General features: G+C 73.6%; 33 protein-coding genes, 1 tRNA gene and 1 pseudogene. 20 read left to right on the plus strand and 15 right to left on the minus strand.

The window, feature by feature from the left end:
* A partial coding sequence (locus ACWDYJ_RS27340) for an alpha/beta hydrolase (RefSeq protein ID WP_451568247.1) occupies positions 1-776 on the minus strand: 776 nt, incomplete at its 3' end.
* A 153-nt stretch (positions 777-929) separates the two neighbouring features.
* Here ACWDYJ_RS27340 and ACWDYJ_RS27345 point away from each other — a divergent pair.
* Genes ACWDYJ_RS27345 through ACWDYJ_RS27355 form a run of 3 tightly spaced genes read left to right on the plus strand, consistent with a single transcriptional unit; the run spans position 930 to position 3,337 of the window.
* Positions 930-2,468: an ATP-dependent DNA ligase gene (locus ACWDYJ_RS27345; RefSeq protein ID WP_451568248.1), complete on the plus strand. Its 1,539-nt coding sequence runs from the start codon at positions 930-932 to the stop codon at positions 2,466-2,468.
* A gap of 58 nt (positions 2,469-2,526) precedes the next feature.
* A complete protein-coding gene (locus ACWDYJ_RS27350) occupies positions 2,527-3,147 on the plus strand; it encodes a helix-turn-helix domain-containing protein (RefSeq protein WP_451568249.1) in 621 nt (206 codons plus the stop codon).
* A gap of 10 nt (positions 3,148-3,157) precedes the next feature.
* Positions 3,158-3,337, plus strand: coding sequence for a DUF6126 family protein (locus ACWDYJ_RS27355; protein ID WP_451568250.1), 180 nt, complete (start codon positions 3,158-3,160; stop codon positions 3,335-3,337).
* On the opposite strand, the gene ACWDYJ_RS27360 is transcribed toward ACWDYJ_RS27355, so the two are convergent.
* The 3 genes from ACWDYJ_RS27360 to ACWDYJ_RS27370 all read right to left on the minus strand — a co-directional run bounded on the left by ACWDYJ_RS27360 (position 3,301) and on the right by ACWDYJ_RS27370 (position 6,649).
* A complete protein-coding gene (locus tag ACWDYJ_RS27360) occupies positions 3,301-3,951 on the minus strand; it encodes a DUF6629 family protein (RefSeq protein ID WP_451568251.1) in 651 nt (216 codons plus the stop codon). The two genes, ACWDYJ_RS27355 and ACWDYJ_RS27360, sit on opposite strands and share 37 nt — an antisense overlap.
* A 5-nt stretch (positions 3,952-3,956) precedes the next feature.
* Positions 3,957-5,102, minus strand: a complete 1,146-nt coding sequence (locus ACWDYJ_RS27365) for an agmatine deiminase family protein (RefSeq protein ID WP_451568252.1) — start codon at positions 5,100-5,102, stop codon at positions 3,957-3,959.
* 68 nt (positions 5,103-5,170) lie between these two features.
* Positions 5,171-6,649: an MFS transporter gene (locus ACWDYJ_RS27370; protein WP_451568253.1), complete on the minus strand. Its 1,479-nt coding sequence runs from the start codon at positions 6,647-6,649 to the stop codon at positions 5,171-5,173.
* 163 nt (positions 6,650-6,812) lie between these two features.
* Here ACWDYJ_RS27370 and ACWDYJ_RS27375 point away from each other — a divergent pair, with 163 nt between their 5' ends.
* The 4 genes from ACWDYJ_RS27375 to ACWDYJ_RS27390 all read left to right on the plus strand — a co-directional run bounded on the left by ACWDYJ_RS27375 (position 6,813) and on the right by ACWDYJ_RS27390 (position 9,553).
* Positions 6,813-7,634 (plus strand): hypothetical protein, encoded by an 822-nt coding sequence (locus tag ACWDYJ_RS27375; RefSeq protein ID WP_451568254.1) that lies wholly within the window; start codon positions 6,813-6,815, stop codon positions 7,632-7,634.
* Positions 7,635-7,699: 65 nt separating this feature from the next.
* The gene (locus tag ACWDYJ_RS27380) at positions 7,700-8,215 is read left to right on the plus strand and encodes a protein-tyrosine phosphatase family protein (RefSeq protein ID WP_451568255.1); all 516 of its coding nucleotides are present in this window, start codon (positions 7,700-7,702) and stop codon (positions 8,213-8,215) included.
* Between the two features lie 352 nt (positions 8,216-8,567).
* The gene (locus tag ACWDYJ_RS27385) at positions 8,568-9,287 is read left to right on the plus strand and encodes a hypothetical protein (protein ID WP_451568256.1); all 720 of its coding nucleotides are present in this window, start codon (positions 8,568-8,570) and stop codon (positions 9,285-9,287) included.
* Positions 9,284-9,553 carry a hypothetical protein gene (locus tag ACWDYJ_RS27390; RefSeq protein ID WP_451568257.1) on the plus strand — a complete coding sequence of 90 codons (270 nt, stop codon included), beginning with the start codon at positions 9,284-9,286 and terminating at the stop codon, positions 9,551-9,553. The genes ACWDYJ_RS27385 and ACWDYJ_RS27390 overlap by 4 nt, the downstream gene beginning before the upstream one ends.
* Positions 9,554-9,556: 3 nt before the next feature.
* On the opposite strand, the gene ACWDYJ_RS27395 is transcribed toward ACWDYJ_RS27390, so the two are convergent.
* A complete protein-coding gene (locus ACWDYJ_RS27395; RefSeq protein WP_451568258.1) occupies positions 9,557-10,021 on the minus strand; it encodes a cupin domain-containing protein in 465 nt (154 codons plus the stop codon).
* A gap of 119 nt (positions 10,022-10,140) precedes the next feature.
* Here ACWDYJ_RS27395 and ACWDYJ_RS27400 point away from each other — a divergent pair.
* Both ACWDYJ_RS27400 and ACWDYJ_RS27405 read left to right on the plus strand, forming a co-directional pair.
* A pseudogene (locus tag ACWDYJ_RS27400) lies at positions 10,141-10,266 on the plus strand (LysR family transcriptional regulator); the annotation flags it as partial.
* Positions 10,267-10,462: 196 nt separating this feature from the next.
* Entirely contained in the window at positions 10,463-11,035 is a 573-nt protein-coding gene (locus ACWDYJ_RS27405; RefSeq protein WP_451568259.1) for a LysR substrate-binding domain-containing protein, read from the plus strand.
* Here ACWDYJ_RS27405 and ACWDYJ_RS27410 read toward each other — a convergent pair.
* Both ACWDYJ_RS27410 and ACWDYJ_RS27415 read right to left on the minus strand, forming a co-directional pair.
* The gene (locus tag ACWDYJ_RS27410; protein WP_451568260.1) at positions 11,021-12,418 is read right to left on the minus strand and encodes a GntT/GntP/DsdX family permease; all 1,398 of its coding nucleotides are present in this window, start codon (positions 12,416-12,418) and stop codon (positions 11,021-11,023) included. The two genes, ACWDYJ_RS27405 and ACWDYJ_RS27410, sit on opposite strands and share 15 nt — an antisense overlap.
* Before the next feature lie 21 nt (positions 12,419-12,439).
* The gene (locus tag ACWDYJ_RS27415; protein ID WP_451568261.1) at positions 12,440-12,961 is read right to left on the minus strand and encodes a gluconokinase; all 522 of its coding nucleotides are present in this window, start codon (positions 12,959-12,961) and stop codon (positions 12,440-12,442) included.
* A gap of 133 nt (positions 12,962-13,094) precedes the next feature.
* On the opposite strand from ACWDYJ_RS27415, the gene ACWDYJ_RS27420 reads away from it, so the two are divergent.
* Positions 13,095-13,805 (plus strand): FadR/GntR family transcriptional regulator, encoded by a 711-nt coding sequence (locus ACWDYJ_RS27420; RefSeq protein WP_451568262.1) that lies wholly within the window; start codon positions 13,095-13,097, stop codon positions 13,803-13,805.
* A gap of 160 nt (positions 13,806-13,965) precedes the next feature.
* On the opposite strand, the gene ACWDYJ_RS27425 is transcribed toward ACWDYJ_RS27420, so the two are convergent.
* Positions 13,966-14,268 (minus strand): hypothetical protein, encoded by a 303-nt coding sequence (locus ACWDYJ_RS27425; RefSeq protein WP_451568263.1) that lies wholly within the window; start codon positions 14,266-14,268, stop codon positions 13,966-13,968.
* 380 nt (positions 14,269-14,648) lie between these two features.
* On the opposite strand from ACWDYJ_RS27425, the gene ACWDYJ_RS27430 reads away from it, so the two are divergent.
* The 5 genes from ACWDYJ_RS27430 to ACWDYJ_RS27450 all read left to right on the plus strand — a co-directional run bounded on the left by ACWDYJ_RS27430 (position 14,649) and on the right by ACWDYJ_RS27450 (position 19,066).
* Positions 14,649-15,044 (plus strand): hypothetical protein, encoded by a 396-nt coding sequence (locus ACWDYJ_RS27430; protein ID WP_451568264.1) that lies wholly within the window; start codon positions 14,649-14,651, stop codon positions 15,042-15,044.
* 161 nt (positions 15,045-15,205) lie between these two features.
* Entirely contained in the window at positions 15,206-16,120 is a 915-nt protein-coding gene (locus ACWDYJ_RS27435; protein WP_451568265.1) for a hypothetical protein, read from the plus strand.
* A 127-nt stretch (positions 16,121-16,247) separates the two neighbouring features.
* Positions 16,248-16,321: transfer RNA gene (locus ACWDYJ_RS27440), tRNA-Met, on the plus strand.
* Positions 16,322-16,482: 161 nt separating this feature from the next.
* Positions 16,483-17,658, plus strand: coding sequence for a PP2C family protein-serine/threonine phosphatase (locus ACWDYJ_RS27445; protein WP_451568266.1), 1,176 nt, complete (start codon positions 16,483-16,485; stop codon positions 17,656-17,658).
* A gap of 340 nt (positions 17,659-17,998) precedes the next feature.
* Complete coding sequence (locus tag ACWDYJ_RS27450; RefSeq protein WP_451568267.1) at positions 17,999-19,066, plus strand: M23 family metallopeptidase; 1,068 nt, start codon at positions 17,999-18,001, stop codon at positions 19,064-19,066.
* Here the strand turns inward: ACWDYJ_RS27450 and ACWDYJ_RS27455 are convergent.
* The 4 genes from ACWDYJ_RS27455 to ACWDYJ_RS27470 all read right to left on the minus strand — a co-directional run bounded on the left by ACWDYJ_RS27455 (position 19,063) and on the right by ACWDYJ_RS27470 (position 24,292).
* A complete protein-coding gene (locus tag ACWDYJ_RS27455; RefSeq protein ID WP_451568276.1) occupies positions 19,063-20,364 on the minus strand; it encodes a PrsW family intramembrane metalloprotease in 1,302 nt (433 codons plus the stop codon). The genes ACWDYJ_RS27450 and ACWDYJ_RS27455 overlap by 4 nt on opposite strands.
* A gap of 94 nt (positions 20,365-20,458) precedes the next feature.
* Positions 20,459-21,277 carry a tRNA (guanosine(46)-N7)-methyltransferase TrmB gene (gene trmB / locus ACWDYJ_RS27460; protein WP_451568268.1) on the minus strand — a complete coding sequence of 273 codons (819 nt, stop codon included), beginning with the start codon at positions 21,275-21,277 and terminating at the stop codon, positions 20,459-20,461.
* A gap of 110 nt (positions 21,278-21,387) precedes the next feature.
* The gene (lhgO, locus tag ACWDYJ_RS27465) at positions 21,388-22,608 is read right to left on the minus strand and encodes an L-2-hydroxyglutarate oxidase (RefSeq protein WP_451568269.1); all 1,221 of its coding nucleotides are present in this window, start codon (positions 22,606-22,608) and stop codon (positions 21,388-21,390) included.
* Positions 22,609-22,627: 19 nt separating this feature from the next.
* On the minus strand, positions 22,628-24,292 hold the full coding sequence (locus ACWDYJ_RS27470; RefSeq protein WP_451568270.1) for a sporulation protein: 1,665 nt from the start codon (positions 24,290-24,292) through the stop codon (positions 22,628-22,630).
* Between the two features lie 631 nt (positions 24,293-24,923).
* Here ACWDYJ_RS27470 and ACWDYJ_RS27475 point away from each other — a divergent pair.
* A complete protein-coding gene (locus ACWDYJ_RS27475; protein WP_451568271.1) occupies positions 24,924-27,263 on the plus strand; it encodes an asparagine synthase-related protein in 2,340 nt (779 codons plus the stop codon).
* A gap of 592 nt (positions 27,264-27,855) precedes the next feature.
* The gene (locus ACWDYJ_RS27480) at positions 27,856-31,140 is read left to right on the plus strand and encodes a BTAD domain-containing putative transcriptional regulator (protein ID WP_451568272.1); all 3,285 of its coding nucleotides are present in this window, start codon (positions 27,856-27,858) and stop codon (positions 31,138-31,140) included.
* Here ACWDYJ_RS27480 and ACWDYJ_RS27485 read toward each other — a convergent pair.
* Entirely contained in the window at positions 31,127-33,109 is a 1,983-nt protein-coding gene (locus ACWDYJ_RS27485; RefSeq protein WP_451568273.1) for a sigma-70 family RNA polymerase sigma factor, read from the minus strand. The genes ACWDYJ_RS27480 and ACWDYJ_RS27485 overlap by 14 nt on opposite strands.
* 193 nt (positions 33,110-33,302) lie before the next feature.
* Positions 33,303-34,091 (minus strand): TetR/AcrR family transcriptional regulator, encoded by a 789-nt coding sequence (locus ACWDYJ_RS27490; RefSeq protein ID WP_451568274.1) that lies wholly within the window; start codon positions 34,089-34,091, stop codon positions 33,303-33,305.
* 429 nt (positions 34,092-34,520) lie between these two features.
* Here ACWDYJ_RS27490 and ACWDYJ_RS27495 point away from each other — a divergent pair, with 429 nt between their 5' ends.
* A complete protein-coding gene (locus ACWDYJ_RS27495) occupies positions 34,521-35,903 on the plus strand; it encodes an NAD(P)/FAD-dependent oxidoreductase (RefSeq protein ID WP_451568277.1) in 1,383 nt (460 codons plus the stop codon).
* Between the two features lie 190 nt (positions 35,904-36,093).
* Entirely contained in the window at positions 36,094-37,824 is a 1,731-nt protein-coding gene (locus ACWDYJ_RS27500; RefSeq protein WP_451568278.1) for an ATP-binding SpoIIE family protein phosphatase, read from the plus strand.
* 61 nt (positions 37,825-37,885) lie between these two features.
* On the opposite strand, the gene ACWDYJ_RS27505 is transcribed toward ACWDYJ_RS27500, so the two are convergent.
* Positions 37,886-39,178 (minus strand): MFS transporter, encoded by a 1,293-nt coding sequence (locus ACWDYJ_RS27505; RefSeq protein ID WP_451568279.1) that lies wholly within the window; start codon positions 39,176-39,178, stop codon positions 37,886-37,888.
* Between the two features lie 125 nt (positions 39,179-39,303).
* Between ACWDYJ_RS27505 and ACWDYJ_RS27510 the strand changes: the two genes are divergently transcribed.
* Positions 39,304-39,840 carry a MarR family winged helix-turn-helix transcriptional regulator gene (locus ACWDYJ_RS27510; RefSeq protein ID WP_451568275.1) on the plus strand — a complete coding sequence of 179 codons (537 nt, stop codon included), beginning with the start codon at positions 39,304-39,306 and terminating at the stop codon, positions 39,838-39,840.
* Positions 39,841-40,479 lie beyond the last annotated feature (639 nt).

The following is a 40,479-nucleotide window of genomic DNA, read 5'->3' on the forward strand; positions in this document are numbered from 1 at the left end:
CCTTCCACGCCCCGCTGGTCGTCGCGGCCGACGGCAACTCCTCCCGGCTGTCCCTGGCGATGGGCCTGCACCGGCGGGACTCCCGCGCCGGCGGGCGGCTGCGCCGGCTGGAGGCCGCCCGCCGCGCCGGTGGTGAAGAAGATGCCGGCCCAGAGCTTCTTGAAGACGCCCTGGGGGAAGAGGGAGTCCGCCAGATTCCAGTACGTGATCTGCGGGGCGATCGCGTCCACCCGCCGGTCGTACCCGGCCGCCAGCAGCGAGACCGCCCCGCCGTACGAGGCCCCGGCCACGCCGACCCGCGGATCCCCGTCGGCGTCGAGCCGTACCTCGGGGCGCCGGGCGAGCCAGTCGACGAGCGCGGAGACGTCCTTGACCTCGTGCTCGGGATCGTTGAGCCCGATCCGGCCGCCGGAGCGGCCGAAGCCGCGCGCCGACCAGGTCAGGACGGCGTACCCGTCGCGGGCGAGGCGCTCCGCCTGGGCGCGGACGTCGTCCTTGCTGCCGCCGAAGCCGTGCCCGAGGAGCACGGCGGGGCGTTTCCTCGCCGCGTCTCCGGCGGTGAAGTAGGAGGTGTCGATGTCGATCGCGGCGGCCGGGGTGTCCACGCCGGGCGTCGGCACGCCCGGCATCTTCACCACCTGGTCCACGCGGTGCGGGGCCGGGGCGTCGCCGGACGCGGCGGTGGCCGTCCAGGTGCCGGCCCCCGCCAGGACGGCGAGTGCGGCGGCGCCGGTGAGCAGGCGGTCTCGGCGGCGCCGGGGCGGTCGGAGCTTCATACCGGAACCCTAAAGCCCGGGATCCGCTTCCCCGAGCTCCCTCAGGGGGACCCCGGCACCTTCTCGAGGAGTACACGCCGCCGCCCGCATACCGCGCCTGCCGTACGACCCCGCGACCTGCGGGGGACGCGGGGTAGCGGGAAGATGGGCCCCATGCTGCTCGCCGAGGTCGCGCGCGTGTCCCGGGAGGTGGCCGAGACCTCCGCCCGGTCCCGCAAGACCGCCCTGCTCGCCGAGCTGTTCGCGGCCGCGCCCCCCGAGGAGGCCGGCCTGGTGATCTCCTACCTCTCCGGGCGTCTCCCACAGGGCCGTCCGGGCATCGGCTGGCGCACACTCGGCCGCGAGATCGCCCCCGCCGCCCTGCCCACGCTGAGCGTCAGCGCCGTCGACGAGGCCGTGACCGAACTCGCCGCCGTCGCCGGCCCGGGGTCCCAGGCCGAGCGCCGCCGGATCATGGACGGCCTGCTGGGCGCCGCCACCGCGGCCGAACAGCGGTTCCTGCGCAGCCTGCTGTCCGGGGAAGTACGCCAGGGCGCGTTGGACGCGGTCGCCCTGGAAGGGGTGGCGGCGGCTGCCGGGGTGCCGGCCGCCGCCCTGCGCCGGGCCGTGATGCTGGACGGCTCGCTGGCCCGGGTGGCGTCGGCGGTGCTGGCCGGGGGAGAGACGGCGCTGGGCTCGGTGACCCTGCGCGTCGGGCAGCCCGTACAGCCCATGCTGGCCGGGAGCGCCAAGTCCGTGGCCGAGGCCCTGTCCGCGCTCGGGCCCTGCGCCGTGGAGGAGAAACTCGACGGGATCCGCGTCCAGGTGCACCGGGAGGGGGACGAGGTACGGATCTACACGCGCTCCCTGGACGAGATCACCGACCGGCTCCCTGAGGTGGCCGAGCTGGCCCGGAGCCTGCCGGGGGAGCGGTTCGTCCTCGACGGCGAGGTCATCGGGCAGGCGCCCGACGGCCGACCGGTGCCGTTCCAGGAGATCGCGAGCCGGGTCGGCTCCCGGATGGACGTGGCGGCGGCGCGGCGGACCCTCCCCGTGAGCGCCTACTTCTTCGACCTGCTGGTCTCCGGTGAGGACGTGCTGCTCGACCTGCCGGTCCGCGAGCGGTACGCGGCGCTCGCCGCCCTCGTCCCCGAGACCGCCCGGATCCGCCGCCTGGCGGTCGAGGACCCGGCCGCGCAGGGGGAGCAGGCCGAGGAGTTCGCGGCGGAGAGCCTGCGACGCGGGCACGAGGGGGTGATGGTCAAGGCGCTGGACTCCGTCTACGCGGCGGGCCGGCGCGGCAGGCACTGGCTCAAGGTGAAACCGGTCCACACCCTCGACCTGGTCGTCCTCGCCGCCGAATGGGGCCACGGCCGGCGCACCGGCCTGCTGTCGAACCTGCACCTGGGCGCGCGGGCCGCCGACGGCACGTACGCCATGCTCGGCAAGACCTTCAAGGGGCTCACCGACGAGATGCTGCGCTGGCAGACCGGGCGGCTGCGCGAGCTGTCGGTGGGCGACGACGGCTTCACGGTGCGGGTCAGGCCGGAGCTGGTCGTCGAGATCGCCTACGACGGCCTGCAACGCTCCTCCCGCTATCCGGCGGGGGTCGCCCTGCGCTTCGCCCGGGTGCTGCGGCACCGCCCGGACAAGAGCGCGGAGGAGGCCGACACGGTGGAAACCGTGCTGGAGCAGGGCGGCCGGTCCGGGTGAGTTTGCCTCAGAGGCACGGAAGATTGCCAGCAAGGTAACACTCTGGCTCAATCGGGGTATGACCCCTGACGGACCCGACGGCGTCCGCGACGACCTCCCCACCGTGGCCCCGCAACTGCGTGACCTGCGCCGACGCGCCGGACTCACCCTGGAGGCGGCCGCCGCACGGGCCCGGCTCTCGCCCGCACACCTCTCCCGGCTGGAGACCGGCCGGCGCCAGCCCTCGCTGCCGCTGCTGCTCGGGCTCGCCCGCACCTACGGTACGACGGTCTCCGAACTGCTCGGCGAGACCCCGGCCGCGGCCGATCCCATCGTACGGGCGGGCGGTCCCGGGGCCCGCGAGGCCGACGGGTGGACGTACTGGCGGGCCGGCGGCTCCGGACGCGGGATGCAGGCGCTGCGCGTGCACGTCCCCTACGGCCGCGGCCAGGGCGAGCTGGTCCGCGTCCATCCCGGGGAGGAATGGCTGTACGTGCTCACCGGACGGCTGCGGCTGCACCTGGGGGAGAGCGAACACCTGCTGGAGCCGGGGGACAGCGCGCACTTCGACTCCCTCACCGCGCACCGCATCGGCGCGGCCGAGTCCGGCGGGGCCGAGCTGCTGTTCGTCCACACCCTGCTGCAGAGCAGCCTCGCCGGCCTGTGCCTCGGCGGCGCCACCACCACGCACCACCGATGAGGGAGAGAACGTGTCACACGCACCGCAGCCCACGGAGCCGCAGCCGGCGTCCGCGCCGAGCGTGCTCCGCCGGATCGAGTCGAAATTCCCGCGCGGCCTGATCATCCGGCTGATCGCCTACCTGTTCGTCGGCCACCTCTTCGCCTTCTTCGTCTACCTGCTCTTCGTGCTGGGCGCCGAGAACCAGTAAGGGGACGCCGCCGGGCGCCGGACCCAGCCGAACACCAGCAGCGACGCCACCGCCGCGAAGGCGCACCAGGTGGAGGCGAACTCCAGCCGCCACAGCGCCGCGCAGAGCACCGCCCCGGCGGCCAGCACGGCACCCAGCAGCCGCAGCCACCGATCACCGGCCAGCAGCAGCGCGCCGAGCGTGGCGAACAGGTAGCCCGCCAGCACCAGCGGCACGTACGGCACATCCACGCCGTAGCCGATCGTGTGCCCCCGGATCTCGGCGGACACCGGCCGCGTCGCCAGGCAGTACGCGAGCACCGCCGCCGTGGCCGGACCGACGGCCGCCGGCCCCCACAGGCGGCGCCGGGCCCCCGGTCCGGCGGCCAGCAGCACCCCGAGGGGCAGCCAGACCGGCAGCAGCGGCAGGGCGATCACCGCCCAGGCCGTCGCGGCCGGCCCGCAGCCGCCGTCCGACCGCCAGACGGCGGCCTCCACCAGCTGGTGCGCGCCCAGCAGCAGCGGCAGCGCGGCGACGGGCAGGTCCCGGGCCCGCCGCACGCGCGCCACGCACACCAGGCCCACGGCGGTGATGAGGGTGCCCGCCGTCAGATCCGCCGCCGCGCTCCAGCACATGAGGATCAGGCGTCGACGGGGGCGGGCTGCTGCATCGTCGAGCAGTGGATGCCCCCGCCTCCGCCCATCAGCCGGTCCACGTCGAGCTGGACCACTTCCCGGCCGGGGAAGGCGGCGGCCAGCGCCTGCCGCGCTCCGGCGTCCCGGGCGCCGTCCCCGAACCGGGCGGTGATCACCGCACCGTTGACGAGGTGGAAGTTGAGGTAGGAGTCGACGAAGTCGGGGTGGTCGGAGCGCGGTGTCACCGGGCCGTCGACGCGCAGGACCTGGAGACGGCGGCCCTTGGCGTCGGTGGCCGCGGAGAGGATCGCCAGCTGTTCGCGGGCGTCCTTCGCCCAGATGTCGGTGCGGTCCGCAGGAGGCACCTGGACCATCACGACGCCGGGGCGGACGAACCGGGACGTGACATCGATGTGGTCGTCGGTGATGTCCTGGCCCTTGATCCCGGGGACCCAGATCATCCGGTCCGCGCCGTACGCGGCGAGGACCTCGGCCTCGACCTGGGCCCTGCTCAGGCCGGGGTTGCGGTTCTCGTTGACCAGGCTGCTCTCGGTGGCCATGAGGGTGCCGTCGCCGTCGGTCTCGACGGCGCCGCCCTCGCCGGTGAAGGCGGTCCGGGTGAACGGCAGCGACTCGCGGGCGGCGATCAGCCGGGCGACGCCGGCGTCCTCGCGGTGGGGCTGTTTGCCGCCCCAGCCGTTGAAGTTCAGCCCGACGGCGTCCACGCAACCCGCGCCGTCGCGGCGGAAGACCGGGCCGGTGTCGCGCATCCACAGGTCGTCGACGGGGAGGGAGGAGGTGACGGTGACGGCGGATCCGCAGCGTGCCCGCGCGGTGGCGGCCGCGCTCGCGTCGGCCGCGCACATCAGCACCGGCTCGTAGCGGGCGACGGTACGGGCGATCAGGGCGATGTCCCGCTGCACCCCGGCGAGGTCGGGGCCCCAGAGGGAACGGCTGGAGGGCCACGCCATCCAGGTGCGCAGGTGCGGGACGTGGTCGCCGGGCACGGTCATCCGGCGCCCGGTCCGCGCCGCACCGCCCGCCGTCGCGGGCTGAGCGGCGGAGGAGGAAAGGACGATCCCCGCCGCTCCGGCTGCCGCCGAGCGCAGCAGGGTTCTGCGGCGTGGATTCAGCGGATTCGTTGGACTCATGCGGGCCTCCGAAAGGGCCGGACGGGGAAGCGCGGGTTCAGGAACCCTCGCACTGACTGAAATTTCAGTCAAGACGCCCGCCCTCCCGCCTCCGGCGGCTCGAGCGGCGGGGAATTGACCCCGCACTGCGTACGGCACTGCGTTCGGGGGGCCCCGGACGCGGGCACGCGTACGGTCGCCCAGGCCAGCGCCGCGCCGACCACCAGGAGCCCGGCGCACCAGGGCATCGCCCGCCCGTAGGCGGCGTCGAAGGCGTCCGGCGACAGGTACGCGTCCGGATCCATCCCGGACAGCAGCGGCAGAGCCGCCACGGCGAGGAGTCCGGCGACCCGCGCGGCGGCGTTGTTGATGCCGCTGGCCAGACCCGCCCGGCCCGGATCCACGGAGGCCAGCACGGTCGCGGTCAGCGGAGCCACCAAGGTCACCAGGCCGGCGCCCATCACCACCAGAGCCGGCAGCACGTCGGCGGCGTAGGAGGCTCCCGGCCCCACCCGCAGCGTCAGCAGCACCCCGGCCGCGCACAGCAGCGGCCCCACCGTGAGGGGGATCCGCGGCCCGATCCGCTCCCCGACCGCCGCCGCCTGCGCCGACAGCAGCAGCATCAGCGCGGTCGTGGGCAGCAGCGCGGCCCCGGCGGCCAGGGCCGAGTACCCGGCGACCACCTGGAGCTGGAGCACGACGAGGAAGAAGAAGCCGCCGAAGGCCGCGTACACGCACAGGGTGACCAGATTGACGGCGGTGAACTGCCGGGAGGCGAAGATCTCGGGCGGCAGCATCGGATCGGCCCGCCGCCGCTCGACGTACACGAACGCGGCGCCCAGCAGGACCCCGCCCACCGCCGCCGCGACGACGGTCGCGGAGCCGGACCGGGCCTCGATCAGGGCGTAGGTGACCAGGGTGAGCGCCGCCGCGCCCAGCGCCGCCCCGACCACGTCGAACCCCTCGTGCGCCTCCGGATCCCGTGATTCCGGTACGCGCCGCAGCGCCACCGGCACACACAGCGCGGCCACCGGCACGTTCAGCAGGAACACCCAGCGCCAGCCCGGCCCGTCCACCAGCCAGCCGCCGACGAACGGCCCCACGGCCGCGCCGACACCCCCCAGCCCCGACCACAGGCCCACCGCCCGGGCCCGGTCTTCCGCGCGGAGCGAGCCCTGGATCAGCGCCAGCGAACCGGGGGTCAGCAGCGCGCCGCCGATGCCCTGGAGCGCGCGGGCCGCCACCAGCACCCCGGCGTTCGGCGCGAGCCCGCACAGCAGCGAGCCCACCGCGAACCAGACCACGCCGAGTACGAAGATCCGGCGCCGCCCGAACCGGTCGCCGAGCGCCCCGCCGACCAGGATCAGCCCGGCGAGGGTCAGCAGGTAGGCGTTCACGGTCCACTGGAGCACCGCCAGATCGGCGTCGAGGTCCCGCCCGATGCTGGGGAGGGCGACGTTGACCACGGTCGCGTCCAGCATGGCCATGCCCGAGCCGAGCACCGTGGCGAGCACGATCCACCGGCCCCGGGCGGAGCCGAGCGGAACACCGGGCGCGGGCGCGGTCATGTCCCCAGGCTGGCCTGCCCGGCCGGGGAAGGCCACCGGGCGGACCGATCGCGGGGCTTCCGGGCGCCCCTCCCGCGGGCCTCTCACCGGCCGTCCATCATTCGGGTGGGCCGGGTGGCGACGTGCTGCGGGGTGCCCCGGCAGGCGGTTAGCGTGGGGCACCATGACGTCCCAGACCCATCAGTCAGAACGGATCCGGGCCCTCCTGGACGCCGCCGCTCCCGGGGCCGTCTGGGCTGTCGGCGGACCCGACGGGGTCCACGCCGGATCGGACGGCGGCAGCGCAGGGAGCACCGAGACCGACGTGGACGGGCTCGTCGCCGTCCTCGCGGTCTGGCCCGCCATCGGAAGCCTCGTCGACGAGGGCGCGCTCCTCCTGCACACACCGCTCGCCGCCTACGGGGACGCCTCCGCCGCCGACACCCCCGACGGGACGACCGCCCACCACCTGCTCACGCACCACGGCGGTACGGCCGCCCTCACCCGCCTCGCCGAACACCTCTCCGGCAGTCCCCTCGCCGATCTCGCCGCCACCCGGATCTGGCGCCCCCTCGGCATGACGCGCACCCGGTTCGCCGACGGCACCCTGCGCGCGCCGCTCGCCGACCTCGTCCGCTTCCTGCGCCACGTCCTCGCTGCGGCGGACCCGCGGAATCCGGCGGACCCGGCGGAGCCCGGCGGGCGGGCGGGCATCAGCCACGACTGGACGTCCGAGTCCCTGCGCATCCGCACCGGCGAACTCACCCCCGCCCGCGGCCTCCTCTGGCACCCCGCCCCCCACGGCGTCTGGGCCCACCACGCCCCGGCCGACGACGGTCCCGCCCTGTGGGTCTCCGCCCGCCACCGACGCTGGGCGGTCCTCCTCCCGAGCGCACCGGACGCCCCGAGTGCACCGGACGCCCAGAGCGCCCCGAGCGCCCCCAGCGCCCCGACGCCCCCCGGCGTCCCGCTCCGTACCGCCTTCCGGGAGGCCGTGTTCGGCTGAACGGGCCCTTCCTGACGTGGTGTTGGATACGATTTCGGGTACCCGCCGGAGGAGGCGCGACCCGCATGGACCAGACCCGCCAGAAGCGCCGCGACATACCCGGCCCGCAGGCCCCGTGGGACGAGGTCGCGCCCGGCCTCTGGATGGGCGGCCACTACTGGACCGACCCGGCGGGGGAACTGCTGCCCGCCGTCGCGGTCGACGAGTTCGACCTCGTCATCAGCCTGTACACCCGGCCGGGCCACGGGCCCGCCCCGCGCGCCGAGCACCTCGTCGCGGAGATGCCCGACGCGACCCTCTCCGCCGGCCAGCTCCGCACCGTCCAGCGCCTGGCCCGCGCCGCCGCACTCGCCCTGGACGAGGGCCTCATCACCCTCGTGCGCTGTTACGCGGGCTACAACCGGTCCGGCCTCGTCGTCGCCCAGTGCCTGGTCGAGCGCGGCCTGACGCCCGACGAGGCCATCGCGCTCGTCCGCCGCCGACGCTCTCCCTGGGCGCTGCACAACGAAGTCTTCACGTCCTACCTCGCCACCGGCCTGGACGCCGCGGCGCTGCTCGCGGAGCCCGACCCCCTCGGGTAGCGCTCGGAGCGCGGAGCTTTCACGGGCGACGTACGGTGATCCCGATGTCACCGACCGTTGATTTCCGGCCGTGGGGAGGTACCGGATGCGTACGGACGCCGAGGGCGGGCGCCCGCTTCCGGCCCCGCCGTCCACGACGCCGGACCCCCGGGGCACACGGGAGTGTCGCGGCGGACCGTGGCCCCCACGGCACCTGCCGGCCCGGACTGTCCGACCCTGACCCGCCGGACGCCCCCGAGGCCTCCCCGCCGCTGACGCGCGCGGCTTCCGCTCCGCCGGCCCTCGTTCCCGTCCGCTCCGTCCCCCATCCCGATCCCCATCCCCTTCCCCCGCCGAACCACGCGAGGACCCCATGTCCGACACCGCGACCCCCGCGTCCACCTCCCCGGACGCAGACCTGCTGGAAGGCCTGTGCCGCGAACTCGCCGACGCCGCCGACGCGGTCGGCGAGGCCGCCCGCTACGCCTCCGGCCTCGCCCTCGGCGCCCGCCTGCCCACCGTCGCCCTGGCCCGGGGAGGCCGCCCCCGTCTCGCCTGGCGCACCCTGCTGCGCACCCTCACCGACCCGGCGGGGCTCGGCTGGGCCCCGCGCGGCCGGCGCGTGGCCGGAGCCGGGCGGCTCGCCGGGATCCTGGCCCGGCGGGAAAGCCTGGCGGTCACCCTCGCCGTCTGCGGGCTCAAGGCGCGGATCCGGGCCGCGAGCGCGGCCCGCCCCGAACTCCGTGAAGACCCCGGATCGGCGGCCGTTCTCAAGGCCGTGGAGGAGGACCGCCAGGCCGAGGCCGTCCGCCTGTTCCGGGAGATCATGCGTGACCGGGGCGCCGGGCGGGCCTTCGCCCTGCTGACGCCCTCCTTCGCTGACATCCTCGCCTGGAACGCCCTCACCGACGAGAACCCCTTCAACGACCACGCGGGCTGGCAGGTCGCCACCGGCCGGGCGGTGACCGCCGAGCCGCTCCTCGGGCTCGGCGCCGCGTTCTGGGCCTTCTTCCACCGCGGCCCCGGCCCCGCCACCCGCCTGCGCCGCCCGCTCCGCTCCCGCCTCTTCGACCGTCGAGGACACCGCCGATGACCGACTCCACCCGCCCCCGGACCTGCGAACTCCCGCAGCTGCGCCCCCACCCGCCGGGTCCGGTCGACGGCCTGCGCACCCACGCCGCCGCCCTGCGCTCGCACGCCCGGACACTGCGCGCGAGCGCCGCCGCGCTGGAGTGGCCGGGCCCCCGCGGCGCCGCCTTCCGCGCCGAGGTCTCCACGCTCGCCGACCGCTGCGCCACCGCCGCGAACGGCTTCGCCCTGGCCGCCGCGCAGCTCGACGAGGAACGACGTACCGGCTGACCGTCAGCCCGCCGCCGCGCCGACGAAGTGAACGTCGTACCTCTCCTGGTCGCCCAGCAGTCCCTCGAAGGGCTCCAGACCGTGCTGGATCCGCCCGAGCGCCCGGAAGTACCCGAACCGCTCCACTCCCGGCGTCAGCACCACCAGCAGGTCGGCGCCCCCGCCGGGCGCAGCCCCGAACGCGTGCGGCAGGCCCGGCGGTACGAGGACCAGCCCGCCCGCGTCCACCCGCGCGGGTTCGCCGTCCAACAGGAAGTCCGCGGCCCCGCCGAGCACGTAGAACAGCTCGGCCGACCGCCTGTGGAGATGGTTCGGCGCCCACGGCGCACCCTCGCCGAGGGTGAGCCGGTTCACGCCCGCCGCGCCCCCGTCCGCCAGCAGCCGGAAGGCTCCGCCGCTGGGCAGCGGCACCTGCTCCGCCTCCCCGGCGCCCACGACCAGCGCGCCCGTCCGGGTGTTTTCTGTCATCGTCGCCGCCCTTTCGCCGTACGTCCGCCAACGCCTCCATTCGACCCGGGGAACAGCCGCCGAACCAGCGCCGTTCGCCTGGTGGAACGATCACTGATCGCGAGGGACGGGGGACGCGGATGGAGCTGCGGCAGCTGCGGTATTTCGTGGCGGTGGCCGAGGAGCAGGGCTTCGGCCGGGCAGCCGAGCGGCTGCACATCGTCCAGTCGGCGGTCAGCCAGCAGATCGGCCGGCTCGAACGTGAGCCGGCCCTGACCCTCGTCGACCGCACCGCGCGACGGGTGCGCCTGACCGCCGCCGGGGAGCGCCTGCTGACGGAGGCGCGGGCCGTCCTCGCCGCTGCCGCCGACCGCATGCGGGAGGTGGCGGCCGGCATCGGCTCGGGGGAGGAAGGGACGCTGCGGCTGGGCATGATCCACGGGCCGGGGGACCATCTACCGGTTGCTGGACGAGCTGGCCGCTCGCGTACCCCGGCTCCGGCTCCGGGTCCGGCTGAGCCGGCTGCCGGTGACCGGGCGCCTGGAGGCCGTCCGCTGCGGCGAGCTGGACGCGGCGCTCGTGCGGGCCGTATCCACGGCCGCCGGCCTGGAGGTGCTGCCGCTCTGGGAGGATCCGCTGTACGTCGCCCTGCCGGCCGGTCACCCTCTTGCCGAGGCCCCGGCCCTGAGCCCGGACCGGCTCGCGCACCTTCCGGTGCGCCTGGCACCCCGGGAGCAGAATCCGCCGTTCCACGACCTGATCACCCGGGCTCTGGGCGCCGCCGTGCCGCAAGGCCCGCCCTTCACCGATCCGCAGGCCACCCTCACGGCGATCGGCGCGGCCCCCGAGACCCCGTCGTGGACGGTGTTCTACGAGGTGGGGCCGCTGCCGAAGCCGCCGCGTACCACGATCCGCCCGTTGACCGCCCCCGCGCTGACGACTTACCTGGCGGTCCCGCCGGGCCCGCCCGCCGCGGCGGTGCGGCATCTCCTCGTGGCCGCGGCCGCCGGGCCCCGGTGGTCACAGGACGAGTGAGAGCAGCAGGACGAAGCCCAGGCCGACCACCGAGATGACGGTCTCCATCACCGACCAGGTCTTGAGGGTCTGGCCGACGCTCAGCCCGAAGTACTCCTTGACCAGCCAGAATCCGGCGTCGTTGACGTGGCTGAAGAACAGTGAGCCCGCTCCGATGGCGAGGACCAGCAGCGAGGTCTCGGCGGTCGGCATGCCCGCGGCGAGCGGGGCCACCAGGCCTGCGGCCGAGATGGTGGCCACCGTCGCCGAACCGGTGGCCAGGCGGATGGCCACGGCGATCAGCCAGGCGAGCAGCAGGGTCGGTATCGCCCAGTCCTTCGACAGGTCGAGGATCATCTGGCCGACGCCCGCGTCGATCAGGGTCTGCTTGAAGCCGCCGCCCGCGCCCACGATCAGCAGGATGCCCGCGATCGGGGCCAGCGACTTCTCGACCGTGACGGACAGCCGGGCCCGGGTGAAACCGGCCGCCCGGCCGAGCGTGACCATGCCCACGAGGACCGCGGCGAGCAGCGCGATCAGCGGGGATCCGGCGACGTCCGTGACCCGTTGCACCCCGTTGGCCGGGTCGTTGACGAGGATGTCGACCAGGGCCTTCACCAGCATCAGGACCACCGGCAGCAGCACCGTGAAGACCGTGGCCCCGAAGCGCGGGCGGTGCCCCGGCTCCGCCGTCGGGCGCTGCGGGATCATGTGCTCCGGCGCCGGTACGTCCACCCAGCGGGCCGCGTACCGGGCGAACAGCGGCCCGGAGATGATCACGGTCGGGACGGCGACGACTACGCCGAGGGCGAGGGTGACGCCCAGGTTCGCGTGGAGCGCGTCGATGGCGACCAGTGGCCCGGGGTGCGGCGGGATCAGCCCGTGCATCACCGACAGGCCGGCCAACGCCGGAATGCCGATCCGCATGAGGGAGTAGTTGCCCCGCTTCGCGACCAGCAGGACCACCGGGATCAGCAGCACGATGCCGACCTCGAAGAAGAGCGGCAGCCCGATCACCGAGGCGATCAGCACCATCGCCCAGGGCATGGCCCGGCCCTTGGCGCGGGCGAGGATCGTGTCCACGATCTCGTCAGCGCCGCCGGAGTCGGCCAGCAGTTTCCCGAGGATCGCGCCGAGCGCGATGAGAACCCCCACGCCCGCGACCGTGGAGCCGAGGCCGGCGGTGAAGCTGGTGAGGGTCTTGGCCAACGGCGCGCCCGCGAAGACCCCGAGGGCGAGGGAGCCGAGCGTCAGCGCCAGGAAGGCGTGCAGCTTGAGGCGGGTGATGAGCAGGACGATGACGGCGATGCCGGCGAGGACGGCGATACCCAGCTGGGTGTTCCCGGCCGAGGTGATCGGTCCGGTGCCGGCCGCCGCCAGTGTCTCGACGCTGAGACGGGTCACGGAGACGTTTCCTTCGGTTCTCTAGCTCTCGGGCGTACGGAGCTGACGGAGGGCGGCCAGCGCCCGTTCGGTGATCTCTTCCGGGGATCCGGACACGTCGACGGCGACGCCGAGTTCGTCCTCCTGGAGCGGCTCCAGGGTGGCGAACTGCGAATCCAGCAGGGCGGTGGGCATGAAGTGGCCCGTGCGGGCCGCCATCCGCCGCTCGATCAGCGGGCGTTCACCGGTGAGGTGGACGAACACCGTCCGGGGCGCGGCGGCGCGCAGCCGGTCCCGATAGGACCGCTTGAGCGCGGAAGCCGCGACCACCGCGCCACCGCTCCCGGCCCGTTGGCGGATCCAGTCGCCGATGGCGTCCAGCCACGGCCACCGGTCCGCGTCGTCCAGGGGGGTGCCGGCCGACATCTTGGCGACATTGGCCGCCGGGTGGAAGGCGTCGCCCTCCGCGTACGGAATGCCGAGCGCGTCCGCGAGCAGCCGGCCCACGGTCGTCTTGCCCGTGCCGGCCACGCCCATCACCACAATGACGCGCTGCGTGCTCACGCCGTACCTCGCTGTCCTCGTCGACATCGGTTCGTGCGGGCACCACTGAAGCGCATTAAGTAGTACTTATTCAAGAGTGTGGCGTGAAACATCATATCTGTGGTGGGTGAAGGCGTCACCGTACGCTTGCGCCATGACCACCGAAGGCAGTCCTGGCCAGGGCCTCCACTCCCGCGTGCTGGACACCCTCGGCCTCGCGATCACGGCGCGGGAGCACCCGCCGGGCAGCGTCCTGCGCACCGACGAGATCGCCGAGCGCTTCGACGCCTCGCGCACGGTGGTCCGGGAGGTCGTCCGGGTCCTGGAATCCATGCACCTGGTGGAGTCCCGCCGGCGCGTCGGCGTCACCGTCCGCCCCGCCGAGGAGTGGAACGTCTACGACCCGCGCGTCATCCGCTGGCGGCTCGCCGGCGCCGACCGCCCCCGCCAGCTGCGCTCCCTGACCGTGCTGCGCTCCGCGATCGAACCCGTCGCGGCAGGGCTCGCCGCCGCCCGGGCCACCCCCGACCAGTGCGCCGAACTCACCGAGGCGGCCCTCGGCATGGTCCGCACCTCCCGCGGCCACCAGCTCGAGGGGTACCTGCACCACGACATCGCCTTTCACCGGATCGTGCTGAACGCCTCCGGCAACGAGATGTTCGCCCGGCTGGGCGATGTCGTCGCGGAGGTGCTCACCGGCCGCACGGAGCACGCCGTGATGTTCCACGACCCCGATCCGGCCGCCGTCACCCTCCACGTGCGGGTCGCCGAAGCGGTGCGCGAAGGCGACTCCTCCCGCGCCGAGGCCCTGACGCGGGAGATCGCGCTCGGCGCTCTGGACGAGCTGGACGTACTCGCCCCCTAAGGGCTGTCCCGTAATCCCCGGCGGGCGCACGACGACAGCTACGGCGCCTCGCCGCGTTGTCGGAGCGCCCGAATACGCCCAGTATGAGGACGCCCCTCCGCCTTGCGAGGCACCGCATCTGACGCCGTGCGCTGATCCACCGGGGATTACGGGACAGCCCCTAGCCGGCGGTCTTCGACCTGCCCTCATTGCCGCACGTCGTCAGGGCCGAGACGCCCTCCGGTGAGTCCTTCAGGCCGAGTTCTGCCATGTCGTGCTGCGCGGTCCGCGGATCGGGGTCGGGGAAACCGGGAACGCCGTTCGCCCGCATGCAGGCGGTGAACTCCTTTGCCGCGGTGTGCTGTTCGGTGCTCACCGGGGGAAGCGGGCGGTGGCTTTCGCAGGCGCCTTCGGCTTCCTTGACCTTGGCCGGATCGGCACTGGCCGAATCCACGACCGGGATCCCGGAATCGGTTTCCCGCATCGGCAGTCCCTTTTCCTTGAGGCACTGGAAAAAGGCGGCCTGCTTCGGATCGACGACTCCCTTGGCCTGGCCGGACCGCGGGGCAGACGTCTCGGGGGAGGGTGAAGCGGAACCTCCCCCGGCACAGCCGGACAGCAGGAAGAGGGCGGAGAGCAGAGCTGGGACGGCCGCGGATCGGGCCGGTCGAAATGGCACAGCAGGCCTCCTAAGGCGCTTTGTATCAACACACCATAGGTCAGCGATAAGTCCAAAGCCTCTGGACTCAGGGGCAGTTGTGAGGTGCCATCAAGGCGTGATCCACTTCCTGACGGTCAGACAGCCCGTAATGACCGAGATCCTGACCACCGAAAACACGACAGCTTGGCTGAAAGGCATGACTGATGAAGTTTCGTAGTTCACTGGGCGCCGTCGCGGCCGCCGGCCTGACGCTCGCCACCATCGGCATAAGCGCCGGTTCGGCCTCGGCCACCGAGAAGGACGGCTGGCTCACGGAGCGGGAGTTCGGCCTGTTCTGCTACCAGAATCAGCAGAGCTCGGTCTTCGACCTCTACACCTCGGACAGCAACTTCGCCGACGACCTCTTCAAGGGCACGCAGAGCTGCGCCGGGCAGGTCACGAACGACTATACGGAGTCCTACTCCAACCGGGACGTCTACTCGTGGAACGTGCACACCGACTGGAAGGGCGCGGGATACGGCGCCACCATTCCGGCCGGTGTCAAGGGCAATACCAGCGCGACCTTCACCAACTCGATTTCCTCGGCCTACTTCAACTAGGCGCATCCGCAGACAGCCCCACATGTGAAATGGCAGCCTCGCCCGAAACTGCCGGGCGGGGCTGCCGCCCGCCCGCGTCGTAGTCGTCCCGCATCGGAGCCGTAGCCACCATGTTCTCGCCGCGTCGTCCCGTACCTCCTGCCCTGACGGTTTCCGCACTCGTGCTGACGCTCCTTCTGACCGGGTGCGCACAGTCGGGCGGTACGGGCGCCGGCGACTCCGGCGTGGAACCCCCGATCGGCGCCGTGCCGACGCTGCTCGAAAGCCGGACCCTCGCCTTCCCGCTGGCTTCCTACGTGCCGGACGCCCGGCAGCGCGGGCTGCTCGACGAGGCGCAGGACGTACTCGTCGACCAGTGCATGCGGCGCTACGGCTTCCGCTACCAGCTGCGGCGGCAGGCCGCCTCGGCGCGCAAGGACGACGAGAGCCGGCGGTACGGCCTCTCCGATGCCGCCGAGGCGGCTCGGATCGGCTACACGAACCCGAAGATGGGCAGCACCCAGAAGCCACTGGAGGATCCCCTGGGGCCCAACGAGAAGCTGGTGCTGCACGGGCTGGAGGTCGACCCGGCCCTGCCGGTGCCGATGAGGCAGGAGGAGGCGGAGAAGTCCGACGTGGCGACCACGGCCGTCGGCGGACAGAAGGTGCCTGCGGGCGGCTGCCTGCGCGAGAGCGCCCTCAAGCTGTACGCGCCGTCCAAGGACACGCTGGACATCATGATTCCGCAGAACCTCGGCTTCGACGCCTTCGCCCGGTCCCGGAAGGACAGCCGGGTCCGCGAGGCGACCGAGGCGTGGAGCAGGTGCATGGGAAGCCACGGACACGCCATGGCCGGCCCGATGGACCAGCCGCCGGGCATCGACGACTCCAACCTGGGCAGCCCACAGGCGATCGCCCTCGCCCAGCAGGACGTGGAGTGCAAGAGGAGGACCAACCTGGTGGGCATCTGGTACACGGTGGAGACCGCCTACCAGAAGCGGCTGATCGAGCAGAACGCCGAGACGCTCGACCAGGTGAAAGAGCAGCTCGACGAGCGGATGCGGCTCGCGGCCTCCCTGCTCGCGGCCGGCTCCTGACCACGGGCAAGCCCGGCCGTGGGGCATCTGTAGGGGGTCTGACCTGCGGGGATGGGGGTGACAGGGGCAGGTGGGAGGTTAATTGGTCGGCAGCGTCCCCCGGATGACGTAGAGTTGGGTTTACCGACGCGGGGTGGAGCAGCTCGGTAGCTCGCTGGGCTCATAACCCAGAGGTCGCAGGTTCAAATCCTGTCCCCGCTACTCAGTACGAAGGCCCGGTTCCCTTGTGGAACCGGGCCTTCGTCGTGTGCGCGGATGCCGCGATCGCGCCATCACCCGATCGGCCCGGCCCGGTCGCCGTACGAGGGCCCGTGCCGCCAGCCTTGAGGGGGGCGTGGCGGACCGGGCGGCAGGAGAGCAGCGTGGCGCGGCTGGGCCGGCAGGGCAACGGCGAAGGCGCGACCGGCGCCGAGGACGGCGCGGCCCGGCGGATCGTGCGGGTCCTGCCGGTGCTGCTGATCCTCGTCGGGCTCCTCTTCGACCTGCTGACCCCGCCCGGCTTCACGGGCTCCCCCTTCTTCTCCGCCGCCCCACTGATCGCGGCCCCGCTCTACACCCTCCGGGCGACCGCGCTGACCGGCGCCGCCTCCTCGCTCGTGATCGTGGGCCTGCACGCCCGCAACGGCACCAGCTGGAACGTCGAGGCGCTGACCGAGCTGGCGACCGTACTGACCGTCTCCGCGCTGGCCCTGCTGACCAACCGGGTCGTCCGGCGCAGCGGCGAGCGGCTCGCCTCGGCGCGCGGGATCGCCGAGGTCGCCCAGCGGGCCGTACTGCCGACGCCGGCCGAGCGGATCGCGGGGCTGCGCGTCGCCGCCTCGTACGAGGCCGCGCAGGCCGACGCCTTCATCGGCGGGGATCTCTATGCCGTCCAGGACACCCCGTACGGGGTGCGGCTCGCGGTGGGCGACGTACGTGGCAAGGGGATGGGGGCGGTGGAGGCCGTCGCGGTGGTGCTGGGCGCCTTCCGGGAGGCGGCGGAGACCGAGCCCACCCTGGAGGGGGTCGCGCAGCGGCTGGAGCGGGCGCTGGCCCGTGAGGGCACCCGGCGGGACAGCCTGGACGCGGTGGAGGGGTTCACGACGTGCGTGCTCGGGGAGATCCCGCCGGGGGCGCAGCTGATCCGGCTGGTCAACCGGGGCCACCCCGAGCCGCTGCTGCTCTACGCGGACGGCGGACTGGGGGTGCTCGCCCCGGCCGAGCCCGCGCTGCCGCTGGGCCTGGGCGAGCTCGCGCCAGGCCTGCCGGACCGGGCGGTCGGGGAGTGGGCCTTCCCCACCGGCAGCACCCTGCTGCTGTACACGGACGGGCTGACGGAGGCTCGCGACGCGGCGGGGGTCTTCTACGATCCGGCGGTCCGGCTGCGGGGCCGGGTCTTCCCGGGGCCCGACGCGCTGCTCGACGCGATCAGCAGCGACGTACGCCGCCACACGGGCGGTGCGGCGACCGACGACATGGCGTTGCTGGCGGTGGGCCGGCCGGTGGAGGGGCAGCCGGAGCGCCGACGGACGGTTCCGGTGGTGCGGCGTGACGCGTGATGCCGTGATGCCGTGATGCGCAGTACATGACGCGTGACCTTGCAATGTCACCCTGCGTAGTGCGCGCGGTGCTCAGTGCGAGTGTACTGACGGATCGTCATGTGGGTGGTGTGGTCGAATCGGTGGGTAAACCTACCAATTTTCGCCCGAGTTGATCTGAATCGGTCCGAATGTTCAGGCCAAAGCTGTGCGGTCAGTGGCTGATTGGCGTTAACGATCAATCGCAACAGCTTGGAATCACTCCCCTGCGTATATTACCGTTCGATAACGCAGCGCGGTCGTCCCAGCCGTCGCAAGAGACGGCGCCGTGCGCGTGCGTGCCCATGAGGAGTGTGCCCAAGTGGCCTCCAACTCGCCTGCCCCCGAAGGCCTCGATGCCCAGGAGGCGCCCACGGCCGGAGCCTGGGGCGAGTGGAACCCCACCGAGGACTCCGCCCGGGCGGTCCGCGGCAAGCACCGCGTCCTCAGGCAGCGCGGCGGACTCGCCCGCAGCTCGACCGTGCTCGGCGTCGGCGTCATCGCGGCGGTCGGCGCCGGCGGCATCGCCACCGCGCAGGACCGGCCCCAGCTGGCCATATCGATGCCCTCCCTCCCCGACCTCATGGGCGGCGGCTCGGGACACACCACCGACGACGCGGGCGCCGAGAGCGGCGCCGGGACCACCGGCCAGGGCGGCGCCCGAACGGCGGGCATTCCCCGGCAGGCCGGCGCGCAGGAACAGGCCGACGCGGGAGAGGCGCTGCGCAGCCGCATCCTCCTGCAGGCCGAGGCCGAGCAGGACGCCGTCGAGGCCGCGGCCCAGACGGAGGCCGAGCGGATCGCCCGCGAAGCCGCCGCCCAGGAAGCCAGGACCCAGCGGGAAGCGGCCGACAAGGAGGCCGAGGCGGTTCGCGCGGCCGCCGAGAAGGCGGCAGCGGACAAGGTCGCCGCGGACAAGCTGGCGGCCGCCGAGGCCGAAGCCAAGGCCAAGGCGGAAGCCGCGGCCGTGACGGCGCCGGTCGCGAAGCCGGCGGGCGGATACTTCCTGCCGACCTCCGCCTACACGATCACCTCGCACTACGGCGTGGCCGGCTCCATGTGGTCCTCGGGCTACCACACGGGCCTCGACCTCGCGGCCCCGACCGGCACCCCGGTCAAGGCCGTGAGCGGCGGCAAGATCATCTCGGCGGGCTGGTCCGGCGCGTACGGCTACCGGATCGTGCTCCAGCTCGCCGACGGTACGGAGGTCTGGTACTGCCACCTGTCCTCGATGTCGGTGACCTCCGGCTCGGTGGCCGGGGGCGAGACCATCGGCCGGGTCGGCGCGACCGGCAACGTCACCGGCGCCCACCTGCACCTCGAAGTGCGCAAGGGCGGTTCGACCGTGGACCCGCTGGCATGGCTGAACTCGAAGGGGCTCAGCGTCTAGGAACCGGCCCGGGACAGCCCTTGGGGCGCCGAGTGGCTGAGGGGTGAGGGGATCGCCCGTCTGGGGGTCGGTACGGCGGTCGGCCCGGCCGCGGGGAGCGGCGTGGTCTCCCTGGTCTTCGCGCTCTCCGTCGGGACCCGGCGCCCGGCCAGGGGGTCGAACCACGGCGGCAGCAACTCCTCCATCACCGCCGCCCGGGCCAGGGCGGGCGCGGCCGTGGCCCGGCGCAGCCGGAGCCGGTGCAGCAACTCCCGCTCCCGCTCGGCGAAATCGGGCTCCCGGGCCGGGCCCGCCCGTCGGGCGCGCTGACGCAGCAGGGCCAGGGCGGCGGCGTCCGCCACGTACCGGGACACCGCGCGCGCCGCGGGGCGGCCACCCGTACTGCGGGCCAGTGCGCGCGCCAGAGAGCGGGCCGGCATCGATGCCAGGGCCGGCACTTCCGCCGGGCCGAGCCAGCCCGCGGAGGCGTACACCGCCAGCTCGGCGGCGACGGCCCGCAGCCGGTGACGCCGTATCCGCACGGCGAGCCACAGCAGCAGCGCGAACGCCGGGACCATCACGCAGCCGTAGACCACGTAGAACCCGTACTCCCCGAAGTGCGAAGAGCCGTTCCACAGCGCGTGCGCGCCCATGGCGAGGCCCAGACCCAGCAGCGGCAGGCCCGCCCTGTGCGCACGGCGGGTACTGAGCGCGGCCGCGCCGAAGCCGAGGCCGGTGAGCACGGTGAACAGCGGGTGCGCGAACGGCGACAGCACGACCCGTACGAAGAAGGTCGCCGCCGTCACGGAGTCCAGTACGCCGGTGCCGTTGGCCACGTCCTCGTAGAAGGCGTTGCCCAAGTAGAGGATGTTCTCGGTGAAGGCGAAGCCGATGGCGGTGAACCCGGCGAGCACGAACCCGTCGGCGGGCCCGGTGAAGTGCCGCCTTCGGAAGACGAAGACGAGGAGCAGCGCGGCCGCCTTGGCGCTCTCCTCCACGACCGGGGCGATCGCCACCGAGCCGAGCTGGTCGGCGTCGGAGGGGTCGGCTGTGGCTGCGGCTATCCACTGCGTGGCGAAGTTGTTGGCCAGTATCGCGATCAGCGCCGCGGTGCAGGCTCCCCAGCCGAAGCAGAACAGCGACTGCCGCCAGGGCCCGGGCGCGGCCCGGCCGAGCCACCGGAAGGCCGCCATGAGCGGCGGGACCGGCAGCAGGGCCAGGCCGAGGCCCACGAAGAAACCGGCGGTGCCGGTCTCCTCCCGCACGAGTTCGAGGATGGCGATCCCGGTGGCGGTGAGCAGGGCGACGAGCACGCACATGCGGGCCGTGCCCGACGGGCGTGCGAGCACACGGGAGAGCGCTCGGAACACATGATGACCCTAGCGAGTGGGTCGGACACTCGCAGTGACGTTGTCAGTTCTTGGTCGTATCGACGCGACGGAAGAGCAAGTCGTGTACGACGTGGCCCTTGTCGAGTCCCTGGCCCTCGAAGCGGGTGAGGGGACGGAAGTCGGGGCGGGGCGCGTACCCGCCGTCCGTCTGGGTGTTCTCGAAGGCGGGGTGCGCGGTGAGCACTTCGAGCATCTGCTCGGCGTACGGCTCCCAGTCGGTCGCGCAGTGCAGCACGGCCCCGGGCGCCAGCCGGGTGGCGGCCAGATCGAGGAACTCGGGCTGGATCAGCCGGCGCTTGTGGTGGCGGACCTTGGGCCACGGGTCCGGGAAGTACACGCGCAGCCCGGCGAGGGAGTCGGGCGCCAGCATCTCGCGGAGCAGGATGATCGCGTCGCCGTTGGCGACGCGGACGTTGCTCAGCCCGCCCCGCTCGGCGAGGGCGAGGAGGTTGCCCTGGCCGGGGGTGTGCACGTCGGCGGCGAGGATCCCGGTCTCCGGGTCGGCGGCGGCCATCTGGGCGGTGGCCTCGCCCATGCCGAAACCGATCTCGAGGACGACGGGGAGGCCGTCGAAGAGCTGCTTCAGGTCGATGACCTCGTGGCCGTCGATGTCCAGGCCCCAGGTGCCCCACAGGCGCTTCAGCGCCTCGCCCTGGCCGGTGGTGACGCGGCTGCGGCGCGGCTGGAAGCTGCGGATGCGGCGCTCGAAGTGGGAGCCGGCCGGGTCGGGCGTGGGGCCGTCGGGGAAGCGGGGCTCGGTGCGCCACTTGGGGGGCACGTACGAGGTCGCCTCCGGCGCGGTGTCCGGGAGGCTGGGCTGGGGATTCGGGGACTCAGACACAATGCCCTGATTCTACGACGGGAGCGCCTCGCCGTGGCCCTGGCCGACGGGGTGCGGGGAGCCGGTGCCGGCCCCGGCTTGGGGTCCCCGTCGGTCCCGCACCGTGGGGATCAGGCGGCGCGGAGGGTGTGGAGGGCGCGGGTGGCGATCTCGCGGCCGATCGGGAGGGATGCGGTCGCCGCCGGTGAGGGCGCGTTCAGGACGTGCACCGTGCGCGGCGCCTCCTGGATCAGGAAGTCGTCGACGAGGGTGCCGTCCCGCAGGACCGCCTGGGCGCGGACGCCCGCCGTGGCGGGGGTCAGGTCCGCGGGGGTGACGGCCGGCAGGAGGCGGCGTACCGCCTCGGTGAAGGCGTGCTTCGACAGGGACCGGTGGATCTCGCCGGCCCCGTACCGCCAGTGCCGGGCGGCCATCCGCCAGGAGCCCGGCCAGGCCAGTTCGGAGCCGATGTCGCGGGGGCGGACGGTGCCCCAGCCGTATCCTTCGCGCGCCAGGGCGGGGACGGCGTTCGGGCCGACGTGGACGCCGCCGCCGATGCCCCGGGTGAGGTGGACGCCGAGGAAGGGGAACGCCGGGTCGGGGACCGGGTAGACCAGGCCCCGGACCAGGCCGGGGCGTACGAGGTCGTAGTACTCGCCCCGGAACGGGATGATCCGCATCCCGGGGTCGTCGCCGGCCAGGCGGGCGATCCGGTCGCACTGGAGGCCGGCGCAGTTCACCAGGACCCGGGCCCTGACCACCAGGCCGGACGTCGTGCGCACCGCGACCGCCGAGGAGCGGCGGGAGATCAGGTCCACCTCGCCGCCGTAGACGATCTCCGCGCCCGAGGACTCCGCCAGCTGCTCGGCCACCTGCCCGTAGTCGACGATGCCCGTGGTGGCGACGTGGATCGCGGCGAGGCCCTGGATCTGCGGTTCGTACTCCGCGATCTGGGCCGGACCGAGCTCGCGCACCGGGATGCCGTTCTCCCGGCCGCGCTGGACCAGGGCGTGCAGGCGGGGCAGCTCGGCGCGCTCGGTGGCGACGATGAGCTTGCCGGTCACCTCGTGCGGAATGCCGTGTTCCGTGCAGAACTTGACCATCTCGGCGGCGCCGCGCACGGCGAAGCGCGCCTTGAGCGAGCCGGGGCGGTAGTAGATCCCGCTGTGGATCACTCCGCTGTTGCGGCCCGTCTGGTGGCGGGCGGGGCCGGCCTCCTTCTCCAGGACGATCACCCGCGTCCCGGGGGAGAGGCGCGAGAGGGCATGCGCTGTCGACAGGCCGACGATCCCGCCACCGATCACCAGCACGTCGCAGTCCACGCTGACACCTCCCACCCCTGCATACTGCACCCCGCCACTGACAGAGCGGCTACGCGGGTGTCACCAGCAGCGGCCGGGCCCGCTCGCGCAGCTCGGCGACGCGTGGTTCGTCCCCGTACGGTTCCAGCCGGTGCAGCAGGTCCCGTACGTACTCGTTCGTCCGCGCCGAGGAGATCCGGCCCGCGACCTCCACCGCCCGGGTGCCGGCCGCGCACGCCGCGTCGAGATTGCCCGACTCCAGCTCCGCGACCGCGCTCACCACCAGCCGCAGCCCGTGCGAGCGCACGTACTCCTCCGTCGGGCGCGACAGCGCCTGTTCGGTGAAGCGGCGGACCTGCCGGGGCAGTTTGAGGTCCCGGTAGCATTCCGCCGCATCCGCCGCGAAACGGTCGTACGAGTAGAAACCCAGCCAGGTCGGATCCGCGTCGCCGTCCCGGGAGCGCTCCAGCCAGCCCTCGGCCGCCCGCAGCGCGGCCCCGGCGGCCACCGGGTCGCCCGCCTTCGCGTGCGCCCGGGCCTCGACGAGGCGGAAGAAGCTCATGGTGCGGGCGGTGGCGAGGCCGCGGTTGCGTTCGACGGCGGCCTGGGCGAGGTCCACGCCCTCGTCAGGGAAGTCCCGGTAGGTCGCCTGGAGGGACATCGAGGCCAGGACGTACCCGCCGAGGGGTACGTCGGCCGCCGCGCGGGCCAGTCGTAACGCCTGGATGTAGTAGCGCTGGGCCGCCTCCTGCTGGCCGGTGTCGAAGGCCATCCAGCCGGCCAGCCGGGTCAGTTCGGCAGTCGCGCCGAAGAGCGCGCGGCCCACCTCGTCCGTGTACGAGCCGAGCAGCAGCGGCGCCGCGTCCACCCGCAGGCACTCGGGCACCATCGACGAACGCCAGTCCCCGCCCCCGTACTTGGAGTCCCAGCGGCGGGCGTCCTCGGCGGCCTCGCGCAGCTTCGTCACATCGCTGTGGCCCACGCGCTGCGCGGTGGCGTCGGAGAGGGCGGCGGGGGCCGAAGGCGGGGAGAGCGCGGGCGAGGTCGCGGGCGCGGTGCCGGGCGCGGTGGCGGGCGGGCTCGCGGACGCGGTTTCGGGGCCGGGCTGGGCGGGCACAACGCCCTGCGCGGGGGTTTCCGGCGCCTGCCGTGCCGGGGCGGGCTGTTGGTGCGGCGCGGCGTGCGGCGCGGCGTGGGGCGCGGTGTGCGGCGTGGCGGTTCGGGTCGCCGCGGTGTGCGGTGCGGTGCGTACGGCGCCCGGTTCGCGTGCCACCGAGCTGTCGGCAGGAGATATCAGCCAACGTGAGGCGGGCGTCGCGTACGCCGACACCGCGAAGGAACCGGCCAGCGACTGCCAGATGCCGCCACCGCCACGGCGCCCGGCCAGGTCCAGGCGGTAGAGGTCGGTCGCCGAGCGCACCGCCGCCCCGATGTCGCGCGGGAAGGCCAGGCCGACCTCGGGCGCGGGATCCGCGTCCGCCAGCCCGATCTCGTGCAGCGGCACCGGCCGCCCCAGCTTCGCCCCGATGGCGGCGGCGATCAGATGCGGGGCGGCGCCCTGCGGCACCATCCCCTTCGACACCCACCGGGCCACCGAAGTCTTGTCGTATCGCAGTGTCAAACCTCGCTGCGCGCCGAGGTCGTTGACCCGACGCGCCAGCCCGGCGTTGCTGATGCCCGCGAGGGCGAGGACGGCGCCGAGCTTCTCATTGGGCTCGCGGAGCTCCCTGGACATGCGCCACCCCTCGTCACACGCGGAACGCAGACGCCGCCGGGGCATAGGCGCCCGGCATTTCGTAAACCCAGCGTAGTTCCCCGCCTCCCAAGCGTTAAGGCCCCGACTTCCGTATGGCGAGATTGTTGTCCGTACGCACAGCCGGACCGGGCCTCGTGCCCGGGGCGCACGTATCAGACCGTGCTCCGGCCGTGTGGCCGTGCGCCCGGCCGTGCGCTCTGGCCGCTCTCGGGGCCCGGCGATTCGATGTGCGGTGCGTGGGTCGGCCCGCCGCGTCGATCGGGTGGGCCGGGGGATGCCGCTGCCTCAATCCCCGCGGGTGGCGGAACGGTCCGGGGGGTGGATGCCGCCTCCCGGGCCGCGCATCGCGCGGAGACCGGCACAGGCACTCAGTACGGCTGAAGAATGGCCGAAACCGACCTATGGGGCGGTGGGAACGGAACGCCAAATACCGTGTGCACGGGGCGTGTTCCTTTACATGTGCGCCCCCTAAGCCACTCTCGCACGCCCGTCTCGTGGCAGCATGGACCCTGAGCCACCCGGGGTCCCGCCGGCCGCGCCCTCAGCGCTGACCGTCTCGTCCGTGCCGTCCGTTGCCCCGGTCATGTGCCCACAGGCTGGGGAGGCGGCGGTGCGCTGGTTGGTCGGGTGGAGCAGTATCGCCGCGAGCTTCGGCACGGCCGGGCGCGTAGCGGGCCAAGGCGGCTCCGGCCAGGGCGTCTCCCGCTCCGGCGGCGTCTCGGGCCCGGCCGGCCACGTCGGCTCGCCCTCCCACCGGCCGTACGACGACCCCGCCGCCCACGGCCCGTACGGAGATCCGCCCCGCGGAGGCCTCGCGGACGCCGCGTACCCCGACGACCCCGCCGCCCAGAACGCCGAGCGCACCGTCCACCCCGTCGGCGCCCAACTCCTGTGGGGCGACCCCGACCCCCTCTGGGCCGTCGGCGACTGGCGCCCCGACGAGATCCGCACCGTCACCGCCGACCCCGCGGACCCCTTCACCCGGCTCGCCGTCCTCGGATGCTGCGGAGCCACCGACGCCGAGCTGAGACGCGCCCTCTACGCCGCCCGGGGCGGAGCCCTGCGCCACCTCACCGAGTGGTCCGGCAGCTACACCGCCGTCGTCCAGACCGGCCGCCGGATCACCGTCCTCGGCGACCTCGCCGGAGCCCGGCCCGTCTTCTACACCCCCTGGGCGGGCGGCACGGCGTACGCCACGGCCGCCCTCCCGCTCGCCGACCTCATCGAGGCGCAGCTCGACATCGGCCATCTCGCCGCTCTGCTGGCCTGCCCCGACAGCCCCGAGGCGCTGGGCGACGGCACACCGTACGTCGGCGTTCGGCGCATCCCGCCCGGCCACACCCTCATCCTGCGCGAGGGCTCCCGGGAGATCACCGGCTACGAACCGGTGGCCTCCCTCGCCGTGGCCCAGCCGGAGGCCGATCCGGAGCGCGCGGTGGAGGGCGTACGGGAAGCATTGGTGGACGCGGTGCGCGCCCGGCTCACGGCGCCCCGGCATGCTCCCGACACACTGATCCCCGACCCCGGCCCCGTGCCCGGAATGGGTCCCGCCGACCGGCGCGCCGCCCGGGGCGCCCCCGCGCCGGGCGTCGGCGCCGACCTCTCCGGCGGCAGCGCCTCCGCGACGCTGGCCCTGCTCGCCGCCGGGCTGCCGGGCGCGCCCGGCACGCTGCTCGGACGTGCCGGGGCCGGCACCGGATCGCGGCTGCTGGCGGTCACCTTCAACGACCTGGCCACCCCCGAGGGCCGCGAGGCCGAACTCGAACGCGCCCACGCCATCGCCGCCAACCCCCGCCTGCACCACGTCGTCGTCGCCGGCGCCGAGGAAGCCCTCCCGTACGCGGAACTCGACGGGCCGCTCACCGACGAACCCGGCCCCTCACTCGTCTTCGCCGCCCGCGAGCGGCGCCGGCTGGCGGCCGGCTCCGCGGACCATTTCACCGGTCACGGTGCACGCCAGGTCCTCGACGCGCACCCGGCCCGGATGGCCGACCTCCTGATGGACCGCCGTCGCCGCCACCTACTGCGCCCCGTGGCCGCCCTCGCCCGCTCGGCGTCGGCCTCCGGGGAATCCCTGCTCGTCCCGCTCACCGTGTACGCGGCAGCCCGCCGCCTCGCCCGTACGCCGTACCGTGCGGGCATCGAGGCGGCGGCCGCCCGGCTCCGGGACGGGCAGGTCACGGCGCAATGCGCGACCAGCCCCGTGGACGCCTCCCTCGCCGCCCTCACCTGGTCGCGGCCCGGGCCCGCGGCGGGATGGCTGACAGGCGAAGCCCTGGCGGAAGTATCGATCCGTCTCGGCGCCGCCGCCGGACGCCCCCCACTCTCACTGCGCCCGGGAGAAGCCCGCGCCCGCTCCGTACTGACCCGGCACGCGGCCGACCACCGGGTGTTCGAACAGGCCGTGGAGGTGCGCAGTCAGCGCCTGCACGCGCCGTTCCTCGACAACCAGGTCGTACGGGCCGCCCGCGCCCTGCCGGAATCGCTGCGCGTACAGCCCGGGGCCCGAGCCGCCATCCTGCGCAGCGTCCTCGCCTCCGCGGGAGTACGCGAACTCCCGCCGGGCTGGGGCGCCACGGCCCACACCCCGAACGAGACGGCCACCCGCCTGGGGCTGCGCGCCGCCCTCCAGGACCTCCTGTCCCTCTTCTCGGCGCCACTGCTCGCGGACGCGGGCCTCGTCGAAGCCCGCGTCGTCCAGCAGGCCCTGCTCGACGCGGCCGACGGCCGACCGGTGCCCCTGGACGGACTGGCGGAGCTCGTCTCGATGGAGCTGTGGCTCCGCCGCCTCCTGGCCCGCCGCGGCACCTGCTGGACGGGCACCTCCACCCCCCGCCGCCGCACGGGCCTCGACACACCGCTCGCCCGGATCAGCCCTGGCGGCCTTCCCCGCCCTGCTGCGCAGCAACTCACATCCCAGCGCGCGTCTGCGCCGGGCCCCATTTCCTGACGCGCCGCTCGCACGGCGCGGCGCGGATGCGCCTCCCCGGCTTCCCACCGCTGCGCCGAACTCCGTCCGTCGGGTGGTCGGGCGGGACGTCCGAGGCGCAGCGGCCCAGTCGGACGGTCGCGTTCGGGTCGGCGGCCTTGCGGTCGTCGTCGTCCACGTGACCCGGTCACCCCGTCGCCGCCCGGTGGCTCGGGGGCCGGGGGCCCGGCGCCGAATTTCTCCGTGGTGGCCGTTCGGTCCCCACCGCGTGGCGGCCAGGTCGGGCTGCTGGTTCGGCCGTGGCCGTCTGGGCGACCGGGCCTCGCCATCGCCGTCCGGTGGCCTGGCGTCGGATTACGTCCGTGCTGCGCGGCCGTCACGCCTCGGTCCGGCCGGACCGCCGGGTTCGGTCGTGGTCGTCCGCGCGGCTGGTCGGTCTCCGACGGCCACTTCCCGCCACTGCGGGGACGCGGCCAAGTTCGGCCGAAGCCGTACGGGCTTCCCTCAACCGCACGACGCCGCCGCACCCGGTCCACGTAACCGCCCGGCCAGGGCAGTGGGCCCGGCCGAAAATCCCCGGCGCCTCCCCCACAACCAAGGCAGTATGGCCCCAGTGCGGTACCTCATCCTCGGCGTCACCGAGGCGCGTGACGAGACCGGCGCCCCCCTTCCCATCGGCGGCGCCCGCCTGCGCGCGCTCCTGACCGCCCTCGCCCTCCGCGCCGGCGGCCCGGCCGCCGTACCCGTCCGGGACCTGATCGACGAGGTCTGGGGCGACACTCCGCCCCAGGACGCGCCCGCCGCCCTCCAGGCCCTCGTATACCGGCTCCGCCGCGCCCTCGGGGGTCCCCGCACCGTCCGGGCCGACCCCGCCGGCGGCTACCGCCTCGCCGCGGCCCGCGACGACGTCGACCTCCACCGCTTCTCCCGGCTGGCCGCCCACGGCGCGCAGCAGCTGGACGCCGACCCCGCCACCGCCGCCGGAACCCTCCGCGAGGCGCTCGCCCTCTGGCGCGGCCCCGCCCTCGCCGACCTCCCCGAGCCCGCCCGTACCTCCCACGCCGCCGCGCCGGAGGCCCGCCGCGGCGCCGCCCTGCGCGACCGGATCGAGGCGGACCTGCGCAGCGGCGGCTCCGTCCCCGCCGGCCTCCCCGCCGGCCTCCCCGCCGACCTCCTCCCCGAGATCGAGGCGCTGATCCACGAACGCCCGTACGACGAAACCCTGCGCGCTCAGCAGCTCCGCGCCCTCCGCGCCGCCGGCCGCCCCGCCGACGCCCTCGCCGCGTACGAGCGCACCCGCCAGGCCCTCGCCGACGGCCTCGGAACCGACCCCGGACCCGAACTCCGCGCCCTGCACGCCGAGCTCCTCCAGACTCCGCCGCGGCAGCCCCGGGGCAACCTCCGCACCCGCCTGACCTCCTTCGTCGGCCGCGAGCCCGAACTCGCCGCGCTCCACGCCGACCTGGCCCGCGCCCGCCTCGTCACCCTCACCGGCCCCGGCGGCTCCGGGAAGACCCGCCTCGCCGAGCACGCGGCAGCCGCCCATCCCGAACCGGCCTGGCTCGTCGAACTGGCCCGCCTCGACCACCCCGCCGCCGTCCCCGGCGCCGTCCTCAGCGCCCTCGGCCTGCGTGAGAACACCCTCGTCGCCCGGGAGAAGACCGCCGCCGACCCCACGGCCTTCCTCGTCGAACAGTGCGCGCACCGCCGCCTGCTCCTGGTCCTCGACAACTGCGAGCACGTCATCGGCGCCGCCGCCGAGCTCGCCGAACGCCTCCTGACCCACTGCCCCGGCCTGCGGATCCTCGCCACCAGCCGCGAACCCCTCGGCGTGCCGGGGGAGTTCCTGCGCCCGGTCGAGCCGCTGCCCGATCCCGTCGCGCTGCGGCTCCTGGCCGACCGGGGGGCCGCCGCCCGGCCCGGGTTCAGCGTCGCCGACGACCCGGCCGCGGCTGCCGAGATCTGCCGCCGTCTCGACGGGCTGCCGCTGGCGATCGAGCTGGCGGCGGCGCGGCTTCGGCTGCTGACCCCGCGCCAGATCGCGGACCGGCTCGACGACCGCTTCCGGCTCCTGACCAGCGGCGCCCGTACGCTGCTGCCGCGCCAGCAGACCCTGCGCGCGGTCGTCGACTGGTCCTGGGACCTCCTCGACGAGGACGAGCGCACCGTCCTGCGCCGGCTGTCCGTCTTCGCGGGCGGCTGCGACCTGGCCGCCGCCGAAGAGGTCTGCGCAAACGGAGCCGACGGAGCCGACGGAGTCGACGCAGGCGACGCGGCAGGCCCGGCAGGCCCGGCAGGTCCGGCAGGTCCGGCCGACCTCGACGTCGCCCACACCCTCGGCTCCCTCGTCGACAAATCCCTCGTCCTCGCCGAGCCGGACAGCGGATCCGGCATGCGCTACCGCATGCTCGAAACCATCCACGAGTACGCCGCCGAGCGCGCCGCCGCCCACCCGGCCGACGTCCGCGCCACCGCCCGCCGCCACGCCGCCCACTTCCTCGCCCTTGCCGAGCAGGCCGAGCCCCTGATCCGCTCCGCCGCCCAGCTCCCCTGGATCCGGCGCATCGAAACCGAACTCGACAACCTCCGCGCCGCCCTGCACACCGCCACCGTCACGGAGGCGGACACCGAGACCGCGCAGCGCCTCGTGTTCGCCCTCGGCTGGTTCTGGTGGCTGCGCAACTACCGTGGCGAGGGCGCCGAATGGACCGGCCGGATCCTCGCCGCCACCCCCGCCGACCCGCCCGAGGGTTCGCCCGCGTACTGGCGGTTCATGCGCCTCCAGGTCCTGCACATGTTCCTGCTCGCCGAGAGCAATACCGCCCAGCAGTTCCGCACCCCCGAGTACCGCGCCCTCGCCGCCCGCATCAAGGCGACGTTCCGCCACGGCTCCCCGGAGACCACCACGTTCCCCGGCATGCTCTGGCCCGCGACGGCCTTCCTCGCCGGTGACGCCCTCGACTTCCACACCGGCCTCGACGAATCGGTCGCCAACTGCCGCCGCCACGCCGGTGACTGGGAACTCGGCGTCACGCTCATGCTCCGCACCCACGTCGCCATCGACATCACCGGCGGCCTGCGCACCGTCGACGCCGACCTCGCCGAACTGCACGAGATAGCCCGCCGCGTCGGAGACCGCTGGACCCGCGCCCAGGTGGCGAGCGCCGCCGGAGAGGTCGCCCTCTCGCGCGGCCGGTACGCCGACGCCCGAGCCGAGTACGAGGAGTGCCTGCGCCTCGCCCGCGAGGTCGGCGCCCACGTCGAGACGCCCTTCGCCCTCACCCGCATCGCGGAGGCCGCCTACTGTGCCGGGGACTTCGAGGGCGCCGAAAAACTGCTGGCCGAGGCCGACGGCGAGGCCGACGGCGAGGCCGACCTCCATGGCGGGGTGTTCGACGTGAGCACCTTCGCCCGGCTCCTCTCCGCCCAGCTCGCCCTCCAGCGCGGCGACACCACCCGGGCCCGCACCGAGTGCGAGCGCGCCCGCGGCCAGGCCGAACGGACCACCGTGCCCGCACAGCTCACGGCCGGGCTGGACACCGTCGAAGCCGTCGTCACCGCCCGCGAAGACGGTCCGGCGGCCGGCCTGGCCAGGATCGGGCCGGCCCTCGCCACCGCCGTCGCCGCCCACTGCGCCGAACGCGTCCTGGCCGCCCTCGCCGAGACGGCGGCCCTGCTGCTGGCCGAGGCCGGTCGCCCGGCCGCGTCCGTACGGGTCCTCGCGGCGGCCACCGCCTGGCGCGCGGGCCATCCCCGCGCGGTCCCGGAGGAGTCCGCCCTGGACGGTCTCCCCGTGCGCACCCGCGCCCTGCTCGGCCCGGCCGCCCATGCCCAGGCGGAAGCCGACGGCCGACGCCTCACTGCGTCGGACGTCGTCACCGAGCTCAACGGCAGCTGATCACCGCGTCGGCCCAGCCGGCCAGCGTCGGCAGGTGCCCCTGCCCGACCTGTTCCACCACCAGCCGCAGCGTCCGGTGCCCGGCCAGCGACACCTGGACGGACGCCGGGGCGTCGTCGTACCCCAGCGTGTGGGACCGCCACAGCCGCTGCCCGTCGCCGTAGACGGAGAACCGCACCGTCCCGTCGGTCAGCAGCGACAGCCCGTCCACCCCGGCCCGCGCCGAGAAGGTGTCGCACTGCCGGTTGAGGGTGATCTCCACCGAGGAGCGGGAGTTGACGGTGATTCCCTGACCGAACCGCTGACCGCCGACCTTCAGTCCCCAGCGCTGCCACACCCAGCTGCTGCGCCAGGTCTCCACCTCCGGACCGGTGTGCTGCCCGTACGCCGAGTGCCCGAGCCGGGCCAGCTGGAACCCCTGCGGGGGCATCGGCGGGGGCTTCGGCCGCGTCGGCGACGGCTTCGGCGACGGGGTCACCGGGGCCTTGGAAGCCGGTGGCGCCGCCGACGAGCGCGAAGGTGCCTTCGCGCTCGTCGCCGGCGCGGAGACAGGCGTACTGCGCTTCGGCGGTACGACGCTCCGTGCCGCCGGTGACGGCGCCGGCGGCGGGCTCGACTCCGGCGCGGGCGGCGGGGCAGGCTGTGGCACCTTGGGCGCCACCGCGCTGGGCGCCGGCTTCGCCAGGGCCGGCGGCTCGGGCTCGTCCCCGGTCAGGGCGAACACGACCCCGGCGGCCGCTGCCACCGCGATTCCGGCGGCGATGGCCGCCTTGGCCGGCAGCCCGAGTCCCTCGGACACCGCCGCACCCCCGGCACCCGCACCCCCGGCGCTCCCGCCTCCACCGGCAGCCCCGGCACCGGCAGCCCCGGCACCCGCGGCTCCGGTACTCGCGGTTCCAGCACCCGCCGCGCCAGCACCCGCCGAGGACCCGCCCGCCGCCGCGGCGGCAGCTCCGGCTCCACCCGCGGCGACGGCACCACCGGCCACCACGCCCGCCGCCTTGGCCGCGTACCCGGCGGCGAACCACCCGATGACCGCGACCGGCAGCAGCGCGGGAATCCCCGCGTTGACGTCCTTGAGTTCCCCGGCGGCCAGCCGGCACTTGGCGCACTCCTCCAAGTGCTTGCGCAGCCCCCGCTCCGCCCGCATCCGCAGCCCGCCCCGGGCGTACGCGCCCAGCCGGTCCGCGTACCGCGCGCAGTCGCCGCCCTCACTCAGCGCGGAACTCACATGCGCCTGGAGGTAGGCCTGCTTGAGGCCCTCCCGGGCCCGGCTGGCCAGTACGGCCGTCGCGTTGGCGCTCAGCCCGAACAGCGGGGCGATCGCACTCGGCGAGGACTCCTCGACCGTGGTGTGCCACAGCACGGCCTGCCACCGCTCCGGAAGACTCCGGAAGGCCTGCATCGCCAGCGACCGCTCGGCCTCGTGCATCGCCCGGACATCCGCGCCCAGCTCCAGGGTGTCGTCCCCGGACAGCCCGCCCACGAGCCCGCCGGTGCTCTCCGTACCCGTGGCCGCCTGCTCCGCGAAGAGGGCGAAGTCCTCGACGAGATGCTCCCGCTTGGCGGTCTTGGTCCAGGCCGCGGCGACCCGCCGCACGGTGGTCAGCAGGTAGGCCCGCACCGACTGGTCCGGCCCCGCACCACCCCGCACCGCCTGCAGCGTCCGCGCGAACACCTCGGCGGTCAGGTCGTCGGCGGTGTGCGCGTCACGGCAGCAGGTGCGCGCGTAGCGCCGTACGGCATCGGAGTGGCGGCGGAACAACTCCTCGTACGCGCCGTCGTCCCCGCCGCGCATCCGGGCGACCAAGTCACCGTCGGACGGCGGCAGGTCGGCGGCGGCCGCCCCCGACGCGGCATGGCGCCCCCCGGCTTCGCGCTGGGCCGGGACCTGCCGGGCGGGCAGGCTGCCCGCACCGACGTCCCCACCGGCGCCACCGGAAGACTCGTCCCGTCCGTCAACGCTCATCGCGGAAGCCCCCGCACGACACACTCAGCCGGTACACCGATCCAGCGTGTCACACGGCGGAGGCGCCCCGGCACCCTCCGCACACCATCCACCCGTCCGGGCACAGTCCGGCGAATCGCCGGACTGCTCCTCACCCGTTCGAGCGACCGGCCGTTCGAGGGAACCGGTTGACCACCCACCCCCGCGCCCGAGGTCACACCGCCCGGGACCGCAGCCCTTCGAGCAGGATGTCCAGCAGCCGCGTCGAGGCCGCGGCCTGCTGCGCCGGATCCGGCAGCGCCGGCGCGGCGGTGGCTATCACCAGCAGCACATCGGCCACCGTGACATCGGCCCGCAGCTCACCGGCCTCCCGGGCCCGGTCCACCAGCCGGCCGACGACCTCCAGCAGCGCACCCACGCCCGAGTCCTCCGACGGTTCGTCCTCGACGGAGGTCCGCGCGCCCACGACACGCAGGTCCGGCGCACCCCCGACCGGGGCCGTACCGCCCCCGACCGCCTGGCGCTGGTGCGGGACACGCGCCGCCGCGGCCTCCTCGGCCGCGTCCTCCTCGGCCGCGCCGACCCGCAGCACCTGCGGCGGCAGCAGCCGCCCGGCCCCGGAGGCCACGGAGGTGCGCAGGAAGCGTGACAGCGCCTGCCACGCCTCCTCCTCCTGACCCAGCGCGGACTGGGCCTGCTCGGTCAGCCGAGCGGTCTCCTCCTCCGCTATCCGCCGTACGAGGACGTCCTTGCTCGGGAACCGCCGGTAGACGGTGCCGACGCCGACGCGGGCGCGCCGCGCCACGTCCTCCATCGGGGCCCCGTAGCCCAGCTCGCCGAAGACCTCGCGAGCCGCACGCAGGACGTGTTCGAGATTGCGCTGTGCGTCGACGCGCAGTGGCGTGGAACGGCCCACCCCGTGGGTCGTGGCGCCCGTCATCACGCGTGCACCGCTCTCGGCAGACAGAGCGGTAGCAGAACCCTGGAAATCGGAAATATGCATATGTTTCCCCCGGTAATCATCTGTCTCCCCCCGGAGACAGTCCCCGCCTTCGTGTCGAGGGGGGCCACGGTCATGTGGGCCCTGGTCCTACTCCTCGACGAGTTACGAACATAGTTGAGCCAGAGTCAATTCAGAAGAGGCAGCCCCGCGCGGAGCGCCGCCCGATCGGAGCATTCACCCCCACTTTTCCGTCGGAAGCCTCCGGAATCACCCCTTCCGCACCACCTGACCTGCGGACTTCTGCTCCCATCCGGACCCCTCGGCAGGCCTCTCCCGGCACCACCACCGGTCACACAATTTGACGGGGCTGTGGACAAACTCCCAGCCACGTTGCGTCATGGGACGGTGAAGGCTGCTAACTCCCGGGGCGACGCCCCCGGTACCCCGCCCCGAACGCGCATCCTCGTCGTCGGCGGCGGATACGTCGGCATGTACACGGCCCTGGGGCTCCAGCGAAAGCTGAGATCCGGCGAAGCCGAGGTCACGGTGGTCACACCCGAGCCCTACATGACGTATCAGCCCTTCCTCCCCGAAGCCGCCGCCGGCTCGATCTCGCCCCGCCACGTCGTGGTCCCGCTCCGCCGTGTCCTCGACCGCTGCCGCATCGTCATCGGCGAGGCCAAGCGCATCGACCACGCCAAACGGACCGCGACCGTCACCACCCTCGCCACCGCCGAGGAGGGCACCGGCGACATCCAGATCGAATACGACGAACTCGTCCTCGCCCCCGGCTCGATCTCCCGCACCCTGCCCATCCCGGGACTCGCCGACTACGGCATCGGATTCAAGACCGTGGAAGAGGCCATCGGCCTGCGCAACCACGTCATCGAACAGATGGACATCGCCTCCTCCACCCGTGACCCCGCGATCCGCGACGCCGCCCTCACCTTCGTCTTCGTCGGCGGCGGATACGCGGGGGTCGAGGCCCTCGGCGAACTGGAGGACATGGCCCGCTACGCGGCCCGGTACTACCACAACGTCAAACCCGAGGACATGAAATGGGTACTGGTCGAGGCCAGCAACCGGATCCTCCCCGAGGTCGGCCCCGCAATGGGCACCTACACCGTCCGTGAACTGCGCCGCCGCAATATCGACGTACGCATGGAGACCCGCCTCGAATCCTGCGAGAACCGCGTCGCCGTCCTCAGCGACGGCTCCCGCTTCCCCACCCGCACCGTCGTGTGGACCGCCGGCGTCAAACCCCACCCGATCCTCGCCGCCAGCGACCTCCCCAAGAACGAGCGCGGGCGCCTGCGCTGCACCTCCTTCCTCACCGTCGAAGGCGTCGAACACGCCTGGGCCGCGGGCGACGCCGCCGCCGTCCCCGACATCACCGCCGAGCCCGTAGAACCCTCCGAACCCGCCACGGCCGACGACGGCACCCCCGCGAAGCCGCGCCACCCCGAATGCGCCCCCAACGCGCAGCACGCCGTCCGCCAGGCCCGACGCCTCGCCGACAACCTCGTCGCCTCCCTGCGCGACGAGGTCCTCACCGAGTACGCCCACAAGTACGCCGGCTCCGTCGCCTCCCTCGGCCTCCACAAAGGCGTCGCCCACGTCTACGGCCGCAAGCTCAAGGGCTACCCCGCCTGGTTCATGCACCGCGCCTACCACCTCAGCCGCGTCCCCACCTTCAACCGCAAGATGCGCGTCCTCGCCGAATGGACCCTCTCGGGCCTCTTCAAGCGCGAGATCGTCTCCCTGGGCTCCCTCGAGCACCCCAGGGCGGAATTCGAACTCGCCGCAGGTGGACGCCCGAAGGACCCCACACCGCGCCCCGCCCCCAACCCCCCGCAGGACAGCCAGAGCTGACGTTGTCAGTGCGGTCGGCCACACTGGACGTGTGACCATAGGTGGGCTCACACCTGCGCAGAGTGACCCCGTACGGAGTGACTTGTACGGATTGACCTGCACGTGCGTGGACCTGTACCGAGTGACACCGTCCAGCGACCGACCACGAGCGACACAGCGACCACTTGCGACACCACGAGGCTTGAACGCAGTGAACTTCACGCGCTGGAGCGCCCGGTTTCCCGGAACGCAGCGCCGCGCCGCCGCCCGGAACGAACACGCCGCCACCCAGGCCAAACGGGGTGAAGGCTCCGTCCCGGCAGCCCGCGGCGCCGCCGCCCACCCCGTCACGCCACCGGACGGCAGCCCCGCCGACGCCACCGTCCGCGGCACCGGTACGGCGCCCCTCGCCGCCGTGCCCGCCCTCGACGAGCTCTCCGCACGGGAGGTCCTCGGCCTGCTCCCGGCCCTCGTCGCCCTCGTCCACGGCCCCGAGCACCGCGTCGCCTACGTCAACGACGCCTACACCGCCGGCTTCGGCGCCCGCACCACCGGCGCCCCCGCGCACGTCGCCCTCCCCGAACTCGGCGACCTCGGCCTCCTCCCGCTCCTCGACCAGGTCCAGCGCAGCGGCAAGCCCCGTACGGCCAAGAACCGCACCGCCCCCGGCGGCGGCAGCTCGTACACCGTCACCTGCACCCCCGTCGAGTTCCCCAAGACCGCCACCGACGGCGAACCGGAGCACCACGACACCGGGATCCTGGTCCACCTCGCCGACGTCACCGACCACGCCGAGGCCGTCGACCGGCTGCGCGCCAGCGAGCGCCGCCAGCGCGAGGCCGCCGTCACCCTCCAGCGCTCCCTCCTGCCGCAGGAACTGGAGCAGCCCGACGACCTCCGCGTCGCCGCCACCTACCAGCCCGGCGGCACCGAGGCGGCCGTCGGCGGCGACTGGTACGACGTCATCACCCTCGGCGCCGGCCGCACGGCCCTCGTCATCGGCGACGTCATGGGCCGCGGGGTCCGCGCCGCCGCCGTCATGGGCCAGCTGCGCACGGCCGTCCGCGCGTACGCCCGCCTCGACCTGCCCCCGCACGAGGTGCTCCAGCTCCTCGACGGCCTCGCCGCCGAGATCGACGCCAGCCAGATCGCCACCTGCGTCTACGCCGTCCACGACCCCAACGAGGGCCTGCTCGCGTACGCCTCCGCCGGCCACCTCCCGATCCTGGTCCGCGACGAGGACGGCACGGTGCGCCGCGCCGCCGACCCGACCGGTCCGCCCCTGGGCACCGGAGGCTGGCTGCACACCTCGGGCACCATCGCCCTCGGCCCCGGCTCCACCGCCGTCCTCTACACCGACGGCCTGGTCGAACGCCGCGGCGAGGACATCGACGAAGGCGTGGCCGCCCTCGAACGCGCCCTCGCCGGCGCCCAAGGCACCCCCGCGATCATCTGCGACCGCCTGATGCGCGCGCTCGGCGTTGACGCCGACCACGACGACGACGTCGCCGTGATGGTCCTCCAGCAGCCCGCCCGCACCGGCGCCGACGCCGAGCTCTTCCACAACGCCGCCCTGGAACTCCTCGGCGGCATCGAGGCCGCCCCGCGCGCCCGCGCCTTCGCCCAGGGCGTCCTCACCTCCTGGCGCTTCCCGGTGGAACTGTGCGACCTCGGCGTCCTCGCGGCCAGCGAGCTCGTCGCGAACTCCCTCCAGCACGGCACCCCGCCCATGCGCCTGCGGCTGCGCCGCACCGACCGCCGGCTGATCGTCGAGGTCACCGACGGCGACGACCACCTCCCGCGCCGCCGCCGCGCCGAACCGGCCGACGAGACCGGCCGCGGCATCTCGATCGTCGCCACCATCGCCTCGTCCTGGGGCACCCGCCGCACCCCGGGCGGCGGCAAGGCCGTCTGGTGCGAGTTCGCCCTGCCGGACAGATGACGGCACGCGAAAGGCCCCGATCCACCGGACCGGGGCCTTCGCGTTCTCCTCGCACCTTCTCCTACGCGGCGACGGGCTCCGCGACCTGGACCGCCACGGCGGGCGCGGGCGTCGGCGTGGGCGCGGCCTTGGCCAGCGAGGGGTTGTCCTGCACCGGGCTCAGCTGTTTGCCGAGCCGCAGCGCCAGCCAGGCGATCCCGAGCGACACGACCACGAAGATCCCGATGTAGAGCATCGGCACCCCGGCACCCAGCGGCACTCCGAGCGGCCCGAGCGCCAGCGCCATCTGCTTGACCAGCGCGAAGGCCGAGTTGTACTGCCCGACCGAGCCCTCCGGCGCCAGATCGGCGACGAGCGGCGCCAGCGTCGGCGACAGCATGGCCTCGCCGATCCCGAAGAGCGCGTACGTGGTGATGAACGCGGCGGCGGCCATCATCGCGCTGCCGTGCCCCAGCCCCGAGAACCCGGCGATGACCCATGCCACGGTCCAGATCAGGCCGACCAGCGCGATCACGCGGGACCGCCGGCGCTTCTCGACGAGCCGCAGGACCACGAACTGGGCGATCACGATCGCGCCGGTGTTGGCGGCGAGCGCGAACCCGAGGGTGGAGGGAGAGATCCCGGCGGCCTCGGTACCGAAGGCGGCGAGCCCCGACTCGAACTGTCCGTAACAGGCGAAGAAGAGCACGAAGCCCATCACGCACAGCTGCACCATGGCCTTGTGCCGGAGCAACCGCTTCCAGCCGCTGCCGCCCGCCCGGGACGGATCCTTGGGCATGGCGTCCTTGATGCTCGGCACGTGCGGCATCCGCACGGAGGCGATGATCCCCGCCAGCACCAGGAACATCACGGCCTCGATGCCGAACAGCAGGGTGAAGCTGCCGGGCCGGTTCTCGTCGACGATCTGCCCGCCGATGAGACCGCCGATGCCCAGGCCCAGGTTCTGCATGAAGAACTGCATGGCGAAGGAACGCGTACGGGTCGACGGCGTCGAGCACCACACGATCATCGTGGCGAGGGCCGGCTGCATGACGGCCTGCCCGGCGCCGAGCGCCAGGGCGGACAGCAGGATCGGCACGATGCCGGTGGAGAGCCCGAGCGCGAGCGCACCGACCGAGGCGGCGACGGCGGCACCCATGACCACGGGGACGGGCCCTCGCCGGTCGATGACCCGACCGGTGAAGGGCAGCGCGACGAGAGCGCCCAGGGCGAACGCCACGAACGCACTCGTGGCGGCCATGGAGCCCAGACCTCGCACCTGCGCCACGTAGATGTAGAGGAACGGAACCGTGAAACCGATGCCGAACGCGGTCAGCGCGTTCCCGGCCTGGATCCGCCGCATCGCAGCGCCCATCACCTTGGTCACTTCTCACCTGCCTTTGAGAGCTGAAGTCTGAAGACTTCATACCTAAACTTCGAGCCTTAACACTACACACCGAAGGAGTTAGACGCCAATGGGTTCGTGCGATACTTCGGCGCATGGCTGACACCCCCGACAGCGCCGCGCCCGTCCACGAGCCGAGCCTCGACGAGCAGATCGCCGTCTACCAGCGCGAATTCCAGGACCTCGACCCCCAGGTCGAGAAGGTGGTCTCGGCCCTGAGCCGGCTGAACCGCCGGATGAACGTCGCCTACGGGCGCCAGACCGCGGCCCTGGGCATCAGCAACGCGGAGTGGGAGGTCCTCAAGGCCCTTGTCATCTCCGGAGCCCCCTACCGAATGGGCCCGAGCGAGCTCGCGAAGCAGCTGGGCCTGACGCCGGCGGCCATGACCCACCGGATCGACCGCATGACGGCGGAAGGTCTGGTTACGCGCGAGCGGGACGAGTCCAACCGGGTCCGCGTGATCGTGGAGCTCACGGACGAGGGCCGCAGCAAGTGGCTCGACGCGATGCGCGCGGCGACGGTCTTCGAGGAGGACCTCCTCCAGGACCTCTCCACCGCGGAACGCGGAGTACTGGGGGACATGCTCACGCGGCTCCTGGACCGCGTCGAGGACCTCCAACCCCGGAGCTGACCTCCCGAGTTGACACAGGCTCGGTGAGTCCGTAAGGTTCTTCGAGTTGCCCCAGAGCCGAAAGGTTTTGACGACAACGAATCCCGCCGCCTTGTAGCGGCACCCAACTCAGCACGCTCCCACTGGGAACGAATTCGGCATGTCCGGATTCATTTCCGAAGGCCGATTATCGATCGGCTGGGAGATCCGCTAGAGTTCGGGAGTCGGAAGGGCCCAACAGCCCGGAAGACGCAGTAACAACTCCCGCTTTGCGGGAAGCCGCTGACTGGCAGTCAGGCCCGAAAGAGTCTGATAGAGTCGGAAACGCAAGAACAGAACAGAACGAAAGCCCGGAGGAAAACCCGCGAGGGTGAGTACAAAGGAAGCGTCCGTTCCTTGAGAACTCAACAGCGTGCCAAAAATCAACGCCAGAAGTTGATACCCCGTCCATTTCGGTGGATGAGGTTCCTTTGAAAAAGACCTGTGAGGCCCCGTTTCGGGGTGCTTGCAGGCAATTACACAGCGAGGACGTTGTGGACGATCGGTCTTATTCCGACCTGATTGTCCCGCTCTAAGTGATGTGTGCACCCGATTACGGGTAAACATTCATGGAGAGTTTGATCCTGGCTCAGGACGAACGCTGGCGGCGTGCTTAACACA

The organism is Streptomyces sp. NPDC003042, assembly GCF_053591315.1.

What these genes read in the sequence shown, in the direction of transcription:
- ACWDYJ_RS27455 (WP_451568276.1), bottom strand. Translation starts at nt 20,364, where the DNA reads ATGTGCGTGCTCGTCGCCCTGCTCACCGCCACCGGGATCGCCATCCTC.
- ACWDYJ_RS27430 (WP_451568264.1), top strand. Translation starts at nt 14,649, where the DNA reads ATGAAGTTTCGTAGTTCACTGGGCGCCGTCGCGGCCGCCGGCCTGACG.
- ACWDYJ_RS27425 (WP_451568263.1), bottom strand. Translation starts at nt 14,268, where the DNA reads ATGCGGGAAACCGATTCCGGGATCCCGGTCGTGGATTCGGCCAGTGCC.
- ACWDYJ_RS27370 (WP_451568253.1), bottom strand. Translation starts at nt 6,649, where the DNA reads ATGACCGCGCCCGCGCCCGGTGTTCCGCTCGGCTCCGCCCGGGGCCGG.
- ACWDYJ_RS27420 (WP_451568262.1), top strand. Translation starts at nt 13,095, where the DNA reads ATGACCACCGAAGGCAGTCCTGGCCAGGGCCTCCACTCCCGCGTGCTG.
- ACWDYJ_RS27470 (WP_451568270.1), bottom strand. Translation starts at nt 24,292, where the DNA reads ATGTCCAGGGAGCTCCGCGAGCCCAATGAGAAGCTCGGCGCCGTCCTC.
- ACWDYJ_RS27385 (WP_451568256.1), top strand. Translation starts at nt 8,568, where the DNA reads ATGTCCGACACCGCGACCCCCGCGTCCACCTCCCCGGACGCAGACCTG.
- ACWDYJ_RS27360 (WP_451568251.1), bottom strand. Translation starts at nt 3,951, where the DNA reads ATGTGCTGGAGCGCGGCGGCGGATCTGACGGCGGGCACCCTCATCACC.
- ACWDYJ_RS27490 (WP_451568274.1), bottom strand. Translation starts at nt 34,091, where the DNA reads ATGCATATTTCCGATTTCCAGGGTTCTGCTACCGCTCTGTCTGCCGAG.
- ACWDYJ_RS27495 (WP_451568277.1), top strand. Translation starts at nt 34,521, where the DNA reads ATGTACACGGCCCTGGGGCTCCAGCGAAAGCTGAGATCCGGCGAAGCC.
- ACWDYJ_RS27380 (WP_451568255.1), top strand. Translation starts at nt 7,700, where the DNA reads ATGGACCAGACCCGCCAGAAGCGCCGCGACATACCCGGCCCGCAGGCC.
- ACWDYJ_RS27510 (WP_451568275.1), top strand. Translation starts at nt 39,304, where the DNA reads ATGGCTGACACCCCCGACAGCGCCGCGCCCGTCCACGAGCCGAGCCTC.
- ACWDYJ_RS27345 (WP_451568248.1), top strand. Translation starts at nt 930, where the DNA reads ATGCTGCTCGCCGAGGTCGCGCGCGTGTCCCGGGAGGTGGCCGAGACC.
- ACWDYJ_RS27395 (WP_451568258.1), bottom strand. Translation starts at nt 10,021, where the DNA reads ATGACAGAAAACACCCGGACGGGCGCGCTGGTCGTGGGCGCCGGGGAG.
- ACWDYJ_RS27390 (WP_451568257.1), top strand. Translation starts at nt 9,284, where the DNA reads ATGACCGACTCCACCCGCCCCCGGACCTGCGAACTCCCGCAGCTGCGC.
- ACWDYJ_RS27485 (WP_451568273.1), bottom strand. Translation starts at nt 33,109, where the DNA reads ATGAGCGTTGACGGACGGGACGAGTCTTCCGGTGGCGCCGGTGGGGAC.
- ACWDYJ_RS27375 (WP_451568254.1), top strand. Translation starts at nt 6,813, where the DNA reads ATGACGTCCCAGACCCATCAGTCAGAACGGATCCGGGCCCTCCTGGAC.
- ACWDYJ_RS27365 (WP_451568252.1), bottom strand. Translation starts at nt 5,102, where the DNA reads ATGAGTCCAACGAATCCGCTGAATCCACGCCGCAGAACCCTGCTGCGC.
- ACWDYJ_RS27350 (WP_451568249.1), top strand. Translation starts at nt 2,527, where the DNA reads ATGACCCCTGACGGACCCGACGGCGTCCGCGACGACCTCCCCACCGTG.
- ACWDYJ_RS27505 (WP_451568279.1), bottom strand. Translation starts at nt 39,178, where the DNA reads ATGGGCGCTGCGATGCGGCGGATCCAGGCCGGGAACGCGCTGACCGCG.